Genomic DNA, 57671 nt, shown 5'->3' on the forward strand with positions numbered 1-57671 from the left:
GGGTCACGGTCACCCTGAGAGACGGTGACAACGACACCGTGCAGAGTACGACAGCAGATATTTCGGGTCAGGTACGTTTCAACGACGATGGTCCGATTGCATCGGTAGCAACTAACACGGGTCAGGCCACTCAGGTGCAAAATACCAACCTGATGTTGATCCTCGATATTTCCGGCAGTATGGGTGATCCATCGGGCTATCAAGGCATGACCCGGATGCAGGTGATGCAAAAATCTGCCTTGGAGTTGCTCGACAAGTACAGTGCCTATGGCACCGTTATGGTCAATATCATCACATTTGCATCCTCTGCTACTAACCCAACCAGTATCTGGGTCAATGTGGATGTGGCCAAGTCGACCATATTGGGGCTGCAACCATCAGGTGGTACTAACTATGACGATGCTCTAAATGAGGCGATCAAGGCCTTTGGCGATACAGGCAGGCAGATTAACGCACAAAATGTCTCCTATTTTATGTCAGATGGTCAGCCTACAGCGAACGCATTGAGTGGCTCAGCCGCTTCTGTCCTGGATGGAGATAACTCCCTTGGTGGTGGCAATGGCATTGATGGTGACGGCTCGACACTGAGTGGAGAAACCAAAGATTGGGCTGATTTCCTTAAAGCGAACAATATTAACTCCTTTGCGCTAGGGATGGGCTCGGGATCTACCCAGTCTGCACTTGATCCCATCGCTTACAATGGTGTCAGCGGCGCGAGCCCAGCGAATACAACCGCTGTGGTTGTGACTGATTTCAGTCAATTGGCCGCTACGCTTTTGAGTACCGTTGTGGCGCCACCGCTGGCGGGTCAAATAATCAATGGCATAGTGGCCAGTGCCGGGGCGGATGGTGGCTGGCTCAGCTCCATTACTGTTGGGGGGATAACGTATACCTACAACCAGAACACGGATACCCCATCTGGCGATACGTCGGTTGGGACCTTTAACCAATCAACAAACGAATGGATGATTGCGCTGGCTGGCGGCACCCTCAAGGTAGATATGGACAACGGGGCGTATACCTATACTCCGCCGTCTGCTATACCGGCAGGGGGCATAAACCAGGTCGTGGGCTATAGCGTTACCGATAAGGACGGGGACACAGCGTCCAGCACCCTGGCCATCGTTATCAGGCCAGCGGTTGGTCCCACTGCGGTGCGTGATGATTTCATCATCACCAACCAGGACCCTGTAACCGTTCCGGATTGGGCACTGCTTGTCAATGATACCGGGCCGCTGGCTGCGACCCAGATTATTACGGGTGTTTCTGGGGCCGTTGGCGGAACAGTGACAGATAACGCGGGTTCGGTGACGTTCGATGATACCTCTGGCAGCGCAACCCCCAGTAGCTACGAAGGGTCATTCAACTACACCAATAGCTCGACCACAGATACGGCCAAGGTCTTCGTGGATGTTCAAAGCGGGGCAACGCTCACAGGAGGATATCTGGACGAGATCCTCATCGGCGGGACGGGGGCGGATACGCTCAACGGCAATGCTGGAAATGATATTCTGCTGGGCGGTGCCGGTAACGACGCTTTGAATGGTGGCGAGGGCAACGACATTCTTGTTGGCGGTGCAGGCAACGATAACTTGAACGGTGGTGCTGGCAACGACACGGCCAGTTACATCGATAGTACGGCCGGTGTCACTGTTAAGGTCAATGGTAATAATCAGGCGACCGGTGGTGCGGGTACTGACAGTCTGAGCAATATGGAAAATCTGGTGGGTTCCATGTTCAACGACAGTCTGACGGGGGATGGCAATGCCAACGTACTGAGCGGTTTGGTTGGAAGCGACATCTTGAGCGGTGGTGGCGGCGATGACTTGCTCCTTGGTGGTGCTGATGGCGACACCCTGACAGGTGGAGGCGGTAAAGACACCTTTAAGTGGGGGGCGGGTGATATCGGTGGTGTGGATGTCATCAAAGACTTCACCACCGGCACTGGCGGAGATGTACTGGATATAAGCGAGCTGCTCACTGGCGAACATGCCAACTCTGGTTCGCTTGATGCGTACCTCAATTTCAGTAGTGATGGGCCAGGCACAAACAAATCAACATTGACTATTGATTTGGATGGTACGAATGGAGGAACCACCCACGTCATAAAGTTTGACAGTATTGACTTGACGACCCTGGGTAACAGTGACTTGCAGATTATTCAGAAGTTGCTGGATGACGGTAACTTGAAGGTTGATCCGTAACCTTGTCTTGGGGCCGGGCTTGCCTGGCCCCTGTTTTTTCCTCAAGGGGATGGATAAGATAGCGGCAGTAGAGGAGAGGGGTAATCATGCAGTCATTCAACTGGGTCGACATTGATGGCATCCGTTATAGCTGGGATGGGCAGGGGAACATTACCTGCGCAGGCCAGTTTGGCTATCAGGCCTCGATCTCGGGGGATCGACTGGATGGGATGGAGATTGAGAATGAGGCCGGTGATGTAGCGGGCTCGCTCTATGTTGACTTCGCTACGGCCTCTATCACTTATGTGCCGGTCATGGATACCGAGTCTGCCCATAACATGATTCTGGTTGGCCATCATCAGGGGCAGCAGGAGTATCCGCTGGCCAGTTTTCACTCTCCGTTGTTGCAAGATTTGCTAGGACCATCTGATACCATCCCTTGGTCTGCGATGGAGGAGGATAGTGGTGGCACCAATATCGGACAGGCGGTGCAAGGACACGTTCTGTCGTGGGACTCGTTCCATTTCGATGATGAGGTGTTGGTCTGTGGCGCGGCTCCTGCGCTGGATATGGCAAACCAGAGCCAGGATCCCGGCAGCATGGTCACCATTAGTCTCGATCTGACCAATCAGATACTGGATCAACTCCCCCCCTTGCACGATATATGAATCCCGTAGCTGCACGGGCATAATGGCCTCAATCTTTCCGATTGAGGTTTTTTTCTATGTGGCGTCCCCTTCTTACTCTTTCCGCTCTGGTTGTCAGTGCTCCGCTGCTGGCGATTGAAGTGCCGCAAGCGCCCCATCTGGTGGTGAGCGGTTATGCCGAGCAGAAGACCGAACCCGATATGCTCACCCTCAATGTGGCGGTGAGTGCACTGGATAAGCAGGGCCTCAAGGCCAAGCAGCAGGTCGATACCAAGGTCGCAGCCTTTTTCAGCCAACTGGAAGGGCTGGGGATCAAGCGCAGCGATGTTGAGGCTGGTAACCTGATGGTCTCTCCGGAATATCAGTATGGCGAGAACAAGAAACCGGTATTGCTGGGATACCGTGCCCAGCGGCAATTGGCGGTGAAGCTCTATCAGCTCGACAAGTTGAGCCCCCTGATGGATACCGCACTCAAAGCCGGGCTGGAGTCCGTATCCCAGATTGAGTACGGGTTGAAATCGCCGCAGGTCATCAAGGAGCAGGCCCGTCTGAATGCCGTTGAGGATGCCAAAACCAAGGCTGAATCTCTGGCCAAGGCGTTCGGGATGAAGCTTGGCAAGGTCTACAGTGTGGAGTACCGCAATGCTTCGCCCATTACCGCCTACAGCCGCAACCTGAAAGTGGTGCAGGCCATGGCGATGGCTGCACCTGCGGCGGATATGGCGGACAACAGCTATCAACAACAGCAGATCACGGTAAGTGATAATATCGAGGCTGTTTTCTTGCTGGAGTGATGCCCGTCGTTTAAGTCCAGTCATGAACAACCCCGCCATTTGCTGCGGGGTTTTTATTGCGCATCGATGCAGATATAAAAAAGCCGACGCTCGTGTTTACTTAATCGAGCGTCGGCTTTTTGTTGCGCTGGGTTTATCAGGCGGTCACAGCATCAGCCTGGGTCGCTTCAGGAGCCGGGTTGCGGATGAGGTAATCAAACGCACCCAGTGCGGCGGTGGCGCCAGCACCCATGGAGATGATGATCTGCTTGAACGGTACCGTGGTGGCATCCCCTGCGGCGTAGACGCCGGGCAGGGAGGTCGCCCCTTTGGTATCGATCTCGATCTCGCCAAAGCGGGTCAGGGCAATCTCGCTCCCTTTCAGGAACTCGGTGTTCGGTACCAGGCCGATCTGGACGAAGATCCCCGCCACCGCCAGGTGTTTAATCTCACCGGTGGTGCGATCTTCGTAGTCCATACCGACCACCTTGCTGCCATCACCGATCACTTCGGTGGTGCGAGCGCTCATGATGATGTCGATATTGCCCATAGAGCGAGCCTTCTTCTGCAGCACTTCATCGGCACGCAGGGTGTCGGCGAACTCCACCACAGTCACATGCTCGACGATGCCAGCCAAGTCGATCGCTGCCTCGATGCCGGAGTTACCGCCACCGATCACAGCTACTCGCTTGCCCTTGAAGAAGGGACCATCGCAGTGCGGGCAGTAGGCCACGCCCTTGGTGCGGTACTCAAGCTCGCCCGGTACGTTCAGATCACGCCAGCGGGCACCGGTCGCCAGGATCACGGCGCGGCTCTTCAAGGTGGCGCCAGAGGCGAGATCCACGTTCACATATCCATCTTTGCTGATGGCGGCGGCGCGCTGCTCGGTGATCACTTCAACGCCGTACTCTTTGACGTGCTGCTCCAGGCTGGCGGCCAGCTTGGGGCCTTCGGTGTAGGGCACGGAGATAAAGTTCTCGATGCCGACGGTGTCCATCACCTGACCACCGAAACGTTCGGCAACGATGGCGGTGCGAATGCCTTTACGAGCGGCATAGATGGCCGCTGCCGCGCCAGCCGGGCCACCGCCCACGACCAGCACATCGTAGGGATCTTTCTCATTCAGCTCGGCAGCCTTGCGCTCGGCGGCACCGGTGTCGAGTTTGGCGACGATCTCTTCCAGCGAGATACGGCCCTGGCTGAACGGTTGGCCGTTCAGGTAGACATTCGGTACCGCCATGATTTGACGCTCGGCAACCTCTTCCTGGAACAGGGCGCCGTCGATCATGGTGTGAGTGATGCCGGGGTTCAGGGTCGCCATCAGGTTGAGGGCCTGTACTACGTCCGGGCAGTTGTGGCAGGAGAGGGAGATATAGGTCTCGAAGTGGAACTCACCCTTGAGATTGCGGATCTGCTCCTGCACGGCTGCATCGGCCTTGGAGGGGTGGCCGCCGCTTTGCAGCAGGGCGAGCACCAGAGAGGTAAACTCATGACCCATGGGGATGCCGGCAAAGTGAACGCGCGGGGCTTGGCCCTGCGGCGCGACACTCATGGAAGGCTTGCGAGCGGCAGTGCCAGAGGTCTGGGTGATCTTGGGGGACATCTCGGCGATCTCGCTGGCCAGTGCCAGCAGCTCTGCAGATTTGTCGCTGTCGTTGCCGGACACGCTGATCTCGATGGGATTGACGATGTACTGCAGATAGGTGTTCAGCTGTTGTTTGAGGTTGGTATCCAACATCTTCGAATTCCTTCTTGTGATTGCGGGTCGGCGTGAGATGTAAGCCGGAAAGCAGACCGGTGCCTTTGCTTGGGGCCGGAAACAAAACCGGCCCTTATGCGGGCCGGTCTTGGAAGCGGGAGGCTTAGATCTTGCCTACCAGGTCCAGGGACGGGGCCAGAGTGGCTTCGCCTTCTTTCCATTTAGCCGGGCACACTTCACCCGGGTGGGAGGCAACGTACTGGGCTGCTTTGACTTTGCGCAGCAGTTCCAGTGCGTCACGGCCGATACCGCCAGCGTTGATCTCGACGATCTGGATGATGCCCTGCGGGTCAATCACGAAGGTACCGCGGTCAGCCAGACCAGCTTCTTCGATCATCACACCGAAGTTGCGGGTGATGGTGCCAGTCGGGTCACCAATCATCGGGTACTGGATCTTCTGAATGGTGTCAGAAGTGTCGTGCCATGCTTTGTGAGTGAAGTGGGTATCGGTAGAGACAGAGTAGATCTCGACGCCCAGCTTCTGGAATTCAGCGTAGTTGTCAGCAAGGTCGCCCAGCTCGGTCGGGCAAACGAAGGTGAAGTCAGCCGGGTAGAAGAAGACCACGGACCACTTGCCTTTCAGGTCAGCGTCAGACACCTGAACGAATTTGCCATTGTGGTAGGCGGTAGCATTGAACGGCTTGATTTCAGTGTTGATGTAGGTAGACATGTAATTGCTCCTTGGTGATGTACATATGCCGGTCTGGTGTTGAAGAGTCTTGCCAGACGAGGCGCTTAACTTTCGATGGATTCATCATAGGGGCTTCAGTTAATCGATAAAAGCCGCAATTTTGAATCGCTTAAATCTACTTATTAGATAGCTCACTATGGCTGTACCTAACATGAATATCTCTAGCCTACTGAGATAACTCCTTGTCATGGTTCAATATCTGTGCGCAACATCGCCTTTTCAAGACATGGGAAGATGTGTGCAGAGCCACGATGACACGATGAGATAAACGGTGGAGCAAACAGGTGGTGCAGGAGGTTGAGGCCGCTGCTCGCAGCGATGGAGATGTGCTGACAAGGGGGAGAGCAGAAAACGCGGATAAAAAAATCCCGGCGCTATCGCAACGACAGGGCCGGGTCATCAAACAAGGAATGGCTATATAAACAAATGCTTTACAGCAAAGACTAACTACGGGGTGTGCAAACTTGCAGACATATGAGAGGAAGATAATGGGTGCACAATCCCTCGTCTCCCCCTCGGCAACTATTGCATGAGAGGGATGATAGTGTGACGCAGATCACAAGGCAAGCATTTGGTGTAATTTTTCAATCAAAATGAAAGTGTTTCATCATTTTAGCTTATTCTGACGGCTGAAAACGCTTTTATTGTAATTTAATTACAGGTTGATCTGTCAAAAGTCGGTAGGTGGTTCCTGCTCTTCCATCAATTCCAGCAGGTTGATGGCCACGGCAATAAAGTCCGACTCGGTGACAATGCCGATCAGCTTGCGTCCTTTGAGTACCGGCAGGCAGCCATATCTGTGGCGCTGCAGGTAGAGTGCTGCCTCCTTGATGCCGGCGTGAGGATCTACGCTCGCCACTTGCCGTGTCATGATCTCGTCGAGTTGCACGCTGTCGGTAAATTCGGCTTCCCGCTCCGGGCTGATGAGCAGCAGCTTGGATTCCCGGGTGGCCAGGATATCGGTGAGGGTTACCAACCCCAGCAGGTGGTGCTGCTCGTCGACGATGGGAATGTGGCGGATCCGCTCCTGCTGCATCAGGTCCATCGCCTGTTTGACACTGTTTGACGGACCCAGAGTGAAGGGATGTTCGGTCATGATTTCGGATAGGGTCATCATGGTGGGCCTCCTTGTGTATCTGCTTTCACCCTAGCCCAGCCCCAACTGGCAAAACATGATCAGGGTCAATACAGAACATTAAAGAATCATTAACCGGAGGTGTGTCTCAATATTGCTCGCTACCCCTTGTCTCTCTTGGGTTTTTGGTCTTTTGGGTTGCCTTGGAAGATGGGGATAACTAGACTAGCCGCCGATTCCCCCCGAGGTGAAAGATGCAAGTATCCGATTTTCATTTTGATCTGCCAGACGAGCTGATTGCCCGCTATCCGATGGCAGAGCGTACCGCCAGCCGCCTGTTGCAGCTCGATGGTCAAACTGGCGCCCTGCGCCACGGTCAATTTGTGGATGTGCTGGATCAGCTCAATCCGGGTGACCTGCTGGTATTCAATAACACCCGTGTCATTCCGGCACGCATGTTTGGCCAGAAGGCCAGCGGCGGCAAGCTGGAGGTACTGGTCGAGCGCATTCTGGACGAGCACAGCGTGCTGGCCCATGTCCGGGCCTCCAAGGCGCCCAAGCCCGGCACCCGGATGATCATGGATGGTGGTGTGGAGGCAGAGATGCGTGCCCGTCACGACGCCCTGTTCGAGATCCACTTCCTCGACCCGCGTCCGGTGCTGGAGATTTTGGAGGCCATCGGCCACATGCCGCTGCCCCCCTATATCGACCGTCCCGACGAGGATGCCGACAAGGAGCGCTACCAGACCGTTTACAATCAAAAGCCGGGCGCCGTCGCGGCGCCGACCGCCGGTCTGCACTTTGATGAGCCGCTGCTTGAGAAAATTCGGGCCAAAGGGGTTGAAACGGCCTTCGTCACCCTGCATGTAGGGGCGGGGACCTTCCAGCCGGTGCGGGTGGAGAAGATTGAAGATCACCATATGCACTCCGAGTATGCGGAAGTGCCGCAAGAGGTGGTAGATGCCATCGCGGCCACCCGTGCCCGTGGTGGCCGGGTGATCGCGGTGGGGACCACGTCGGTCCGTTCGCTGGAGAGCGCGGCCAAGGTCACCCTGGCGCAGGGCAAACCGCTGGCGCCCTTCTTTAGTGACACCGATATCTTCATCTTCCCTGGTTACCAGTTCCAGATTGTCGATGCCATGGTCACCAACTTCCATCTGCCGGAGTCGACCCTGATCATGCTGGTCAGCGCCTTCGCCGGTTATGACAACGTGATGGCGGCCTATCAGGCAGCTGTGGCCGGGCAGTACCGTTTCTTCAGCTACGGGGACGCCATGTTCGTCACCCGTCGCCAGGTTGAAGCATAAGCTTCAGCTTATTTACCGGGCCGTGAGCGGCCCTCCTATTGTCAGACTGTTTATCTGACGCAGCCGAGGTAGCAATGAAATTTGAACTGAAAACCACCGACGGCCGTGCCCGTCGCGGTCAACTGGTCTTCGAACGTGGTGTGGTACAAACACCGGCCTTTATGCCGGTCGGGACTTACGGCACCGTCAAGGGGATGACCCCGGAAGAAGTGCGTGAAACCGGCGCCCAGATCCTGCTGGGTAACACCTTCCACCTCTGGCTACGTCCGGGTCAGGAAGTGATGCGTGCCCACGGCGATCTGCATGACTTCATGAACTGGCAGGGCCCGATCCTGACCGACTCCGGTGGTTTCCAGGTGTTCAGCCTAGGCCATATTCGCAAGATCACCGAAGCGGGCGTCCACTTCCGTCACCCCATCAATGGCGAGAAGATCTTCCTCGACCCCGAGAAGTCCATGGAGATCCAGTACGATCTGGGCTCCGACATCGTGATGATCTTCGACGAGTGCACTCCGTACCCGGCCACTTATGAAGAAGCGCGCAAGTCCATGGAGATGTCCCTGCGCTGGGGCAAGCGCTCCCGCGACAAGTTTGATGCGCTGGGCAACAAGAACGCCCTGTTCGGCATCATCCAGGGCTCGGTCTACGAAGATCTGCGTGATGTCTCCCTCAAGGGGCTGCTGGAGATCGGTTTCGACGGTTATGCGGTCGGTGGTCTGGCGGTGGGTGAACCCAAAGAGGACATGCACCGTATCCTCGAGCACGTCTGCCCGAAAATTCCGGCTGACAAGCCGCGCTACCTGATGGGTGTCGGCAAGCCGGAAGATCTGGTGGAAGGGGTGCGCCGCGGTATCGACATGTTCGACTGCGTCATGCCGACCCGCAACGCCCGCAACGGCCACCTGTTCACCACCGATGGTGTGGTGAAGATCCGCAACGCCCAACATCGCAACGACACCAGTACCCTGGATGCCGAGTGTGATTGCTACACCTGCAAGAACTACAGCCGAAGCTACCTGCACCATCTGGATAAGTGCAACGAGATCCTCGGTGCCCGTCTGAATACGATTCATAACCTGCGTTATTACCAGCGTGTGATGCAGGGTTTGCGGGACGCGATCGAGCAGGGTAAATTAGACGACTTTGTAACAGAGTTTTACCGTCGGCAAGGGAAGCCTGTGCCTCCGTTAGCTGAAAATGACGTTAAATAACAACAACATATAATTTTGTTTTTTTAAATCTACATCAATAAGAGGTTGTTAAATGAGCATTATCTCCAAGGCGTATGCAGAAGGCGCAGCACCGGGTGCACAGGGTGGTGGTATGGAAATGATCATCATGCTGGCCGTATTCGGCCTGATTTTCTACTTCATGATCTATCGTCCCCAGGCCAAGCGTGCCAAGGATCACCGCAATCTGATGAGCTCCTTGTCCAAGGGTGATGAAGTGCTCACTTCCGGTGGCCTGGTTGGCAAAATTGCCAAAGTGGCTGCAGACAGCGATTACCTGGTGATCGCCCTGAACGACCAGACTCAAGTCACCATCAAAAAGGACTTCGTCTCTGCCGTTCTGCCCAAGGGTTCTATCCAGTCCCTTTAATCTCCCAAGGAGCACAGCGTGTTGAATCGCTATCCGCTGTGGAAATACCTGATGGTGATCCTGGTGATCGCCATCGGTTTTCTATATGCAGCCCCCAATCTTTACGGCGAAGATCCGGCTTTGCAGGTTTCTGCCAGCCGTGGTGCCGAAGTCAAGCTAGATACTCTTGATCTGGTGAAAGAGACCCTTGAAGCGGCCAAGATCCCGGTCAAACATGCTGCATTCGAGCACGGTTTTATCCTGATCCGTTTCAAGAACACCGAAGACCAGCTGAAGGCGCGTGATATCGTTGCCAACAAGCTGGGCGACAACTTCATTACCGCACTCAACCTGGCACCTTCCACTCCCGCCTGGCTCGAAGCCATCGGTGCGGCGCCTCTGAAGCTGGGTCTTGATCTGCGCGGTGGTGTGCACTTCCTGATGGAAGTGGACATGGCCGAAGCACTGACCAAGCAGCAAGAGCAGATGGTGCAGGATTTCCGCTCCGAGCTGCGCACCCAGAAGATCCGTTACTCCGGCGTGCGCCGGGTCGGTGATCAGGTGCAGGTGATCTTCCGTGACGAAGCCGATCAGGAACGCGCCGTTTCTCATCTGCGTCGTCAGAACCCTGATTTGACTTTCACTACCGAGCAGAAAGGGGATGAGTTCATCCTGCTGGCTGGTCTGAGCGAAGCCAAGATCAAGGAAGTGAAGAAGTACGCCCTCGAGCAGAACATCACCATCATCCGTAACCGGGTCAACGAACTGGGCGTGGCCGAGCCGCTGGTACAACAGCAAGGCGCCGAGCGCATTGTCGTTGAACTGCCCGGTATTCAGGATACCGCCCGCGCCAAGGAGATCCTGGGTGCAACCGCGACCCTGGAATTCCACATGGTCGATGAGACAGCCGACATCCAGGCTGCGGCCGATGGCCGTGTCCCGCCCAGCTCCAAGGTCTACAACGATCGCAATGGTCGTCCCGTGGTGCTGCAAAAGCGGGTGATCCTGACCGGTGACCACATCGTGGGTGCCCAGTCTGGTTTCGACGAGTACAGCCGTCCCCAGGTCAACATCAAGCTGGATGGCCAGGGTGGCAACAAGATGGCCAACTTTACCAAGGATAACGTGGGTAAAGGGATGGCGACCGTCTTCATCGAGTACAAGCCGGTCGGTCAACCGGGTCCGGATGGCAAGCGCAAGTTCCGCAAGCAGGAAGAGGTGATCAACGTCGCCACCATCCAGTCGCGTCTTGGCAGCCAGTTCCGTATCACAGGTATCGACAACGCCAACGAAGCCCACAACCTGGCGCTGCTGCTGCGTGCCGGTGCCCTGATCGCCCCGATCCAGATCGTGGAAGAGCGCACCATTGGCCCGAGCCTGGGTCAACAGAACATCGATAGCGGTATGGAAGCCATCGGCTGGGCCATGCTGGTGATCGTGCTGTTCATGGGGATCTACTACCGTGCGTTCGGCTGGGTTGCCAACCTGGCGCTCTGTATGAACCTGGTGTTGATTGTCGGCATCATGTCGATGATCCCGGGGGCCACCATGACATTGCCGGGTATCGCCGGTATAGTCCTGACGCTGGGTATGGCGGTGGATGCCAACGTGCTGATCTACGAGCGTATTCGTGAAGAGATCCGCAACGGTCGTGGTGTTCAGCAAGCCATCCATCTGGGCTTTGATCGGGCATTCTCCACCATCGCCGACTCCAACGTGACCTCGCTGATCACCTGCGTGATCCTGTTCGGTATCGGTACTGGCGCCATCAAGGGCTTTGCCCTGACGCTGGGCATTGGTCTGACCGCCTCCATGTTTACTGCCATCACAGTTTCCCGTGCCATTATCAACCTGGCTTGGGGTGGACGGCGTATCGACAAGCTGCCCATCTGAGGATAGAGAGATGTTTCAGATTCTACATTTTGAAAAACCGATCCCGTTTATGCGCTATGCCAAGCCGGGTGTGGTTTTCTCTTCCGTGCTGATGGTGGTAGCCCTGTTCTTCCTGTTTGATCGGGGTCTGAACTGGGGTCTGGACTTTACCGGTGGTACCACCATCGAGGTGGGGTTCCAGCAATCGGTGAGCCTGGACAAGATCCACGACGCTCTGGAAGAGCAGAAGATTGAAGGGGCAACCCTGCAACACTTTGGCTCCAGCCGTGACGTGCTGTTCCGCCTGACCCCGAAAGAGGGGGTCAAGGTAGAACAACAGGGTAACGAAGTGCTGGCGGCGGCCAAGCAGCTCGACGAGGGCGCAGTGCTCAAACGCGTCGAGTTCGTCGGCCCTTCCGTGGGTGATGAACTGGCGACAGACGGTGCGCTGGCGATGCTGGCCTCTATCCTCTGTATCCTGGCCTACGTGGCAGTGCGTTTCGAATGGCGTCTGGCGCTGGGGGGCATTCTCTCCCTGGTGCACGACGTAGTGATCACGCTGGGTGTCTTTGCCTACTTCCAGTACGAGTTCGACCTGACCGTACTGGCGGCACTGATGACCCTGGTGGGTTACTCCCTGAACGATACTATCGTGGTGTTCGACCGCTTGCGGGAGAACTTCCGCAAGGTGCGTAAAGGGGATACCGAATACATTCTGGATCTCTCCATGACCGAGACCCTGAGTCGTACCATCATCACCTCCGGCCTTACCTTTATCGTGGTGCTGGCGTTGCTGCTCAAGGGCGGTGCGCTGATCCACGGTTTTGCCGTGGCCATGGTGATCGGTGTGGCGTTCGGTACCTACTCTTCCATCTATGTGGCGAGTGCGTTTGCCATGTTCCTCGGCGTCAAGCGCGAGCACATGCTGCCAACCCAGGTAGAAAAAGAGGGTGCGGACCAACAGGAAATCCTGCCGTAACAGTGAAGAGCGCCTCATGGCGCTCTTTTCTTATCTCTGCGTGTCGTTTGCTGACGCACATGATTTAAACAACAGGAGTTTGTCATGCATCACAATCCCCGTTTTTTGGCGCTGGTTGACGGGATCCGCTCCCGCATCACCGAAACCGATGTTCACCAGATCAAGCGCTGGCAGGATGAAGGGCGCACGTTTCACCTAATCGACGTGCGGGAAGAGAGCGAGTGGGCCAAAGGCCATCTGCCCGGTGCCCGATATCTGGGTCGTGGCGTGATTGAGCGGGATATCGAGACCCAGTTCCCGGATCTCGAGACCGAGCTCTACCTCTATTGTGGTGGTGGTTTTCGCTCAATTCTGGCGGCGGACAACCTGCAACAGATGGGTTATCGCAAGGTGATCAGCGTCGACGGCGGGTTTCGCGGTTGGTGCGATGCCGGATACCCTGTCGAATCCTGATTTATTTGAGGTAGAGGGGCACAGCTACATGACAAAGCGGCAGTTGACCTTTACCATATGCGGGGTCAAGCGTAAGCGTCGGAGTGTTCATTGAACGTCAGGAAAGGGATTGGATACCTCCTCGGTATCCTGTTGTTGCTTCCCATGTGGGGTTGCAGCAGTAGCAGTCAGGTTAACACCCCCAAGGTTCCCAAGCCGCAGCCTGCTTCACTGGTGTTGGCGACCCCCCTGCAGGTCTCCTACCAGAGTGAGCTGGCGCTCGCCCGACTCGGGCAGATGCTCAGTGAAATGGAACTGACCACCGAGCAACGGGCAGAGTTGTTCTATGAGCGTGCTGTGGTGTTTGATCGGGTTGGTCTGCGTTCCCTCGCGCGGCTCGATTTCAACCGTGCCCTGCGGGAGAAACCGGATTTCGCCGAAGCCTACAACTTCATCGGCGTCTATCTGGTACAGCAGCAGAATTACGACGAAGCCTATGATGCGTTCGATTCTGCCCTCGAACTGGCGCCGGACTATGACTATGCCTATCTCAACCGTGGCATCGCCCTCTATTACGGCAACCGTCCCGAACTGGCCGCGGCCGATATGAAGCGTTTCTACGAGGCGCAGCCGGAAGACCCCTATCGGGTGATCTGGCTCTATCTGGCCGAGCAGAAACTCGACCCGTCGGCCGCCATGAGCCGGATGCGCGAGCGTCTCAACAAATACGATGACGATGCCTGGAACTGGGATCTGGTACGCCTCTATACCGGCGAGATCAACGCTTCCCAGCTGATGGGCAACGTGGTGAAAGGGGTGAAGGATAACCGGGAGCTTGCCGAGCGCCTGTGTGAAACCTACTTCTATCTGGGCAAGTTCGAGCTGGGCAAAGGCAACCGCAAGGAGGCCATCAGCTACTTCAAGCTGGCCTTATCTAACAACGTCTATGACTTCATCGAGCACCGCTATGCGCTGCTGGAGCTGGAGTTGATGGCGCGCAAGCCCTTGCCGCCAGGTGCCCAGAGCGCTCGTAACAAGGGTGATCAACCCTCCTGATCTACTGTCAGATAGTGATAAAAAGGCCTCTGATGAGGCCTTTTTGTTGGGCGAATGGCGGGTTTACTCCACCAGGCTCATGCCGGGGATCTGGCGCCAGTAGCCGTTGCAATCGCTTCCTTGCTGCAAGGGGAGGGGAGCCTGGCCCTGACGGTTGGCTTTGAAGCGGGCCAGCATCTCCAGCGTCTCCATCCCTTGCGGCGAAAGCCTGACCACATCTACCAGACCTTCCATACCAGCCAGCTCGTTACCTAGGTTGTAGCAGTAGCCGGACTGGGTCTGGATCCCGTTGAGATTGAACACCCGTTGCCCCTCGCGGCTGTTGGCCAGTCGTCCGGTGGGATAGTTGATGCAGGCGAGCTCGCAGTTGTCTTTCGGTTTGTCGAGGGAGCGGGCGGTGAAGCAGCGCGCCGAGTAGGCGAGCGGCAGATGGCCGTAGGCAAACACCTCCACCTCAAATTGGTCGCGCAGGGAGCCCAGATCCTGATTGAGCTGGATCAGCCAGTCACGGGAGAGCTCCACCGGCATGACCCAGCGTTTCATCCCCTGTTTGAGCAACATGCGCAGCACATCGGCGTTATAGGCGTTGATGGCGGGGCCACAGACGAAGGGGATCCCTGCCTCCCAGGCGAGTTGCACCGTACCGAGATCGTTGGCTTCGACCATCAGGTCGCCATTGTCGACCAGCCGCTTCACCTCCTTGAGTTCGGAGGGGGCGGAGATAAGGGCGAGGGTCGAGAGCACCACCTGCTTGCCGGAGCAGGCCATCTGACGGGCCAGCGCAATCCAGTCATCGACTTTGAGTTCGCGCCGCTTGCTGCAGACGGTCTCCCCCAGATAGATGATGTCGGCCTGACTGTCGGCAGCGGCATGGTAAAAGGCTTCGGTATCGGCTTTGGGCCAGTAGAAGAGAAGAGGCCCGAGAGAAAATTGCATGGGTGGACTCCTTATTGCCACTGACGATGGTAGGCGCCGAGGGTAGTCTGGCTACCTTCGGAGACGCGGGCGAGCTGGGCATCCCACTCAGCTTTGACCTGATAGGCCTCGGGATTGGCCTGATAGGCATCGATGGCTGCACGCCACACCCGGGTCACTTGCTCCACATAGGCGGGGCTGCGCTGGCGCCCTTCAATCTTGACCGACTGGATCCCGGTCTTGAACAGCTCGGGCAGGAGACCCAGGGTATTGAGACTGGTGGGCTCTTCCAGCGCGTGGTAGGTCTGGCCATCCACGTCGAAACGCCCCTTGCACAGGGTCGGGTAACCGGCATTTTCGCCCGGGCCATAGCGGTCGATCAGTACCTCGTTGAGCCGCGACTCGAGGCCGTTCGCGGTCTCTTCCCAACGGACGAACTTGGCCGGTGAGCAGGCGCCGACGGTGTTGGGGCTCTCGCCAGTCATGTAGGAGGAGAGATAGCAGCGCCCCTCGGCCATAATGCAGAGGCTGCCAAAGGCGAATACCTCTAGGCCAACATCGGTCTCGCGGGCCAGCTGCTTGACCTGATGCATGGAGAGCACCCGGGGCAGCACCACCCGTGTGACATTGAATTGCTGCTGATAGAAGCGAATGGCGGCGGCATTGGTGGCGCTGGCCTGCACCGAGACATGGAGTTCCATCTCGGGGTAGTGGCGGCTGGCATATTCCAGCACGGCGAGATCGGCGATGATTAACGCATCGGCGCCGAGGGCCACCCCGCGATCAACCGCCTGTTTCCATCGAGTATCGGCCCCGGGATGGGCAAAGGTATTGATGGCAATATGCAGCTTGCGACCATGTTGATGCACATAATCCACCGCCTTCTCCAGTTTGCTGTCGGTAAAGTTGAGACCGGCAAAGTGGCGGGCATTGGTGTCATCCTTGAAACCGATATAAACGGCATCGGCCCCGTTATCCACGGCGGTTTTCAGTGCCGGCAAACTGCCTGCCGGACAGAGTAATTCCATTGGTACGCTCCGAGAGTGCATATGAAGGGCAAACGAGCCCTGATTGTATGCAGCCATGCACTCCCGCTTTTTGACCTGAGGCAGCTTTGTGTGGCTTTACCCTTCTTGAGGTAACCCTGCACAAGTTTGATTTCCAACAGGATCTTGCCACTCTCCCTGTGTTTGAATGCGCAAAAAAGGGAGTCTATCGTGTTTCAAAAACTGCAACGTCGCCTGGTCGAACAGGCTCCGCGCTTCTTGCGCCATCCCCTCAAGCTGGTTCCCTTCAATCTGCAAAAGCAGCTGATGGAGAGTTTACTGGCCCGGGTTTTCAAAGAGGCTATCGAAGATGGCGATTTCGAGTTTCTGGCAGACAAGTGGCTGAAAGTCGAAGTTTCTGATCTGGAGCTGTGCTGGTTTATCAGTGAGCAGAATGGCCAGCTGGTGGTAGCTCGCGAGTGTGACAAGGCCGATGTCTGCTTCAGCGGTACCGCCAACGACCTGATCCTCATCGCTGGTCGCAAAGAGGATCCGGATTCGCTCTTTTTTCAGCGCAAGCTGAAGATAGAAGGGGATACCGAACTGGGTCTTGAGGTGAAAAACTTGATGGACAGTCTGGATCTCGATGGCTTGCCGAGCCTGATGAAGTATCCCCTGATGGATCTGGCGACGTTTATCGAACGCGCCCGCACCGAGTCAGCGCAGGCTCCGGTGCAGACGGCGCCGGGCGGGATCCCGTCTTAAGTGGAAAATCACCCCATGGGCATGGCGACGATAATGGTGCCGTGCCCAGAGGCAACGACAGGCCCACAGACAGGGCAGCAAGGCGATGAGTGCTGCAGGGGCGGGCAGCTGTGACATGGCCAGCCCCGCAGCCAGCCAGATAAAGGGTTGCGCTTCATACAGCCACTCCGGCTGTAGCCAGCGTTTGCTCGGAAAGATAATCAGATCGGTACGTCGGTAGCTGGAGCGCATCATCCAGGTCACCGCTCCGGCGATAAACAGCAAGGCGCCAGCAAACCAGAGCAGTGGCTGTTCACTCAACGTAATAATGGCAATGGCTGCCAGCAGGTAGAGGCTGGGCAATCTCTCATAGATAAAGGGAGGAAGCATGGCGTGGTGTCTCCTGTGCCGTTTATCGGATATCCATCAAGTTTAGCCCCCCCCTCTCACTTCCCTCATGCTGGTTTGTTATACAAACGGGTAGTTTTGTTCTGAAATGGCTCGGCTTTTACGGTGCCAACATCGTGTTCTCTTATGTTACAATTGCGCGCCATTTTTGACTGAAGAATGACTGGGCATGTTGGATCAGATTCGTATCGTTTTGGTAAACACCTCTCATACCGGCAACATGGGGTCTGCGGCACGTGCCATGAAGACCATGGGTTTGACCCAGCTGGTATTGGTTGATCCGCAAGCCTTGCCGGATGACAATGCCTTCGCCTTGGCGGCTGGTGCCAGCGATGTGCTTGCCAATGCCCGTATCGTCCCGACTCTGGATGACGCGATCGCCGATTGTGGTTTGGTGATTGGCACCAGCGCCCGCTCTCGAACTCTGAGCTGGCCCATGCTCGATCCCCGTGAGGCCGGCGAAAAGTCGGTGGTTGAGGGGATGCAGCACCCGGTCGCGCTGGTGTTTGGCCGTGAACGCACCGGTCTCACCAATGACGAGTTGCAAAAGTGCCACTACCACGTGGCCATTCCGGCCAATCCTGATTACAGCTCCCTCAATCTGGCCATGGCGGTGCAGACCCTCTGTTACGAAGTGCGGATGCGCTGGCTGCAGGGGCAGGCCGCCGAGCCTGAAGATGAGATGGCCTATCCGAGTGCCGCCCAGCTGGAAGGGTTTTATCAGCACCTGGAACAAACCCTGATGAAGACCGGTTTTATTGCCGATGACCATCCGGGTCATGTGATGAGCAAGCTGCGTCGCCTGTTCAATCGGGCTCGGCCGGAAGCAGCTGAGCTCAACATTCTGCGCGGTATTCTGACCTCGGTGCAGAAAGCGCGCGTACCGGATTAATCCGACTGATTTGCTCAACCATATACTTGACTGATTTGGTCGGGTATGTGACCATGTGCCCCATTAAATTGCTTCGCAAGACGGTAAGGCACATGAGACTGACTTCAAAAGGACGTTACGCTGTAACCGCCATGCTCGACGTGGCGCTGCATGCAGAGCAGGGGCCCGTCCCCCTTGCCGATATTTCCGAGCGCCAGGGCATCTCGTTGTCCTATCTCGAGCAGCTCTTTGCCCGCCTGCGCAAACATGGTCTGGTGAGCAGCGTGCGTGGCCCGGGTGGTGGTTATCGCCTCGGGTTGGCCCCAGGCGAGATTTCGGTGGGTCAAGTGATCACCGCGGTCGATGAGTCGGTCGATGCCACCAAGTGCCTCGGCAAGGGCGGTTGCCACGGCGGTACCCAGTGCCTGACTCACTCCCTGTGGCGCGACCTGAGTGAGCGGATCTCCAGCTTCCTCGGGGATATCACGCTGGCCGAGCTGGTACGCCAGGCCGATGTGCGCCGGATTGCCGGTAAGCAAGATGAACAAATGAAGACCGTGTTGTCCCTGGTTGATCGGGCAGAACACGGCGATGTGAGCTTGAAAGTCCAACTATAAACGTGCTTTCCACAGCGGGACTCTGTATGACCCGGACTGTGACGGAGAAAAACATGAAACTGCCTATTTACCTTGATTATTCGGCAACCTGTCCGGTGGACCCGCGTGTCGCAGAAAAAATGATGCAGTGTCTCACCATGGATGGCCTGTTCGGCAATCCGGCTTCCCGTTCTCACCGCTTTGGCTGGCAAGCCGAAGAGGCGGTGGATCTGGCCCGTAATCAAGTGGCAGATCTGATCGGTGCCGATCCCCGCGAGATCGTCTTCACTTCCGGTGCGACCGAATCTAATAACCTGGCCATCAAGGGTGTTGCCCACTTCTATGCCAGCAAGGGCAAGCACATCATCACCTCCAAGACCGAACACAAGGCTGTGCTCGATACCTGTCGCCAGCTGGAGCGTGAAGGGTTCGAGGTGACCTATCTTGAGCCGATGCCCAACGGCCTGTTCACTATCGAGATGATCGAAAATGCCATGCGTGATGACACCATCCTGGTCAGCATCATGCATGTGAACAACGAAATCGGCGTGGTTCAGAACATTGCCGCCATCGGCGAGTTGTGCCGTTCCCGCAAGATCCTGCTGCACGTGGATGCCGTTCAGAGTGTGGGCAAGATCCCGGTAGATGTGGAAGCACTGAAAGTGGATCTGCTCTCCGTCTCTGCGCACAAGGTGTATGGTCCGAAAGGGATCGGTGCACTGTTTGTTCGCCGCAAACCCCGCGTTCGCCTGGAAGCCCAGATGCACGGTGGCGGCCACGAGCGCGGCATGCGTTCCGGTACTCTGCCGACCCACCAGATCGTCGGGATGGGCGAAGCTTTCCGCATCGCCAAAGAAGAGATGGTGAGTGAAGGCGAGCGCATCTTGGCTCTGCGCCAGCGTCTGTGGGATGGCATCAAGGATATTGAAGCCGTCTACATCAATGGCGATCTGGATCAGCGTGTTCCGGGCAACCTCAACGTCAGCTTTGCTTATGTGGAAGGGGAATCCCTCATCATGGCGCTGAAAGATTTGGCGGTCTCTTCCGGTTCGGCCTGTACCTCCGCCAGCCTGGAACCTTCCTATGTGCTGCGCGCACTGGGTCTGAACGACGAGCTGGCACACAGCTCCATCCGTTTCAGCATGGGTCGCTTCACCACCGAGGAAGAGATTGACTACGCGGTCAAGCTTATTCGTGACTCCATCGGTCGTCTGCGCGAGATGTCCCCCCTGTGGGAGATGTACAAAGACGGCGTCGATCTGAACACGGTCGAATGGGCTCATCACTGATCTATTTGGTCAGTGAGCAACAGAATTAGCAGGAGTGAGATATGGCTTACAGTGAAAAAGTAATCGACCACTACGAGAATCCTCGCAACGTCGGTGGTTTCGACAAGAATGATCCCAGCATCGCGACCGGCATGGTCGGTGCGCCTGCTTGTGGCGACGTGATGAAGCTGCAATTGAAGATCAGCGATGAAGGCATCATCGAAGATGCCAAGTTCAAGACCTACGGCTGCGGTTCTGCCATCGCCTCCAGCTCCTTGGTGACCGAATGGGTCAAGGGCAAGACCCTGGACGAAGCGGCTGGCATCAAGAACACCGATATCGCCGAAGAGCTGGCCCTGCCACCGGTGAAGATCCACTGCTCCATTCTGGCTGAGGACGCCATCAAGGCCGCCATCGCCGATTACAAGCAGAAGAAAGGTCTCTAAGCGCCGGAGAGCAGTATGGCTATTACCATGACAGATGCCGCCGCGGCACGGGTTTCCTCTTTTCTGGCTAACCGGGGCAAGGGCATTGGCCTGCGCCTCGGTGTCAAGACTACCGGCTGCTCCGGTCTGGCCTACGTGCTTGAGTTCGTTGATGAACTGACCGATGAAGATCAGGTGTTCGAGCAGCAGGGCGTCAAGATTATTGTCGATGCCAAGAGCCTGATCCATCTGGATGGCACCGAGCTGGATTTCGTCAAGGAGGGCCTCAACGAGGGCTTCCAGTTCAATAATCCCAACGCCAAAGGCGAGTGTGGTTGCGGCGAAAGCTTCAGTGTCTGAGCTGTTTGACGTCAATGATCCTTCGTCTGTGGTTGAACGGGTCGCTCATGACCCGTTCAACCACATCTCATTTGCCAAGGGCGAGTGAGGTTGTGGCGAACGTTTTCAAGAGGTTTGCATGAATCATTTCGAGCTGTTTGGGCTGGTTGAAGGCTTCGAGCTCGATACCCGTCAGTTGGCTGATACCTACCGCCAACTGCAAACCCAATTCCATCCTGATCGTTTTGCCACCGCCCCCGAACGGGAGCAGCTGGCTGCGGTGCAACGTGCCGCCCAGATCAACGAAGCATTCACTACCCTCAAGGCGCCGCTGCGCCGTGCCGAATATCTGCTCTCCCTGCGTGGCACCGATATCCGTGGTGAACAGCAGACCCTGCAAGATACCGCGTTTCTGATGCAGCAGCTGGAGTGGCGCGAGCGTCTGGCCGATCTGAAAGATGACGCTGACCCTGAGCGCGCCATCAAGGATTTTCGCAGCGAGATCAGGCATGATCACCAGATGTTGATGCAGCAGCTGACCGAGTCTCTTACCGCCGGTAAAGATCTTGTTGCCGCTGATTGCGTTCGCAAACTCAAGTTTGTCGACAAGCTCCTCGAAGAGCTGGAACGATTCGAAGACTCGCTTCTCGAGTCTTGATCCTTTAACGCTGGAAGTTTCATTACCCATGGCATTACTGCAAATCGCCGAACCCGGTCAGAGCGCTGTACCTCATCAGCACAAACGTGCCGTCGGCATCGATCTCGGCACTACCAACTCTCTCGTCGCTGCGGTTCGCAGCGGTCACGCCGATACCCTTTGCGATGAGCAAGGGCGCGACCTGCTCCCGTCAGTGGTGCATTATCAGAGCGACACCATTCGAGTCGGGATTGATGCCAAGCGCGAAGCGGCACTCGATCCTCACAACACCATCGTCTCGGTCAAACGGATGATGGGCAAGGCGCTGGCCGATATCGATACCCGCCAGCAGCCTTACCAGTTTGTTGCCGCCGACAATGGCATGCCGCAACTGCAAACCCGTCAGGGGCTGGTCAATCCGGTGCAGGTCTCGGCCGAAATTCTCAAAAAGCTGGCCGAGCGTGGCGCCGCCTCGCTGGGTGGCGATCTCGACGGCGTGGTCATTACCGTGCCTGCCTATTTCGATGATGCTCAGCGTCAGGGCACCAAAGATGCCGCCCGTCTGGCCGGTTTGCACGTGCTGCGCCTGCTCAACGAGCCGACTGCGGCCGCGATTGCCTATGGCCTCGACTCCGGTCAGGAAGGGGTCATTGCGGTTTACGATCTGGGGGGCGGTACCTTCGATATCTCCATCCTGCGTCTGCATCGCGGCGTCTTTGAAGTGATGGCGACCGGCGGTGATTCCGCCCTCGGCGGCGATGATTTCGATCACCTGCTGGCGGACTGGATCAAGGAACAGGCGGGTCTATCCGGCGATCTGGATGCCCATCTGCAGCGCGAGCTGCTGGATGTGGCCGCTGCCGTCAAACACGGGCTGACCGATACCGACAGCCTTCCCTGCACCTTTGCTGGCTGGCAGGGTTCAGTGAGCCGCAGCCAGTTTGATGAACTCATCACCCCGCTGGTGAAACGGACCTTGCTGGCTTGTCGCCGCGCCCTGCGCGATGCCGGTCTCGAGCAGGTGGAAGTGCTGGAAGTGGTGATGGTCGGTGGCTCCACCCGGGTGCCGCTGGTGCGTGAACTGGTGGGCGAGTTCTTCCAGCGTACGCCGCTGACCAGCATCGATCCGGACAAGGTTGTCGCCATCGGCGCCGCCATCCAGGCCGATATTCTGGTGGGCAACAAGCCCGATGCCGAGATGCTGCTGCTGGACGTTATCCCCTTGTCGCTGGGTCTGGAGACCATGGGTGGCCTCGCCGAGAAGGTGATCCCGCGCAACACCACCATCCCGGTTGCCCGCGCCCAGGAGTTCACCACCTTCAAGGATGGTCAGACCGCCATGGCCATTCACGTGGTACAGGGTGAACGCGAGTTGGTGGCCGATTGCCGCTCCCTGGCCCGCTTTACACTGACCGGCATTCCGCCGATGGCAGCTGGCGCCGCCCATATTCGCGTCACCTTCCAGGTGGATGCGGATGGTCTGCTCTCGGTCAGCGCCATGGAGAAATCCTCCGGCGTCCAGGCCGAGATCCAGGTCAAGCCCTCTTACGGGCTGGCGGAGCAGGATATCCTCAACATGCTGAGTGCCTCCATCGAGAACGCCCAGCAGGATATGGATGCCCGCATGCTGGCCGAGCAGCAGGTTGAAGCTGACCGGGTGGTCGAGAGCCTCAATGCGGCGCTGGCCGCCGATGGCGACGCGCTGCTGAACGCAGCCGAGCGTGCCGAGATTGATGCCGCCATCGCCCATCTGCTGACCATGCGCAACAGCGGCGCAACCCATCAAATCAAAGAAGCCATTGAAGCAGCCGATGCTGTCAGTGGCGAGTTTGCAGCCCGCCGGATGGACGCCTCCATCCGCAAGGTGCTGACCGGACAAAACGTCAACAAGGTGTAATATGCCAAAACTGATCATTCTTCCTCATCCCGTACTCTGTCCGGATGGCGCCGCCCTCGAGGGGCAAAGCGGCGAGACCATTCTGGATGTGGCGCTGCGCAACGGTATCGAAATCGAGCATGCCTGCGAGAAATCCTGTGCCTGCACTACCTGCCACTGCGTGGTGCGCGAGGGCTTTGACTCGCTCGAGCCAAGTGACGAGCTGGAAGACGACATGCTGGACAAGGCCTGGGGGCTGGAGCCGGAATCCCGTCTCAGCTGCCAGGCAAAATTGGCGGACGAGGATCTGGTGGTTGAACTGCCCAAGTACACCCTGAACCTTGCCTCTGAACGCCATTAATTACACATGAGTGAATTGCACGTGCAGCATCCTGTGGTGCTTCAGTGATATGGTGGAAGGCCGTGACCCTCGGGGGCACGGCCTTTTTTGTATTCGTTATTCTCTCTTTGCCAATAAGCTCTTTCCCATAAAGAGTGCTTATACATAGTGCCAGTAAAAAGGAAGCAAACACGATGGCTGACATGATGAAGGTAGCGTTATCCACCCAGGCTGCGGCCGCTTATTGGGGCGAGGGCGCCCAGCTCAGTTTCAATGGCGACGAGGCACTGATCCATCTTGGTGCCGCCGGTCAGGAGAAGGATGTTCTGCGTACCGTTCAGCGCGCCGCCCGTCGCCTCGAATCGAGCGGGATCAAGCGGGTGACGCTGGTCGGTGAAGGCTGGGATCTGGAGCGTCGCTACGCGTTCGCCCAGGGGTTCTACGCCGCCAAGGGAGCGCGTGAACTGGATTTTGGCCAGCAGAGCGACGCGGAAGCCCGTGAACTGGATGCGCTGCTCAAGGCGGCTCGCTGGGTACGTGACATCACCAATGGCTGTCCGGAAGAGATCTACCCCATGAGTCTGGCGGAATCGGCCCTGTTGCTCATTCGTGGTCTGGCCGGGGATCAGGTTACAGCTCGCATCACCGCCGGTGAAGCGCTGCGCGAGTCCGGCCATATCGGGATCTGGTCGGTTGGCCGTGGCAGCGAGCGCGAGCCTGTGCTGCTGGAGCTTGACTACAACCCGACCGGTGATCGCAATGCACCCGTGGTGGCGGCGCTGGTGGGCAAGGGGATCACTTTCGATTCCGGTGGCTACTCCATGAAGTCCTCTGACAACATGCTGCCGATGAAGTCCGATATGGGCGGTGCCGCCATGGTGACCGGCGCGTTGGCGCTGGCTATCAGCCGCGGTCTGAACCAGCGGGTGAAGCTCATTCTCTGCTGCGCCGAGAACCTGGTCTCCGGCCACGCCTTCAAGCTGGGCGACATCCTCACTTACAAGAATGGGGTTTCGGTCGAGATCCAGAACACCGATGCGGAAGGTCGTCTGGTACTGGCCGATGGCCTGATGGCGGCCTCCGACAGCGGTGCAGATTATATCCTTGACGCAGCCACCCTGACCGGCGCCGCCAAGATGGCGCTGGGCCGCGACTACAATGCGGTGTTTGCCCTCGATGAGACCGAACAGCTGCGTGCGCTGGCCGCCGCCAAGGTGGAAAACGAACAGGCGTGGGCGCTGCCGCTGGAACCCTGGCATGCCAGCCAGCTCACCTCGGCCTTTGCCGATCTGGGCAACGTCGCCTCAGCCGAAGGCACGGCCGGTGCCACCACGGCTGCAGCGTTCCTTTCCCGTTTCGTACGTGATGAGGGTAAGGGGTGGGTGCACCTGGATCTGGCGGCCTCTTATCAGAAATCGGGCAACGATCTCTGGGCGACCGGCGCCAAGGGTCACGGTCTGCGTACCATAGCCCGCTGGCTGCAGGAGGTGACCGCATGAATGTCTGGCTGAGTCGTGAATTTGCACCGGCCGAGTGGGGGGAGGGGGCGCTGCTCTCTCACCGTGCCGACGGCATGGTGATCCATCTGGTGACGGCCAATCCTCTGCTCGATATCCAGCAGGCGGCCCGTCGCCTCTGCCAGCAGGGGATCCAGAAAGTGACTTTGGCTGGTCACTGGGAGCGTGAACAGCAGTGGGCTTTTGCCCAAGGGCTGCAAACCCCCAAGGCGGAGGTGCAACTGCAGTGGGCCATGTCCTCGGAAGAGGACAGAGAGGAGCTGGAAGCGCGTTGGCTCTGCGGCCGCTGGGTGCGCGAGATGACCAATGCCACCCCGGAGCAGTTGGGCCCGCTGGAGCTGGCGGTGGAAGCGGCCTCTTTTATTACCGAGCTGGCGCCGGACAAGGTGAGTCATCGCATTTTGAAAGGCGAAGCGCTGCAACAGGCGGGCTGGGTCGGCCTCTATCAGGTGGGCCGCGGCAGTGCGCGCGAACCGGTATTGCTGGAGCTCGACTTCAACCCGGGGCGTGACCCCAAGGCGCCGGTGGCGGCAGCGCTGGTGGGCAAGGGGATCACCTTTGACTCCGGCGGCTACTCCATGAAGAGCTCCGAGGGGATGCTCACCATGAAGTGCGACATGGGGGGCGCGGCGATTGTCACCGGTGCGCTGGCGCTGGCTATGCTGCGCGGGCTCGACAAGCGGGTGAAGCTGATCCTCTGCTGCGCCGAGAACCTGGTCTCCGGCCACGCCTACAAGCTGGGCGACATCCTCACCTACAAGAACGGCACCACGGTCGAGATTGTGAATACCGATGCCGAGGGGCGGCTGGTACTGGCCGATGGCTTGCAACTGGCGAGCGAGTCCGGCGCACCGCTGATCATCGATGCCGCGACCCTGACCGGCGCAGCCGTGATGGCGCTGGGTGGGCGCTACAATGCTCTGTTCGGCCTCGACAAAGGGTTGGTAAGCCGCGCAATGACCTATGCCGATGCTGAGCATGAGCCTGCCTGGCCGCTGCCGCTGGAGCCCTGGCACCGCCAGCAGTGCCCTTCCCATTACGCCGACACGGCCAACAGCCGTCCGGTGAAGGGGGGTGGGCCGGGTGGCGCCTCCAACGCTGCGGGTTTCCTCTCCCGTTTCGTTGCCAACGAAGGGATGGGCTGGTTGCATATCGATCTGGCCGCCTGCTTCAGTGACAACGGCGATGCCCTCTGGGCGCCGGGAGCTAATACTCTGGGGATGCGCACCATAGCGCGGGCCTTGCTGGCGGAAGCCAAATAGGCGAGACAAGGCACCTTCGGGTGCCTTTTTCATGCTGTTCGAATTGTGAACAAAAGATGGGGTTTTGGCGGCTTAAGGTAACTATCGTGCGCAAGCGCACATATTTTCCGGCTCTGCTCGGTCAAGATGAGTGTGGATGTTGATTGCAAGGGAGTGATGTTTAATAAAAAGTTGCTTGTTTGTGTGTTTTTCCGGTTTTTGTTTACGTATAATCGCCAGCGAACATGGATTCTAACAATAAAACTCTGTAGTTAAGGAAAGATATCAATGGCCATCGAACGTACCTTCTCTATCGTCAAACCGGATGCTGTCAGCAAGAACCTGATCGGTGCCATCTATAGCCGTTTCGAAAGCGCAGGCTTGAAAGTGGTGGCATCCAAAATGCTGCACATGAGCAGTGAACAGGCTGCCGGTTTCTATGCCGAGCATCAGGGCAAGCCTTTTTATGACAATCTGGTCAGCTTCATGACCTCTGGCCCTGTCATGGTGCAGGTGCTGGAAGGGGAAGACGCCATCCGTCGCAATCGTGAGATCATGGGTGCTACCAACCCGAAAGAGGCGCTGGCTGGTACCTTGCGTGCCTGTTATGCCGAGAGCATCGATCGCAACGCAGTACATGGCTCCGATGCACCGGCATCCGCTGCCCGCGAAATTGCCTACTTCTTCTCTGACAACGAGATTTGCCCGCGCGGCTGATTTTTGTTGATGATGACCCAAGGGAGCCTCGGCTCCCTTTGTTGTTTTCGCCGTTTACGCAATATCCCTCTATTCTCCAGGTGGAAAGCCAGACCCATTATTTGTACAATGCCGCCCCCTGACGTCGTCAGCCAATAATTGATGAAGTGTTTGAACTGAGGCCATTGATGAGCGAAACAAAAATCAACCTGCTGGATCTTGATCGGGATGCCATGCGTGCCTTTTTCGTCGAACTGGGCGAGAAGCCATTCCGGGCAGATCAGGTCATGAAGTGGATCTATCACTTTGGGTGTGATGATTTCGATCAGATGACCAACGTCAACAAGGTGCTCAAAGAGCGCCTCAAGGCGATCGCCGAGATCAAGGCGCCCGAGATCAGCCGCGAGCAGCGCTCTGCCGATGGCACCATCAAGTGGGCTCTGCAGGTGGGCGATCAGGAGGTAGAGACCGTCTACATCCCGGAAGATGACCGCGCGACCCTCTGCGTCTCCTCTCAAGTTGGCTGTGCGCTGGAGTGCAAGTTCTGCTCCACGGCTCAACAAGGCTTCAACCGCAATCTGAAAGTCTCCGAGATCATCGGTCAGGTGTGGCGTGCGGCCCGCGTGGTCGGTGGCAAGCGTCCCATCACCAACGTGGTGATGATGGGGATGGGCGAGCCGCTGCTCAACCTCGCCAACGTGGTGCCTGCCATGCGTCTGATGATGGATGACTACGGCTTTGGCATCTCCAAGCGCCGGGTGACCATCTCCACCTCTGGCGTGGTACCTGCGCTGGACAAGCTGGGTGACCAGATCGACGTGGCGCTGGCTATCTCCCTGCACGCTCCGAACGACAAGTTGCGTTCAGAGATCATGCCGATCAACGACAAGTACAACATCGAGGAGTTCCTCGCCGGTGTCCGTCGTTACCTGGCCAAATCCAATGCCAACGGTGGTCGGGTGACCGTCGAGTATGTGCTGCTCGATCATATCAATGACGATATGCAGCATGCTCACGAGCTGGCCAAGGTGCTCAAGGACACTCCGAGCAAGATCAACCTGATCCCGTTCAACCCCTTCCCGGGCAACCCTTACGGCAAGCCGAGCAACAGCCGTATCGATCGCTTCTCCAAGGTGCTGATGGAGTACGGTTTCACCGTGATTGTCCGCAAGACCCGTGGTGATGACATCGATGCCGCCTGTGGTCAGCTGGTGGGTGACGTGATTGACCGTACCAAGCGAACTATCAAAAATCGGATGCAACAGGATGGGATTTCCGTCAAAATGGTTTAAATGCTAAGCCATTGTATAGACAGGGAATGGATACACGTACATTGATCGTAGTGGCAGCGCTCTGCGCGCTGCCAGGCTGTGTGACCGAGACCACTTACGCTGGCCAGAACTCGACCCAGCGTGAAGTGGGTCCTGACCTCAAGGCGGCTGCCCAAACCCGCCTCGACCTGGGTATACAGTACCTGCGTCAGGGCAATGCCGAGCAGGCCAAGTTCAATCTTGACCGCGCTCTCCAGTATGACCCCTCCAACCCCCAGATCCAGATCGGCTTTGCCTACTTTTATCAGAAGGTAGGAGATTTCAAGGCAGCCGAGACCCATTACAAGAACGCCCTTGCCATGGATCCGTCCAATGCTGACGCAATGAACAACTATGGTGCCTTCCTCTGTGATCGCGGCAGGTATGCCGAGGCAGATCAGGCGTTCAACCAGGCTGTTATTCAGCCAGGTTACGTAAAAATTGCCGATACCTATGAAAATGCGGCACTTTGTGCGCTGCAAAATCGCAGAAATGATAAAGCAGGCGAGTACTATCGCCTGGCCTTGGGGTATAATCCCCGCAATCCAGGGTTATTGCTGGACTTGGCCGAGCTTTCCATGAAAGATGGCAAGCTGCCTGATGTGCAGTCCTACCTCGCCCGTTTTGCCGATGTGTCAGACGAGAACGAGGAGAGTCTCTGGTTGAGACTTCGGCTGGCACAGGCGATGGACAAGCCGGCATTACTTCACCAATTCGGGACTGAGCTGGTAAGGCAATATCCCACTTCGCAACAAGCCAAGCGTTATTTAGCCAATGACTATTGAACAGCAACACGATTTCCAAGACGACTCCCAGGCAGTAGGCCCAGGCCAATTGCTGCGCAACGCCCGTGAACAGCTTGGCTGGACACGAGAACAGGTTGCGTCCCGCATTCACCTTCGTCTGACCCTGATCGCCGCTATCGAATCGGATACCTACGACAAGCACACCTCCCATACCTTTATTCGGGGCTATCTGCGTACCTATGCCAAGCTGGTCGGGATCCCCGACGAGACCATTCTGGCTGCTTACGACAAGCTGGGTCTGACTCCTCCCGACAATATCGACATGCAGAGCTTCTCCCGTCGCTCCCGCCAGCAAGCCAACGACAGTCGGCTCAAGGTGGTGACCTGGCTGGTGATCCTGGTGTTGATTGCGCTCTCGGTCGCCTGGTGGTGGCAGAGTACTTCCCGTCGCTCCGCCGGTGATGAAGCGCTAGCAGCCACCGAGATGAGTGCAACCGGTTCGACTCCGGCTGAACCTGCCATCACGCCGCCCGATGCGATCAACACCGCTCCGGTGGAAGGCGCTGCCATCGCACCGGCCGCCACGGACGTGGCTGCCCCTGCGGTGGTCTCCGATGCGACGGCTACCCTGGCGCCTGCTTCTGCGGCTGTTGCCCCGAGCGATGTCAGCGCGGCTGTCGGCACTGCGACCGATGCAGCGGTATCCGGCGCCAATGGTACCGAATCTGAAGAGGCTGTCGTTGATCCGGCGACTGCGCCGCAACTGAAGATGAGCTTCACCGCCGATTGCTGGCTGGATGTGAAGGATGCCAACGGCAAGACCCTGTTCAGTGGTCTGAAGAAGGCCAACGACGAGCTGGTGCTGGAAGGCGCCGAGCCCCTGAAGTTCATCATTGGCGCGCCCATGGCCGTCAAGCTTGACTACAAGGGTCAGTCGTTTGATATGAGCCGTTACAACAACGGTCGTACAGCCCGCTTCTCACTGCCGCAGGAGTAATCTGTTTCCCATGTCTTCTCACGAATCACCCATCATTCGTCGTAAATCCAGACAGATCATGGTTGGTAATGTACCGGTTGGGGGCGATGCCCCCATTACCGTGCAGACCATGACCAACACCAAGACCACAGATGTCGCCGCCACCATCGAGCAGATCCAGCGGATCGAGCGGGTCGGTGCCGATATCGTCCGTGTCTCCGTGCCCACCATGGAAGCGGCGGAAGCGTTCCGGCTGATCAAACAGCAGACCCGCATCCCCATCGTTGCCGATATCCACTTCGACTATCGCATCGCCCTGAAAGTGGCCGAGTACGGTGCCGATTGCCTGCGTATCAACCCGGGCAACATCGGCAATGAGCAGCGGGTGCGCTCGGTGGTCGATTGCGCGCGCGACCTCAATATCCCGATCCGTATCGGGGTCAATGGCGGGTCGCTGGAGAAAGATATCCAGGAGAAGTACGGCGAGCCGACCCCAGAGGCGCTGGTAGAGTCCGCCATGCGTCACGTGGACTATCTCGATCGTCTCGATTTCCAGGACTTCAAGGTGAGCGTCAAGGCTTCCGATGTGTTCCTGGCAGTCGGTGCCTATCGCCTGCTGGCCAAGCAGATTGAACAGCCGCTGCACCTTGGCATCACCGAAGCGGGCGGTTTCCGTGCCGGCGCGGTGAAGTCTGCCATCGGTCTGGGCATGCTGCTTACCGACGGCATCGGCGATACCCTGCGTATCTCGCTGGCGGCGGATCCGGTGGAGGAGGTGAAGGTCGGTTTCGATATCCTCAAATCCCTCCGTATTCGCTCCCGTGGCATCAACTTTATCGCTTGCCCATCCTGCTCACGGCAGGAGTTCGATGTGATCGCTACCGTCAATGCACTGGAAGAGCGGCTCGAAGACATCATCACCCCGATGGATGTTTCCATCATCGGCTGTGTGGTGAATGGCCCGGGCGAAGCGCTGGTCTCCGACCTTGGTCTGGCGGGTGCCGCCAACAAGAGTGCCTTCTATGAAGGGGGCCAGCGGGTCGATCGGCTCGACAACAAGGATCTCATTCCAACTCTGGAGCGCCGCATTCGCGCCCGCGCCGCCATGCTGGATCCCGCTAACCGGATCCCGATGGACAAGGAGTGAGCGAAACAGGGCCACATTGGGTGGCCCTTTTTCCAGGTGACTGATTTTAAATCCCGCATCCGGATTCCCTGATTTTACCTTGGGGGGGAAAATCCCTATAATGCGGCCAAATTTTACCTCTTTTTCTCGAGTATCAACGTGGCAAAACAGATCCAAGCTATTCGCGGTATGAATGATTGCCTGCCGGAGCAGAGCCCGGTATGGCAGAAGGTTGAACAGATCCTGCGCCAGGTCGTTGCCAGCTATGGCTACAGCGAAGTGCGCATGCCGATTGTCGAGCAGACTCATCTGTTCAAGCGCGCTATCGGTGAAGTGACCGACGTGGTCGAAAAAGAGATGTACACCTTTGAAGATCGCAACGGCGACAGCCTGAGCCTGCGTCCGGAAGGGACCGCCAGCTGCGTCCGTGCCGGTATCGAACACGGTCTGCTCTACAACCAGGAACGCCGGATGTGGTACATGGGCCCCATGTTCCGTCACGAGCGTCCCCAGAAGGGCCGTTACCGCCAGTTCCACCAGTTCGGTGTCGAACTGTTTGGCATCAACGGGCCGGACATTGACGCCGAGCTGATCATGCTGACCCACCGTCTGTGGCGTCTGTTTGGCATCAGCGAGCATGTCACCCTGCAGCTCAACACCTTGGGTCAGAGCGCCGAGCGTGCCGCTTACCGCGATGCGCTGGTGGCCTATCTGGAGCAGTACAAGGAGCAGCTCGACGAAGAGAGCCAGCGCCGCATGTACAGCAACCCGCTGCGGGTGCTCGACTCCAAGGATGAAAAGGTACAGGCCATTTTGGCGGGTGCCCCGCGTCTGTTCGACCATCTGGGCGAAGAGAGCCTGGCCCACTTCGAGGGGCTCAAGCGCCTGCTCGAGTCTGCCGGTATCAAATACGAAGTGAACGAGCGTCTGGTGCGTGGTCTTGACTACTACAACCTGACCGTGTTCGAGTGGGTCACCAGCAGTCTGGGTGCCCAGGGCACCGTCTGTGCCGGTGGCCGCTACGATGGTCTGGTAGAGCAGCTGGGCGGTCAACCGACCCCGGCCGTAGGCTTTGCCATGGGCATGGAGCGTCTGGTGCTGATGCTGGAGACCCTCGAGCTCAACGCCGATATCCGCCCGGCGGTGGATGTTTATCTGGCGATGGTGGGCGAGGGGACCGAACAGGCTGGCTTCCAGCTGGCCGAGCGTCTGCGCGATGCCCTGCCGGACCTGCGCCTGATGAGCCACTGCGGTGGTGGCAACTTCAAGAAACAACTCAAACGTGCCGACAAGAGCGGCGCGGCAATCGCCCTGATCCTTGGTGAGACCGAGGTGCAAAACGGGGAGATCACTATCAAATATCTGCGTGGTCAGGCCGAGCAACAGACCGTCAAGGTTGACGCCGCCATTGCCCTGCTGGCAGCCAAAGGAGAGTAAGCTGTGGAAGTCTATACCACCGAAGAACAACAGGTTGAGGTTATCAAGGAGTGGTGGAAAGAGAACGGAACCTCGGTGATTGCCGGGACCGTGATCGGTCTGGTCGGTCTGTTCGGCTGGCGCTATTACAACCAGCACCAGCAAGAGACCATGGAGGCATCCTCCCACTCTTACAACCAGGTGATTGAGCAGCTGGCCAAGGGCGATACCGCCGGTTTCGAGCAGGCACAGCAGTTTGTCACTGCCAACAAGGGTGACTCCTACGGTGAACTGGCCGCGTTGCAACTGGCTGCCGCTGCCGTCAAGGCGGGCAAGCTGGATCTGGCTGCCGAGCAGCTGGAGCTGGTGGCGACCACGGGTGACGAGAGCATTCGTCCCATCGCGGCGCTGCGTCTGGCCCGTGTGCTGAATGATCAGGGCAAGGCAGATGAAGCGCTGGCCAAGCTGGCGACCATCCAGAATGACGCCTTCAAGGCGCAGGTAGCCGAAGCCCGTGGCGATGTGCTGCAAAAGCAGGGCAAGACCGAAGAGGCTCGTGATGCCTATCAGGCGGCGGCGGATGCCGGCGGCCTGCAGGGTAGCGCCGAGCTCAAGCTGAAAATGGACGATCTGGCCCTGCCGGCCGTTGCGACTGGTGAGGCACCGGATGCGTAATCTATTCAAGATGGTGGCGCTGGGGGCTGCGGTCTCCTTCGCTCTGCAGGGTTGCTCCCTGTTCAGTTCCGAAGAGGATCTCAACCCGATGGCGCCGCTGCCCAAGGTTGAATCTGCCTTCACTGCCGACACCGCATGGTCATCTACTGTGGGTGATGGCATCGGTGACTTCTACTCCCAGCTCAAGCCGGTGGTGGAAGAGGATCGTATCTATGCGGCGGCCCGCGACGGCGATGTCAGCGCCTTTGACCGTGCCAGTGGCGATCGCCTCTGGACTGTCGATCTGGCCGACCTGCCGGTCAACGCCGACAAGCGCAGCGCACGCCTCTCCGGTGGTCTGGTCTCCCGTTACGGCAAGCTGTTCCTCGGCTCCGAGAACGGGGTGGTCTACGCCCTGAACGAAGAGAATGGTGAAGTGCTGTGGCAGACCAATGTGCCCGGCGAAGTGGTGGCAAGCCCCGCGGTGGAAGATGGCCGCGTGGTAGTGCTGACCACCTCCGGTCGCTTGATTGCGCTCGATACCGATGAAGGCAAGATGCAGTGGTCGCTCTCCGAAGAGCAGCCGCCACTGACCCTGCGCAGTGCCGGTGCACCGGTGATCACCAACGGCGCCGTGATTTACGGTCGTGCCGATGGCAAGGTGGGCATCGCCCTGCTGAGCAACGGCCAGCCGGTGCGCCAGTCCAAGGTGGCTGATCCGCGCGGTGCCACCGAGCTGGACCGTATGGTTGACGTCGATGCCAGCCCGCTGATTGCCGGTGATGAGCTCTACGCCATCGCCTACAACGGTCAGCTGATGGCGCGCAAGCTGATGACCGGCGATGAAGTGTGGAAGCGCAAGTATTCCGGCTATCGCGATCTGGCGATGACCGGCAATGCCATCGTGCTGACCGATAGTCGCAGCCACCTGTTTGCCATCGACCGTCGCAACGGTCTGGAGCTGTGGTCCAACACCCAGCTGGAAAATCGTACCGTCACTGCACCTGTCATCTTCGGTGACTATGTGGTGGTGGGTGATGTGGAAGGATACCTGTATTGGCTTGATCGTACCGACGGTACCATCAAGGCGATGCAGCAGCTCGATAGCAGTGGTCTCTATGCCGCCCCGCTGGTGGATGGCGAGACCCTGTATGTGCAGAGCCGTGACGGCAAGTTGTACGCCCTCAAGCGTCCTTGATCGTCCGATAATGTGAATATCCGGCTCCTGGTCTTCGGACCCGGAGCCTTTGTCGTCTTGAGAATGAGGCTTTTATGACTCCTGTAGTAGCCCTGGTGGGCCGCCCCAACGTGGGGAAATCCACCCTGTTTAACCGCTTGACCCGTACTCGGGATGCCCTGGTTGCCGATTTTCCCGGTCTGACCCGGGACCGTAAATACGGTCAGGCGAAGTTGGGCGAGCTGGAATTTATCGTGGTCGATACCGGTGGTATCGATGGCACCGAAGAGGGGATCGAGCTGAAGATGGCCGAGCAATCCCTGCTGGCCATCGAAGAAGCGGACGTCGTGCTGTTCATGGTGGATGCCCGTGCCGGTCTGACCGCGGCGGATCAAGCCATCGCCGAGCACTTGCGCAAGGCCCACAAAAAGGTATTTCTGGTGGCCAACAAGACCGATGGTATCGACGGTGATTCCGCGGTCTCCGAGTTCTACGGTCTGGCGCTGGGTGAGGTCTACCAGATCGCGGCCGCACACGGTCGTGGCGTGCTGAGCCTGCTGGAACTGGCCCTGGCTCCCCATCTGGAGACCCTGGTCGACTCCGCTACCGATGAAGATGCGCAGGATGAGGAAGAGGAGGACTTCGACGAAGAAGCCCTGCTGCGCATGGTGGCTGCCGGTGAACTCGATACCAAAGAGGACACCAAGGAGACCCCGTTCGCCGACCTGCCCATCAAGTTCGCCATCGTTGGCCGTCCCAACGTCGGTAAATCTACCCTGACCAACCGCATGCTGGGTGAAGATCGGGTCATCGTCTATGACATGCCCGGCACCACCCGTGACTCTGTTTACATTCCGATGGAGCGTGATGAGCAGAAGTATGTGGTTATCGACACAGCCGGTGTGCGTCGTCGTGGCAAGGTGCACGAGACGGTGGAGAAGTTCTCCGTTATCAAGACCCTGAAAGCTATCGAAGATGCCAACGTTTGCCTGCTGGTGATCGACGCCCAGGAGACCATCACCGATCAGGACTTGAGCATCCTTGGCTATGTGCTCCACGCCGGTCGCTCCGTGGTGCTGGTGGTGAACAAGTGGGATGGTCTGGATCAGAAGGTGAAAGAGGATGTGAAGAACGAGCTGGATCGTCGCTTGGGCTTCATCGACTTCGCCCGCGTTCACTTCATCTCCGCCCTGCACGGCAGCGGTGTCGGCCATCTCTTTGAATCCATTCAGGAGGCTTACCAGTCCGCCACCCGTCGTACCAGCACGGCCATGCTGACCCGCATCATGCAGATGGCGCAGGAAGATCACCAGCCGCCGATGGTCAATGGTCGCCGCGTCAAGCTCAAGTATGCCCACGCCGGTGGCTACAACCCGCCGCGTATCGTGATCCACGGCAACCAGCTGAACGACTTGCCGGACTCCTACAAGCGGTATCTGATCAACTACTTCCGCAAGTCCCTCAAGATTATGGGCTCGCCAATCCGGGTCGAGTTCCAGGAGTCGGTCAACCCGTTTGAAGGGAAGAAGAACACCATGACCCTGAGTCAGGAACGTCAGCGCAAACGCCTGCTGAAGATGAAGAAGAAATAAGTCCTTGCGGCTGCCCTCACCGGCAGCCGCTTTGTTATCCTCGCCATGTTAAGGTGAGGAATAAGGGGAGGGGGATCTGCCATGGAACAAGACCATGGCAGATCCACTTTTCGAGGAGTTGATTATGGAAGCCCTGCTTTGTCCATCATGCCAGGCTGAACTGGATACCCGCAGCAAGGAGCAAACCTGTGGTCAGTGTCAGGCCAATGTCCACGTCACGGCCATCTGCCCCACCTGCCAGCAGGAGCTGGAGCGTCTCAAGGCGTGCGGCGCAGTGGATTACTTCTGCAACCACTGCAACTCGCTGATCTCCAAGCGGTCGGTACAGTTCAAGGCGGCGCTGGTATAAGACGATATTCAGGTGAGAAAGAAGATAAAAAAACCCGGCTAATGCCGGGTTTATGCTGTGTGCTCTGCAATAAGCAGGGTATAGGATCGATTTCTGCGCCACAGGTTGCGCTTGATGTCATTAAGCTTGAGTTTGCGTCTGGGGCTCCAGCTGCACTTCGCTTTTCTGACCAGACTGATTTTTCTACGTTTTTGCATCTTGGTCTCCTCCCAACTCAGGTGGCCATCCAGGCCTTGGGTCATTGATGGAGCCCATCCGAAATTGCTGTTATTTAATCTCTCAACATAATGAAAACAATGCGATTTCGGATAGGCTCCGATGTGAATCGATGGTAACAGAGAAGTTTGCGTGAAAACAGCCGAATAATGGCTGGTTAGCGCATGGTGATCTGATTGACCACTTCGGCGATGGCAGTGGGGCGCTCGGCCAGCTCGGGCTCGCTGTCGTTGTCGAGACTCTCCCGCTGATGTGCCTTCTGCTGCTCGTTGTCGAGCCAGAGCAGACTCTGGTAATACTGGCGCACGTTGTTGACATAGTTACGCGCCTCGCTGCCACGGGCATAGCCGTAACGTACCTTGCGGTGCCAGCGCGCCTGTTGCAGCAGCGGCAGCACCTCTTTCACGTCGCTCCAGGCGTCGGGATTCTTGCCGAGCTCTTTGGTCAGGCGGCGGGCATCCATCATGTGGCCGTAACCGATATTGTAGGCGGTGAGGGCAAACCACACCTTCTCGTCATCGGGCACCGAATCCGGCACCTTCTCCATCATCTGTTGCAGATAGAGGGAGCCACCCTTGATGCTCTCTTCCGGATGAAGCCGGTCGTTGACTCCCATCGCCTTGGCGGTGGGCTCGGTCAGCATCATCATGCCGCGCACGCCGGTGTAGGAGCGGGCCTGCGGGTCCCAGTGAGACTCCTGATAGCTGATGGCGGCGAGCAGACGCCAGTCGATATTCTTGGCGTGAGTCTGGAACAGCGGCTGGTACTTGGGCAGCAGGCTCTTGGCGCGCTTGAGGAAGGTGCGGGTATCGACAAAGTCGAAGTTCTGCACGTGGCCGAAGTACTTCTCGTCCAGCTTGGCGATGGCACCATCCATAAAGCGCTGACCGAAGAAGTCGATCACGCTGGCATAGAGGCTGTCATCGGGCAGTTTGCTCATGGCCCAGGCAACGGTTTGCTTCTGGGCCAGGGTCAGCCCCTCGGTGAGCTCCGGGTAGTAGCGCTGGGTACGGGCCAGCACGGTATCCTGCACTACCGTGTAGTCAATCTTGCCATCCACCACCTGCTTGAGCAGCTCCTCCACATCGGCGTTGTCGCTGGTGCTCCAGGCTAGTTTCGGATTCTCTTTGCTCATCTCTTTGAGCAGATCTTCACCGGTGGAGCCGGCGGCCACCACCAGCTTGCCCTTGATATCGTTCAATGAGGCCGGCTTGGGTTTGCCGTTGCGGTAGACCAGTTTGGGGGAGACCTGGTAGAAGCCCGGGCCGAAGCGAAACAGCTCGCGCCGTTCGGGGGTGACCATGATGGCGGCAGCCGCCAGATCGAGTTTGCCCTTTTTCAGCAGGGTGACCAGTTGGTCAGTGGTGTCGACCGGGATGATGATGAGTTTCACCCCCAACCAGTCGGCATAATTTTGCGCCAGCTCGTAATCGAACCCCTGGGCGAGGTCGTCACGCTGGTAATAGGAGGTGGGACCATAGATGGTGCCAACCCGGATCTCGCCTCGCTGGCGGATCTGCTCCAGCTGGCTGGAGGGGCTATAGAAGTCGCAGCCAACCAGCGTCAGCGTCAACAACAGCCCGATAAACAGTCGAAAAATGCAGCGCAAGTAGGTGAGTACCTTTGTTGAAAAAATCGGCATTTGTCAAAAAAGAGGCACCTTTATACCAGAGAGTGTGCGCAGAGTCACACTGCACGAAGTGAGAAAAACGTTTGTCCGCTGTGAGCCAGATCCCTATAATACGCGCGTCTCAATTCCCCCCCACTTTAAAACTTGGTGAGAAAGGTCATATGGATATCTTGCGTGGTGCCCCAGCACTGTCTGATTTTCGTGTCCAAAAACTGCTGCAACGCTTCGCACAGATGAGAAACGAGAGTGGAGTAGAGAGCGGAGTAGAGATAGAGGATGTCTATGCCGAATACGTGCACTTTGCCGAGCTGACAAGCCCCCTCTCTCCCCCCGAGCGAGCGACCTTGGGCCAGCTCTTGCGCTACGGCCCGACCATCCCCGAACACACCCCCAGCGGTCAGCTGTTTCTTGTTACCCCCCGCCCCGGCACTATCTCCCCCTGGTCTTCCAAAGCAACCGACATCGCCCACAACTGCGGCCTGAAACAGGTCAAGCGGCTGGAGCGTGGTATTGCCTATTACCTGACCATCAAGGGGCAGGGTGAGTTGAGTGCCGCCCAGCGCAGCGCCATTGCTGCCGTGCTCCATGATCGGATGATGGAAGTGGTGTTTGCCGAGATGAGTGAAGCTGCTGCCCTGTTTGCTCACCACGAGCCGCGCCCCTTCACCCAGGTGGATGTGCTGGGCGGTGGTCGCGCAGCCCTGGCCGAAGCCAACGTAGCGCTCGGTCTGGCGCTGGCCGATGACGAAATCGACTATCTGGTAGAGAACTTCACCAAGCTGGGTCGCAACCCCAACGACATCGAGCTCTACATGTTCGCCCAGGCGAACTCCGAACACTGCCGTCACAAGATCTTCAATGCCGACTGGACCATCGATGGCGAACAGCAGCCCAAGTCGCTGTTCAAGATGATCAAGAACACCTTCGAGCAGACGCCGGATCATGTCCTCTCTGCCTATAAAGACAACGCCGCCGTGATGGAAGGGAGCCAGGGTGGCCGCTTCTTCCCGAGCCCGGCCAGCGGCGAGTACCAGTATCATCAGGAGCAGGTCGACATCCTGATGAAGGTGGAGACCCACAACCACCCGACCGCCATTTCCCCGTTCCCGGGGGCTGCTACCGGCTCAGGCGGCGAGATCCGCGACGAGGGTGCCACCGGTCGCGGTGCCAAGCCCAAGGCGGGTCTGGTCGGTTTCTCCGTCTCCAACCTGCGCATTCCCGGCTTCGAGCAGCCCTGGGAGCAGGATTTCGGCAAGCCGAGCCGCATTGTCAGCGCCTTTGACATCATGCAAGAGGGGCCGCTCGGCGGCGCCGCGTTTAACAACGAGTTCGGCCGTCCGGCCATTCTCGGCTACTTCCGTACCTTCGAAGAGGAGGTGCCGAGCCACAACGGCGTCGAGGTGCGTGGCTACCACAAGCCCATCATGCTGGCAGGCGGTATCGGCAACATCCGCACCGAACATGTCCAGAAAGGGGAGATCCCGGTCGGCGCGGCACTGATCGTGCTGGGTGGCCCGGCGATGAACATCGGTCTGGGCGGTGGTGCCGCATCCTCCATGGCCTCCGGCCAGTCGGCCGAAGATCTCGACTTTGCCTCGGTGCAGCGTGACAACCCCGAGATGGAGCGCCGTTGCCAGGAGGTGATCGATCGCTGCTGGCAGCTGGGTGACGACAACCCTATCGTCTTTATCCACGATGTGGGGGCGGGTGGTCTCTCCAACGCCATGCCGGAGCTGGTCAACGACGGTGAGCGTGGCGGTCGCTTCGATCTGCGCGCCATCCAGAGCGACGAGCCTGGCATGAGCCCGCTGGAGATCTGGTGTAACGAATCCCAGGAGCGTTACGTCCTGGCGGTAGCGCAGGACAAGCTGCCGCTGTTCAAGGCCCTGTGCGAGCGCGAGCGCGCACCCTATGCCGTGATCGGTACCGCGACCGAAGAGAAGCATCTGACCCTTTCTGACGACCACTTTGACAATCAGCCCATCGATCTGCCGCTGGACGTGCTGCTCGGCAAGGCGCCCAAGATGCACCGTGACGTGGTGACCCTCCCAGCACAGGGCAAAGCGCTCCAGCTCGATGGCATCACTTTGAGTGACGCGGCCGAGCGGGTACTGCGCCTGCCGACCGTGGCGGAGAAGTCCTTCCTTATCACCATCGGCGATCGCAGCGTGACCGGTCTGGTCAATCGCGACCAGATGGTTGGTCCCTGGCAGATCCCGGTGGCCGATTGCGCCGTCACCGCTGCCACCTACGACAGCTATCACGGCGAAGCCATGTCGATGGGCGAGCGCACCCCGGTCGCGCTGCTCTCCCACGCCGCCTCCGCTCGCATGGCGGTGGCGGAAGCGCTCACCAACCTGGCGCCGGCCCACATCGGGTCGCTGAAGCGGGTCAAGCTCTCCGCCAACTGGATGGCCGCTGCCGGTCACCCGGGGGAAGATGCCGGTCTCTATGAGGCGGTCAAAGCGGTGGGCGAGGAGCTCTGCCCAGCCCTTGGCATCACCATTCCTGTGGGCAAGGACTCCATGTCCATGAAGACCCGCTGGCAGCAGGATGGCAAGGAGCACAGCGTCACCTCGCCGCTCTCCCTGCTCATCTCCGCTTTTGCCCGGGTCGAGGATGTGCGCAACACGGTTACTCCGCAACTGCGTACCGATCTCGGTGAAACCGACCTTATCCTCGTCGACCTTGGCAATGGCAAGCAGCGCCTCGGCGCCTCGGCGTTGGCGCAGGTCTATCGCCAGCTGGGTGACAAGGCGCCGGATCTCGACAATCCGGTCCAGCTCAAGGGCTTCTTCAACGCCATTCAGGCGCTGGTGGCCGATCGCAAACTGATCGCCTACCACGACCGCTCCGACGGTGGCCTGTTCGTTACCCTGATCGAAATGGCGTTTGCCGGCCACTGCGGCCTCGACATCCAGCTCGATCGCATCGGCGGCGAGCTGCTGCCGGCGCTGTTCAATGAAGAGCTGGGCGCCGTCATTCAGGTACGCCGTGAAGACAAAGAGGCGGTGATGACCCTGCTGGCCGGTCACGGTCTGGCGGCCTGCTCCCATGTGCTCGGTACCGTGCGCGAAGGGGATCTCATTACCCTGCAGCGGGGCGGTCAGGAGGTCTATCGTGCCAGCCGTACCGCCCTTCGCACCATCTGGGGCGAGACCAGCTGGCAGATGCAGCGCCTGCGCGACAACCCCGAGTGCGCCGACAGTGAGCACGCGGCCCGTCAGGACGCCACCGATCCGGGTCTGCATGCCAAGCTGACTTACAACCCGTCCGAGGATGTGGCTGCACCTTACATTGCCCGCGGGGTCTCCCCCCGCCTGGCGGTGTTGCGCGAGCAGGGGGTCAACTCCCACGTGGAGATGGCGGCGGCGTTCGATCGTGCCGGTTTCGCGGCGGTCGATGTCCATATGAGCGACATTCTCTCCGGTCGCATCAAGCTGGAGGAGTTCCAGACCCTGGTGGCCTGCGGCGGTTTCTCCTACGGTGACGTGCTGGGGGCGGGGGAAGGCTGGGCCAAGTCCATCCTGTTCAACGACAACGCCCGCGAGCAGTTCCAGCGCTTCTTCGAGCGCGGCGATACCCTCTCTCTGGGTGTCTGCAACGGTTGCCAGATGATGTCCAACCTGCGGGATCTCATCCCGGGTGCCGATCTCTGGCCGCGCTTTGTGCGCAACCGCTCCGAGCGCTTCGAGGCCCGCTTCAGTCTGGTTGAGGTGCAGGAGTCCCCATCGGCCTTCTTCGCCGGCATGGCAGGCTCGGTGATGCCCATTGCCGTTTCCCACGGGGAAGGGCGTGTCGAGGTGCGCGATGCCGCTCACCTGAGCGCACTGCAGCAGAGCGGTCTGGTAGGGCTGCGCTTTGTCGACAACCGCGGCAGCGTGACCGAGCAGTACCCGGCCAACCCGAATGGCTCGCCGGATGGTATCACCGCCGTGACCACCACCGACGGCCGCGCCACCATCATGATGCCGCACCCGGAGCGGGTGTTCCGCACCGTGGCCAACTCCTGGCACCCCGACAACTGGGGCGAGGACGGCGCCTGGATGCGGATGTTCCGCAACGCCCGGGTTCGTCTGGGTTAATAGAGACAGCGCCAGCGCATAAAAACAGAAACCGGCCAATTGGCCGGTTTTTTTATCCGTGTCGTTACGGCTTGCCGAGCGGTTGGGGGATAAAGTCTCCCCGGTCGAGGATCCGCAGACAGGCATCCACCACATCCGCATCGAGCTGATGGCCGCGCATCTGGATGATCTGCTCACGGGCCTGGGGAATGCCGAGGGCGGCGCGATAGGGGCGATCCGAGGACATGGATTCGACGATATCGGCGACGGTGAGGATGCGGGCCTCCAGCAGGATCTCATCTCCCTTGAGCCCCTGCGGATAGCCGGAGCCATCGAGATACTCGTGGTGCTGGTGGATCATCCGGGCGATGGGCCAGGGGAAGTCGATATCCTTGAGCACCAGATAGCCGATGGCGGGGTGCTCCTTGACCAGCTCAAACTCCAGTGGCGTGAGGCGTTCCGGTTTGGTGAGAATTTCGGCCGGTACCTGGATCTTGCCGATATCGTGCACCATGGCGCCCAGATAGATCCCCCGCAGCCGCTTCTCTTCCAGCCTGAGCTCCCGGCCGATGGCTTGGGCCAGCTTGGCCACATGTTTCTGATGGCCAGCGGTATAGGGATCGCGCTGCTCCAGCACGGCGGCGATGGCACCCAGCGCATCTTCCAGTGCCAGCTCCAGCTGGCGGGCATGGAAGATCTTCTCCTGTTGCGAGCGCAGATAAGCCTGCTGGGTATGGCGTGCCTGCAGGCCATAGGTGAGGTAGTCGGTCAGCTGGATGAAGAGCTGCTCCTCCTCCTGGCTGAACAACCGTGGCTGGTCGCTGTGAATGATCAGCGTACCGGCCTGATCCTCCTGCAGTGGCAAGGGGATCAGTAGACGGGAGCGCAACGGGTGGCGGCCGGTATGGGGCCGCTCGTGGAAGATCACCTGATTGAGGCGCCGCTGGTGGAGGATGGCCTGGGTGAGGGCCTCATCGTTCAACCACAGCGTTTGTTCCGAGGCATCGGCACTGCCTGCCTGCGCCACGATCCTCGGCGGTTGGGCGAGTTCGGGCTGGCCTTGCAGCACTGCCACCAGCGGAAAACGGTCATCGACGGCGATGGCATCGCAGATATCCTGCAGCAGTTGCGGCTCATCGCCCGGTTTGAGCAGGGCGTGGTGGGCGCGGCTGATCGCCTGCTGGGTCCAGCTGTACTGTTGCAGTTTCTCCTGCTGCCACTTCTGCTCGGTAATGTCTTCGAAGAAGACGCCGACCCCCACGATACTCCCCGCCTCATCACGCAGGGGAAACTTGGTGGTGCTGAGCCAGCGGGCTTCTCCCCCCTTCAGATAGGGCTCTTCGATGTGCTGGTGTATTCCCTCGCGCATGACTCTGGCGTCATCCTCCCGATAGCGTTGTACCAGTTCGGGGGGAAAGAAGTCGCAGTCATTCTTGCCCACCAGTGCCTCTGGTGAGAGGGCGAGATCCGCCGCCAGCAGGCGGTTGCCCGCGATGTAGCTGAATCGGGTGTCTTTGAGCAGCACCCGATAGGGAAGCTGATCCATCACCTGGGTCAGCAACAGCGCCGAGGAGGGGAGTGCATCGGTCAGTGGGTGGGGGAGTGCACAGGAGGTGAGGAGTTCGGACATCTTATCCCGCCTTGTCTGCAAGTTGACTGATGGGAGGACCGAAGTGGTAGCCGGTCTGCCAGAGCACGATACAGCTGTTGACCACTTTTTCATCGTAATGGATCCCGGCATAGCGGGTCAGTTCGGCAAAGGCGTCACTCAGGGGCATGGCCCGGCGGAACGGGCGATGGGAGGTCATGGCGATCAGCGAGTCGGCCACCCGGATAATGCGCGCCTCCAGGGTAATGGCGTTGCCCGCCAGCCCCTGTGGATAGCCGCTGCCATCGAGGTTTTCGTGGTGCTGCAGCACTATGGTGGCGATGGGCCAGGGGAAGTCGATCTGTTTGAGAATATCGTGGCCGGCCTGGGGGTGCTGCTTGATCAGTTCGAACTCCACCGGGCGCAATTCACGTGGGCGGGTGATGATCTCGGTGGGGATCTGCAGCAGGCCGATATTGTGCACCATGGCCGCCAGTCCCAGCGCATCCAGCCGCTCTTGCCGCAGTTGCATGGCCTGCCCGATGGCCAGTGCCAAATCGCGCACCCTCAGCTCATGGCCCGCACTGTTGCGATCCTTGTGGCTGATGGCGCTGGCGAGGGCTCTGATGGTCTGGAACAGCAGGTCACGCTGGTGGCGCTCGCTCTCCTTGAGGCGGGTGATGTCGACCAGGGTGCCGATGATGCCGGCAACCATCCCCTGATGGTCATAGAAGAGATCCTTGAAACAGATGACCTGATAGCGCATGCCATTGCGGTCATGCAACTGCTGTTCGATGCACTGGGGCTGGCGACTTCGCAGCAACTCGGCTTCCCGCATGCTGTAGGCCTCGGCAAGCCCGACTGGCAGCAGCTCCTCGACCCGTCGACCCAGCAGCGCCTCCTTGCCGATGCCGATCACCTGATTGAAGGCCTGGTTGCAGCCCAGAAACCGCCCTTCGATATCTTTGTAGAACACCGGGATCGGGATAGCCTTGAGCAGGGATTCGTTGAAGTGTTTCAGATCCTTCAGTTCGGCCTGCTGACGCAGGGCGAGCAGCTCGCTGTCCTTGCAGAGGGAAATGGCGCGGGCCAGGTTGCCGAGCACCGGGCTGAACAGATGGCAGACCGGTACGATCTGCTGATGTGGCTGGGGGGTGAGCAGCAAGATGAGATAACCCCCTTCAACCTTGAGCCGATAGGCAAAGTGGTAGGGGCGGCTGCCCGGCAGGGGGAGCGTCTGTTGCAGCAGGCAGTGCTCCTCCTCGCTGACCCACCCAGGCAGTGGCAGGGTGGTGCCGGTGTGCTGGCGCAGCTGCTCGTCGCCGATCACCTTGAGCAGCTTGTATCCCTCCTGTTGCTGCTGCAATACCGCGCCAACCGGCGTGGCGCAGTGATGCATAAAACGTTGTAGTACCTTGGTGAGCAGCGCATCCAGCGTGACTTCACGCCCGATGCAGAGCGCCAGATCGCAGACGATGGCCATGGCGTGGTCGTTGTTCATATCAATGTCCCGTTACAGAGAATGGCGCCGTTATGAAATTGGGGGTAATCCCCGTGGCGCACGCTGCCAATTTCGCCAAGGGAGAGGGCTCCTGCCAGATCGCCGGCCCCCGAGTGGGTCAGCAGGGTGTGCAGTTCGGTCACCGTCTGCTGGTCGAAGTGCAGCTGGCGTCCTGCGCAGTAGTAGACCTCCAACAAGTGTGCCCGGGTGAGGGTTTGTTGCTGGTTGAGGCGCCTGGCCAGTGAGCAGGCATGTTCGGTGGCACTCTCTGGCGCCTTCAGCAGGGTGAGGATGCTGTGCTCTGCGACCTCGCCGGCGCAGAGCAGGGCGCCGTCATCGTTTGCCTCGACGGGGATCCTGACAATTACATCCCCGTTGGCCCGCAGCAGGCCCAGTGGCATGTGCACCACGAAACGGTAGAGCTCCTCGCGCACCATAGTGTGCTGGAATTGCTGGCTGATCAGCCCCTGATATTTTTGAAAGGCCGGTTGCCAGTCGATGTAGGCAATCTTGTTCGCTTCACTGCTGGTGGCCAGCATTGGTTGGGCCGAGAGTTGGTAACCATGTTCCAGAAAGGGAAAGCTGTTGCTGGGCAGCAGCGTGCAGGTGACCCCGTAGGCAAGTTGCCGTTGATTGTCGAACAGGCAGGCAAGGGGGGTGAAGCTGCCGCTGCCTGCGTTGGCGCCGGCATAGTTGACGCGATTGGCCAGTTGCAGATAAAGCGCATCCAGAATGGAGGCGATATTGGGAATGAGGTTGTCGAAGGTCAGAAACAGGGTTGGTGGCGGCGAAGGGGTTGGCCAGGTGGCCAGCATGTTCTCCACCTGTTCCGCAATCCGGTGGGCAAGGGATACTGCGCTGGCCTGCGGTGTCAGGGGCAGCAGTGTGGCGTGATAGGGGTTGGCTCTGGGCAGTAGCCAGGCACCCTGTGGCAACAATCCTTGCGCACCGATCAGCTGGGGGAAGATGGCGCCATTCAGGGTGATGTTGAAGTCGCGGCACAACTGCTGCAACAGGGGAACCTGCGCGCAATCCTGTTCGGCCAGCAGTATGGTCAGCTTGCCTCCTTGCAAGGGTGCCAGCGTGGCGGCCAGTTCTGTCGGGTTAAATTGGCAAACGTAGTGTTGCTTCATCAATCTGAACTCCATTCCAGAATGTAACCAATATATCAATAAGGAATTCAAGAGGGTATGAGGATCTCGCCCGGTTCTGGTTGTATGGCAAAAACCATGATGGGTATCACCCTCGATGACTGATCTGTCATTTGCTGGCTCGCGGAATGCGTGATGCTGTCGGGCCGGAAATAGAAAACCGGCAGCCAAGGCTGCCGGTTTTGCGGGTAATGAGGGGTAGTAACGGTAAAGGTTACTGCAATACCACGTGCTGGAACCCTTGTACCAGGCTGATGACCGGCTGGGGATAGAGCCCCAGCAACACCACCAGCGCTGCAGAGAGCAGCACTACCACACCACCGGAGGAGAGTGCCCAGTCGGCGCTGGCATCGCGCTGCTGCATACCCGGTTCGCGCAGATAGAGGGTCACCATCACCTTGAGGTAGTAGTAGAGACCCAGTGCGCTGCCGAGCACGATGGCACCGGAGAGCCACCAGAGCTGCGCCTCGACGGTGACGCCGATGAGGTAGAACTTGCCGATAAAGCCGAGGGTCATCGGGATGCCCGCGAGTGACAACATCATCACCGTCAGTACGGCAGTCAGATAGGGGCGCTTCCAGAACAGACCACGATAGCTGTGCAGGGAGTCGGCATCCTTGCCGCGATAGGGGCTCGACATCATGCTCACCACCCCAAAGGCACCCAGGCTGGTGAACAGATACATCAGCAGGTAGACCCCGGCTGCTTCCACCGGCATCTGGCCGAATCGGCTCGCCACGATCACCGCCAGCAGGTAACCGAAGTGGGAGATGGAGGAGTAACCCAGCATCCGTTTGACGTTGGTCTGCACCAGCGCCAGCAGGTTGCCGACCAGGATGGAGATGACCGCCATGGCGGCCAGCAGCCAGTGGATCATGGGATCGCTCGCCGCCGGTACCGCCAGATAGAAGCGCAGCAGCACGGCAAAGACCGCCACCTTGCTGACGGTGGCGAGGAAGGTGGCCACCGGTGCCGGGGCACCTTCGTAGACATCCGGGGTCCAGAGGTGGAAGGGGGCCAGCGACAATTTAAAGGCAAAGCCAACCAGCATTAACCCCAAACCGCCCATCAGCAGCGGGTGGTGAGCAGGGCTCTCGGCCAGGGTCTGCCCCAGGGCGGCAAAGCTCAGGCTGCCTGCCTGTGCATAGAGCAGCGCCATGCCAAACAGCAGGAAGGCGGTGGCGGCGGCAGAGAGCACCATGTATTTCACCGCGGCTTCTAGCGAGTGGCGCTCGCGGTAGGCGTAGCCCACCAGACCGAACATTGGCAGGGTCAGCATCTCGATCCCGATGAAGAGGGAGGCGAGGTGGCGGGAGCAAGCCAGCACCAGACCACCGGCCGTGGCGATCAGCAGCAGCAGGAAGAACTCTTCCCGGTTATCCGGGTAGGCTTTCAGCCACGACTGGCCGAAGGTACAGGTTGCCAGCGCACCAATCAGCACCAATCCCATGTAGAAGACGGCATAGCCATCGACTTGCAGCAGCGGGGTGACCCCCTGATCCCCTTGCGCCATCACGATGGGCAGCGAGAACAGAGCAAGGTTGAGGCCAACAATGGTCACGGTAAAGGCGGTGGTGACACAGCGGCGCCAGGCGATGGCCAGCATCAGGGCCGCCATGGCCCCGGTGGTCAACAGCAGGGGAAGCAGTGCCAGCAGTTGGGAAGCGGAGAAAGTCATTGCAGAGCTCCAGCAGTCGGCAGCAGATACCAGTGCAGCACGTTGATAAGGCTGCTGCTGGCGGTGTCAATCACGGGTTGGGGATAGAGGCCAAGCAGAACCAGCAGGCCCGCGATCACCATCATCATGGTCAGCTCGCGGCGATCCAGCCCCTTGAGCATGCTCTCATCCTTGGCGGGGCCAAAGCAGGCACGCTGCAACATGATGAGAGAGTAGACCGAGGCCAGCACCAGACCGAAGGTGGCGACCGCCGTGATGACAGGGGCAACCTGGAAGCTGCCGACCAGGATCAGGAACTCGCCGACAAAGTTGCCGGTGCCCGGCATGCCGAGCGACGCTACCGAGAAGAAGAGCATCACGCCGGGCAGATAGCGCAGGCGTCCCCACAGGCCGCCCATCTGGCGCAGATCCCGGGTGTGCAACCGCTCGTAGAGCTGACCGCAGAGGATAAAGAGGCCGGCAGCCGAGAGACCGTGGGCGATCATCTGCACCACGGCGCCCTGCAGGGCCAGCTCGCTACCCGAGTAGATGGCGATCATCACAAAACCCATGTGGGAGATGCTGGTGTAGGCTACCAGCCGTTTGATGTCGGTCTGGGCAAAGGCCACGATGGCACCGTAGACGATACCGATCAGGCCAAGCACCATGGCGTAGGGGGCAAACTCGGCGGACGCCTCGGGGAACAGCGGTAAGGCAAAGCGCAGCAGACCGTAGGCGGCGGTTTTGAGCAAAATACCGGCGAGATCCACCGAACCTGCGGTCGGCGCCTGACTGTGGGCATCCGGCAGCCAGCCGTGCAGCGGTACCAGCGGCATCTTGACCGCGAAGGCGATAAAGAAGCCCAGCATCAGCAGCCACTGAACGCCCTTGCTCATCGGGGTATTGAGCAGCTCCAGATAGTTGAAGGTGAAGACTCCGGTGGCATGCTGGTGGGTCAGCACCAGCCCGATGATGGCCACCAGCATGATAAGGCCGCTCACCTGGGTGTAGATGAAGAACTTGGTTGCGGCGTTGATCCGTGATTTGCCGTCAGTGACCGAGTGGCCCCAGAGCGCAATCAGGAAGTACATGGGAACCAGCATCATCTCCCAGAAAAAGAAGAAGAGGAACAGGTCCAGCGCCATAAAGACCCCGAGCACGCCGCCCAGGATCCAGAGCAGGTTGAGGTGGAAGAAGCCGATGCGCTGTACGATCTCTTTCCACGAACAGAGAATGGCCAGTACCCCGATAAAGCAGGTGAGGATCACCATCAAGAGCGACAGGCCATCCACCGCCAGATGCAAAGAGATGCCGAAGCGGGGGATCCACGGCAGGCGCCACTCGGCGGCCCAGGCGGAGGCAGCACCAGAGACGCCCGCGCTGTCGAGGCCGGTCGTGGCAAGGGAGAAATCACCACTTAGCCAGATGGCACAGGATAGCAACAAGCTGGCGCTCATGGAGAGCAGGGCAACCCAGCGGACAAACTGCCCGCCGAGACGCTCCATCTGCCAGCAGAGCAAGCCGCCGATAAAAGGAATTAGCAAGATCCAGAGTAAGGTCACGGTATCAGCTCTCGTTCAAGTTCATATGAGATTGCGCTCCCTGTTCCATCAGGGAGAGCAAACAGCCTGGCTGTATGATTGTCCGGTTGTTCATCGCGTTACCCCAGCAGCAACAGCGCCAGCACTAGCACGGCGCCGATCCCCATGGAGGCGGCATACCAGCGCAACTTGCCGGTCACGGTCCAGGCCAGCAGCTGGTTGCCACGCAGGGCAAGCCAGGCGGGCAGGCCCATCATCCAGTCCAGCGGATCCTGCCCGACCAGACGGGTCGCCAGCAGATAGGGTTTGACCCACAGCTGGTCATAGAGCCAGTCAAAGCCCCAAGCGTTGAACCAGAGGGTGCTGAGCAGGCGGCCCGGCGCGCTGTTGGCAATGGAGGTGGCCAGACGGCGCTCACCAAGGAACAGAAACGCGGCCAGCGCAATGCCGGCAATGGCGATGATGCCGGAGGCTACCTCCAGTGCATGGCGACCCTCTTCGATATGGTCCCCCGGGCCTGCGGGTAGTACACCTGCCAGTGGCGGGGTGATCAGCGCGCCGATGCCGGTGGAGAGCACCAGCAATACCAGCAGCGGCAGATGGTGAGCCAGACCGTGGCCCGCATGGGCTTTGGTCTGCTCTTTGCCATGGAAGGCGATGAAGATCAGCCGGAAGGTATAGAGCGAGGTGAGGAATGCCCCCGCCAGACCGGCCCACAGTAGCGCGCTTTGGCCAGAGGCCTCTACTTGCCACAGGATGGCGTCCTTACTGTAGAAACCGGAGGTGACCAGCGGCAGCGCGGCCAGCGCCGAGCCCCCCACCAGGAAGCAGGCATAGACCAGCGGCAGACTCTTGCGCAGCCCGCCCATCTTGAAGATGTTCTGCTCATGGTGGCAGGCAACGATAACGGCACCGGCGGAGAGGAACAGCAGCGCCTTGAAGAAGGCGTGGGTCATCAGGTGGAAGATGGCCCCTTCCCATGCGCCGACACCCAGTGCCAGAAACATGTAGCCAATCTGGCTCATGGTGGAGTAGGCGAGGATCCGCTTGATATCGGTCTGAACCAGCGCGGCAAAGCCTGCCAGCACCAGGGTGATGGCGCCAACCAGCCCGACCAGATGGAGGATCTCTGGCGCCAGCAGGAACAGGCCGTGGGTACGGGCAATCAGGTAGACACCGGCGGTCACCATGGTGGCGGCGTGGATCAGCGCGGAGACGGGCGTCGGGCCTGCCATCGCATCCGCTAGCCAGGTTTGCAGCGGCAGCTGTGCCGATTTGCCGACCGCGCCGCCCAAGAGCATCAGGCAGGCCAGCGACAGGGCAGGGGAGCCCTCGGCAAACAGGGTCGGGGCACGAACCAGCAGCTCGTGGATATTGAGGGTGCCCAGTTCCCGATAAAGGATAAACAGGCCGATGGCGAGGAAGACATCACCCACCCGGGTCACGACAAATGCCTTGAGGGCCGCCGCTCCGTTCTTGCGATCCTTGTAGTAGAAGCCGATCAGCAGATAGCTGCACAGCCCCACCCCTTCCCAGCCGAGGTAGACAAACAGCAGGTCATCGGCCAGCACCAGAAACAGCATGCTGGCGATAAAGAGGTTGGTGTAGGTGAAGAAGCGGGAGTAACCCTCTTCCCCTCGCATATACCAGGAGGCGAACAGGTGGATAAAGAAACCCACCCCGGTCACCACCCCCAGCATGGTCAGCGACAGGCCATCCAGTGCCAGCGAGAAGCTCGGTGTAAAGTTGCCCACCGCCATCCATTGCCACAGGCGCTGGACATAGACGCCCCCCTCGGGCGGGTTGCCCAGAAAGTCGATGCCCACCCACAGGGTAGTGAGGGCCGACAGGCCAATGGAGCCTACCCCGATCAGCGCCGAGGTACGCTCACCAAACCGGCCGAGGGAGAAGGCCAACACCAGCCATCCCAGCAGCGGAAATAGAAAAGTCAGATATAAGAGGCTCATCCGCGCATCTCGCTCACAGTGTCCACGTTCAGGGTGTGGTAACGACGATAGAGCAGCAGTAACAGGGCAAGGCCGATACTGGCCTCCGCTGCCGCCAGAGAAATCACCAGGATATACATGATCTGGCCATCGGCCTGGGCCCAGCGGCTACCCGCCACCACAAACGCCAGTGCCGAGGCATTCATCATGATCTCGATACTCATCAGGATGTAGAGCAGGTTGCGGCGGATCAGCAGACCGCACAAGCCGATGCAGAAGAGCACCGCGGCCAGCAGGAGGCCGTGCTCCATAGGGATTCCATTCATTGCTGACCTCCTTCTTGTGCAGAGCGGGAAGCAGAGCGCGGGACGGAGAGCACTTCACCGCTCTTCTCTTCCCGACCCAGGTGATAGGCGGTTACCAGACCCGCCAGCAGCAGGATGGAGGCAAGCTCCACCGCCAGCACATAGGGGCCAAAGAGCTCGACACCCACCTGCTTGGCGGTCACCTCGGTCACTCCGATCAGGCCCCCGCTCACCCCGAGAATGCCGTGGGCCAGAAAGCCCAACAGGATCAGCGAGAGCAGGGCTGGGCCCCCCCAGGTCATGGGGGTGAGCCACTTTTTCTCCTGTGCCTGGGCACTCCCCAGGTTCAGCATCATCACCACGAACACGAACAGCACCATGATGGCGCCGGCGTAGACGATCACCTGCAGGGCGCCCGCAAAGGCGGCACCCAGGCAGAAGAAGATCATGGCCACGGCGATGAGGGAGATGATGAGATTGAGCAGCGCATGCATGGGATTGCTGGTACTGATCACCCGCAGCGTGCTGTAAATGGCCACCAGGGCCGAGGCATAAAATGCCAGTTCCATGATTGACTCCTCAGGGCAGCAGGCTCTTGACATCGATGGGCTTGGCTTCGTTTTCGGCATCCCCTTTCGGCTTGCCGTCGATGGCCATCCCGCTCATGCGATAGAAGTTGTAGTCCGGGAATTTGCCGGGCCCGCTGATCAGCAGATCTTCCTTCTCGTACACCAGATCCTGGCGGCGATACTCACCCATCTCGAAATCCGGTGTCAGCTGGATGGCGGTGGTAGGGCAAGCCTCTTCACACAGGCCGCAGAAGATGCAGCGAGAGAAGTTGATGCGAAAGAACTCCGGATACCAGCGACCATCTTCCCGCTCGGATTTTTGCAGCGAGATGCAGCCGACCGGGCAGGCAACTGCGCAGAGGTTGCAGGCCACGCAGCGCTCGTCCCCGTCGGGGTCACGGGTCAGCACGATGCGACCGCGGTAGCGGGGGGCGGCATAGACTGCCTGCTCCGGATAGTTGAGGGTTTCACGGGGCCGCCAGGCATGGGAGAAGACCATGGCCAGACTGCGTAACTGGGTGCCGACACCCTGAATAATGCTAACAATTTTCATATTGAGTGCCTCACTGCGTACTTATCAGTACAACTGCCGCGGTGACCAGCATATTGATCAGGGTCAGCGGCAAGCAGACTTTCCAGCCAAACGACATCACCTGGTCAAAGCGCGGGCGAGGCAGGGAGGCCCGCAGCAGGATGAAGAACACCATGAAACAGGCGGTCTTCAGGGCAAACCAGATGAAGGGGGGCAGCCAGGGGCCGTGCCAGCCACCGAAGAAGAGGGTCACGATGAGCGAGGAGATCAGCACGATGCCGATATATTCGCCCACGAAGAAGAGACCCCACTTCATCCCCGCATACTCGATGTGATAGCCATCGGCGAGCTCCTGCTCGGCTTCCGGCTGATCGAACGGGTGACGGTGGGTGACGGCGACACCGGCAAACAGGAAGGTGACAAAGCCCAAAATCTGGGGCACCACGTTCCACAAGTCTGCCTGTGCCTCGACGATATCCCGCAGGTTGAAACTGCCGGTCTGGATCACAATCCCCATCAGGGATAGCCCGAGAAACACCTCGTAGGAGAGGGTCTGGGCCGAGGCGCGCAAGCTGCCGAGCAATGAGTATTTGTTGTTGCTCGACCAGCCGGCGAACAGCACCGCATAGACCGCCAGCCCCGCGATGGCCAGGATGTAGAGCAGCCCCACATTGAGATCCGCCACGCCCCAGGTGGGGGTGATGGGCACCACCGCAAACGCCAGAATAAAGGCAGTGAAGGCGATGATGGGGGCCAGGATAAAGATCCGCCGATCAGCGAACGGCGGGATCCAGTCCTCCTTGAAGAACATCTTGATCATGTCGGCGGCCAGCTGGAGCAGACCAAACGGCCCCACCCGGTTGGGGCCGTAGCGATCCTGCCACAGGGCCAGCAGACGGCGCTCGATGAAGCTCATGAAGGCGCCAGCCCCTACGATCCCCACCAGCACAATCAGTGCCTTGCCCACCTCCAGCAACAGATCGATCAGCGACTCGCTCATGCGATCACCTCCTGCAGGTTAGTGATTGAGGCTTGTTGCAGGGCCGTCGGCAGGCCGTTCACCCCAAGGGGAAGCCCCACCAGACCGGCGCTCAGCTGCTCGCTAAGCCGCAGACGCAGTTGCCAGTGGCTACCGCCCCAGGAGAAGGAGACCTGACTGCCCCCGTGGAGGGCCAGACGCTGCGCATCAAGGGCATTGAGTACCAGCTCGGGTTCGTTCATCCGGGCTTGAATGACCGGGCTGCGAGCGGAGAGCTCCTCGCCGCCAAACAGCTGGGCATAATTGACCACTTGCAGCGCCTCTGCGGCCTTGAAGGGGGCGGGGATGGTGGTGAACCAGCCGAGCAGCTCCTTGCCTTCTGCCTGCGGGTCTGTTGCTTCCAGCAGACGGCGACCCGGATCGCCAGCACGCAGTTTGCCACCCACTTCATCCTGGAACTTGTTCCAGGCGGAGGGAGAGTTCCAGCCCGGTGCCCAGGCGAACGGTACTTGCGGCAGCGGCTGACGGGCTCCGGCATACCCTTCCATGGAGAAGTTGAAGGGGGAGTCGGGATCTTGCGCTACCCGTGGCTCGCTGACGTTCTGATCCGCCAGCATGGAGGTGCGACCACTGTAGCGGTGTGGCTCACGGGCCAGCCGCATGCCACGGATCCGCAAGCCTGCGTTGGGCGCCGCTTCCAGCATGGTAGCGAGCAGCGGATTGCTGGTGGCGCAGTCATGATTGACCTGGTCGAAGTTCTGCCAGCGCAGCGGCTTGCGTTCTATCGCCCCTTGCAGCGCCGCCAGCCAGCGCCACCCTTCACGCACCTGAATATCGGCGTTGTAGAAGGCGGGCGCATAGACCTGGAAGAAGCGCTGGGCGCGTCCTTCCATATTGACCAAGGTGCCATCGGCTTCGGCAAAACTGGCCGCTGGCAGCACCAGATCAGCCTTGTTGGCGGTCGGGGTCGCCTGATGGTCGATGACCAGCAGGTGCTGCAGCCGTGCCAGCGCAGCATCCACCCGGTTGCGTGGCGCGCGGCGGTAGAGATCGTTCTCCAGAGTGACCAGCGCCAACCCCTCTTCTGACTCGATACGCGCAAGGGCGGCTTCGAGTGGCTTGTCTGACAAGGTTTGAGCGCCCAGCATGGCCAGACCCAGCGAGTTGGCCTCCTGGCTAACCAGCGCGATGCTGGCTTCCAGACCACGTCCTTTCAGGGCGCGGGCAATGTTGCTGGCCGCCTCAAGCAGCGCCACATCGCGGGCAGTGGAGCCTGCAATGATGAGCGGCTTCTTGGCGTTGCCGAGCAGCTCGGCCCAGCGAGTCGCTTGTGCCTGCTGCTCGGGGCCGAGATCGGTCACGGCCGGTGCTACTGGGTCGAGCAGGTTGGCGATGGCAAAGCCAAGGCGCGCCTGATCGGCATAGGGGGCGTGCAGCTTGTCGGCCGCCACATCATCAAGACGGGTGGTGTCGAGGCTGGTGATGAGCAGCGGGTAGCGCTCGTTCTGACCCAGGGTCTGAACGGCGGCGACTTGCCACAGATCGACCTTCATCTTGCGGGCCAGCTCGCGAGCCTTGCCCTTGACGGCTTGGCGCAGCGCCAACGCGATACGGGCGGCGCTCATGGTGACATCTTCGCCGAGCACCAGAATGGCGTCAGCCTCTTCCATGTCCCGCAGGCTCGGAGTCGGCACGCCGCCCTGTTGCAGGATCTGCAGCATCTTCAGCTGACAGGCCCATTCGGCCTGCTCGACGCCTGCGTAGAAGTTGTCTTCACCCACCAGCTCGCGCAGGGCAAAGTTGCTCTCGAGCGACGCGCGGGGCGATCCGATGCCGATGAGGTCGCTGGCACTACGCAGGGCATCGGCGGCGCGGTTGAGGGCGCCATCGACTGTGATGGTCAGCTGGTCGTTGCCATCTTTGAGCAGCGGTTGGCGCGGGCGATCCGCCCGATTGACGTAGCCATAGCCAAAGCGGCCACGGTCACAAAGGAAGTAGTGGTTGACGCTGCCGTGGAAGCGGTTTTCGATGCGGCGCAGCTCGCCATAACGCTCACCCGGGCTGATGTTGCAGCCCACGGAACATTGCTGGCAGATGCTGGGGGCAAACTGCATGTCCCACTTGCGGTTGTAACGCTCGGAGTGGGTCTTGTCAGTGAAGACGCCGGTGGGGCAGACCTCCACCAGGTTGCCGGAAAATTCGCTCTCCAGGGTGCCATCCTCGACCCGCCCGAAATAGACGTTGTCGTGGGCACCGTAGACCCCGAGATCCTCGCCACCGGCATAATCCTTGTAGTAACGGACGCAGCGGTAGCAGGCGATGCAGCGGTTCATCTCGTGACCGATGAAGGGGCCCAGCTCCTGATTCTGGTGGGTGCGCTTGGTAAAGCGGTAGCGACGGCTGTTGTGGCCGGTCATCACCGTCATGTCCTGCAGGTGGCAGGCGCCGCCCTCTTCACACACCGGACAGTCGTGGGGGTGGTTGGTCATCAGCCACTCCACCACGCTTTTGCGAAACTCTTTTGCCTCTTCATCCTCGATGGCGATATAGCTGCCATCGGTGGCCGGGGTCATGCAGGACATGACCAGACGACCGCGTTTGTCATCGGCATTCTGATACTGTTTGACCGCACACTGGCGGCAGGCGCCAACGCTACCCAGCGCCGGGTGCCAGCAGAAATAGGGGACGTCCAGACCCAGCGACAGACAGGCTTGCAGCAGGTTATCTGCTCCGTCTACCTCGTACTCTTTGCCGTCTACATAAATGGTTGCCATACAACTTCCCTGAAACCTGTTTTGTGAAATCTGTGGTGTCGTTACCAGCGCTCGCCCAGCAGATTGGGCTGGATCCCTTTGACCGGCTTGCGGTTGTCGCCGCTGCCTTTGATCCCGGCCTCGAATTCGGAGCGGAAATATTTGATGGCGCTGGCCAGCGGCTCGACGGCGCCCGGTGCGTGGGCGCAGAAGGTCTTGCCCGGGCCAAGGAAACCGCAGAGTTGCTCCAGGGTCGCCAGATCGCCGGATTGCCCTTCGCCACGTTCCAGTGCCCGCAGCAGCTTGACGCTCCAGGGCAGGCCGTCGCGGCAGGGCGTGCACCAGCCACACGACTCGCGGGCGAAGAACTCCTCCATGTTGCGCAGCAGGGAGACCATGCTGATGGAGTCATCCACCGCCATGGCGAGGCCAGTCCCCATCCGGGTACCTACCTTGCCGATACCGGCGGTATACATCTGGGCATCGAGGTGCTCTGGCAGCAGGAAGCCGGTGCCCGCGCCGCCCGGTTGCCAGGCTTTCAGGCGATAGCCGCTCTTCATCCCGCCGGCGTAATTTTCAAACAGCTCGCGGGCGGTGATGCCAAAGGGCAGCTCCCAGACCCCGGGGTTGTTCACCTTGCCGGAGAAGCCCATCAGCTTGGTGCCGTGATCTTCCGAGCCCG

51 protein-coding genes (1 of these 51 running past the window's edge) are annotated in these 57671 nt (G+C 59.1%); 32 read left to right on the plus strand and 19 right to left on the minus strand.

All coding sequences use genetic code 11. The annotated features are described in order from the left end of the window. The 3 genes from AB5Z05_RS11580 to AB5Z05_RS11590 all read left to right on the plus strand — a co-directional run. On the plus strand, positions 1 to 2204 hold a 2204-nt coding region (locus AB5Z05_RS11580; RefSeq protein ID WP_368151602.1), incomplete at its 5' end, for a type I secretion C-terminal target domain-containing protein. Between the two features lie 86 nt (positions 2205 to 2290). Continuing rightward, on the plus strand, positions 2291 to 2851 hold the full coding sequence (locus tag AB5Z05_RS11585) for a hypothetical protein (protein ID WP_047434337.1): 561 nt from the start codon (positions 2291 to 2293) through the stop codon (positions 2849 to 2851). A 56-nt stretch (positions 2852 to 2907) separates the two neighbouring features. Beyond that, positions 2908 to 3624, plus strand: coding sequence for an SIMPL domain-containing protein (locus tag AB5Z05_RS11590; RefSeq protein ID WP_005337338.1), 717 nt, complete (start codon positions 2908 to 2910; stop codon positions 3622 to 3624). A gap of 136 nt (positions 3625 to 3760) precedes the next feature. Here the strand turns inward: AB5Z05_RS11590 and ahpF are convergent, their stop codons facing one another. The 3 genes from ahpF to AB5Z05_RS11605 all read right to left on the minus strand — a co-directional run bounded on the left by ahpF (position 3761) and on the right by AB5Z05_RS11605 (position 7170). Further along, complete coding sequence (gene ahpF / locus AB5Z05_RS11595; RefSeq protein ID WP_064339974.1) at positions 3761 to 5341, minus strand: alkyl hydroperoxide reductase subunit F; 1581 nt, start codon at positions 5339 to 5341, stop codon at positions 3761 to 3763. Between the two features lie 124 nt (positions 5342 to 5465). Next, positions 5466 to 6032, minus strand: coding sequence for an alkyl hydroperoxide reductase subunit C (ahpC, locus tag AB5Z05_RS11600; RefSeq protein ID WP_005337335.1), 567 nt, complete (start codon positions 6030 to 6032; stop codon positions 5466 to 5468). A 691-nt stretch (positions 6033 to 6723) separates the two neighbouring features. Further along, the gene (locus AB5Z05_RS11605; RefSeq protein WP_013723842.1) at positions 6724 to 7170 is read right to left on the minus strand and encodes a CBS domain-containing protein; all 447 of its coding nucleotides are present in this window, start codon (positions 7168 to 7170) and stop codon (positions 6724 to 6726) included. Between the two features lie 212 nt (positions 7171 to 7382). Here AB5Z05_RS11605 and queA point away from each other — a divergent pair, with 212 nt between their 5' ends. From queA to nlpI, 7 genes are all read left to right on the plus strand, one after another. Further along, a complete protein-coding gene (gene queA, locus AB5Z05_RS11610) occupies positions 7383 to 8435 on the plus strand; it encodes a tRNA preQ1(34) S-adenosylmethionine ribosyltransferase-isomerase QueA (RefSeq protein ID WP_005344678.1) in 1053 nt (350 codons plus the stop codon). A gap of 74 nt (positions 8436 to 8509) precedes the next feature. Continuing rightward, positions 8510 to 9646 (plus strand): tRNA guanosine(34) transglycosylase Tgt, encoded by a 1137-nt coding sequence (tgt, locus tag AB5Z05_RS11615; RefSeq protein WP_005337329.1) that lies wholly within the window; start codon positions 8510 to 8512, stop codon positions 9644 to 9646. Between the two features lie 52 nt (positions 9647 to 9698). Next, the gene (yajC, locus tag AB5Z05_RS11620; RefSeq protein WP_005337327.1) at positions 9699 to 10034 is read left to right on the plus strand and encodes a preprotein translocase subunit YajC; all 336 of its coding nucleotides are present in this window, start codon (positions 9699 to 9701) and stop codon (positions 10032 to 10034) included. 18 nt (positions 10035 to 10052) lie between these two features. Next, on the plus strand, positions 10053 to 11906 hold the full coding sequence (gene secD, locus AB5Z05_RS11625; protein WP_005337324.1) for a protein translocase subunit SecD: 1854 nt from the start codon (positions 10053 to 10055) through the stop codon (positions 11904 to 11906). 10 nt (positions 11907 to 11916) lie between these two features. Beyond that, entirely contained in the window at positions 11917 to 12864 is a 948-nt protein-coding gene (gene secF / locus AB5Z05_RS11630; RefSeq protein WP_005337322.1) for a protein translocase subunit SecF, read from the plus strand. An 84-nt stretch (positions 12865 to 12948) separates the two neighbouring features. Continuing rightward, positions 12949 to 13317 carry a rhodanese-like domain-containing protein gene (locus tag AB5Z05_RS11635; protein ID WP_019446086.1) on the plus strand — a complete coding sequence of 123 codons (369 nt, stop codon included), beginning with the start codon at positions 12949 to 12951 and terminating at the stop codon, positions 13315 to 13317. Between the two features lie 90 nt (positions 13318 to 13407). Beyond that, positions 13408 to 14352: a lipoprotein NlpI gene (nlpI, locus tag AB5Z05_RS11640; RefSeq protein WP_005351017.1), complete on the plus strand. Its 945-nt coding sequence runs from the start codon at positions 13408 to 13410 to the stop codon at positions 14350 to 14352. Positions 14353 to 14415: 63 nt separating this feature from the next. Here nlpI and AB5Z05_RS11645 read toward each other — a convergent pair whose 3' ends face one another. Together AB5Z05_RS11645 and AB5Z05_RS11650 are read right to left on the minus strand one after the other, a co-directional pair. After that, complete coding sequence (locus AB5Z05_RS11645; protein ID WP_368151604.1) at positions 14416 to 15288, minus strand: U32 family peptidase; 873 nt, start codon at positions 15286 to 15288, stop codon at positions 14416 to 14418. 11 nt (positions 15289 to 15299) lie between these two features. Further along, a complete protein-coding gene (locus AB5Z05_RS11650) occupies positions 15300 to 16295 on the minus strand; it encodes a peptidase U32 family protein (RefSeq protein ID WP_042056156.1) in 996 nt (331 codons plus the stop codon). Positions 16296 to 16484: 189 nt separating this feature from the next. On the opposite strand from AB5Z05_RS11650, the gene AB5Z05_RS11655 reads away from it, so the two are divergent. Beyond that, positions 16485 to 17018, plus strand: a complete 534-nt coding sequence (locus AB5Z05_RS11655) for an SCP2 domain-containing protein (RefSeq protein WP_110303243.1) — start codon at positions 16485 to 16487, stop codon at positions 17016 to 17018. On the opposite strand, the gene AB5Z05_RS11660 is transcribed toward AB5Z05_RS11655, so the two are convergent. Then, complete coding sequence (locus AB5Z05_RS11660; protein ID WP_368151606.1) at positions 16971 to 17387, minus strand: hypothetical protein; 417 nt, start codon at positions 17385 to 17387, stop codon at positions 16971 to 16973. The genes AB5Z05_RS11655 and AB5Z05_RS11660 overlap by 48 nt on opposite strands. Before the next feature lie 187 nt (positions 17388 to 17574). Between AB5Z05_RS11660 and trmJ the strand changes: the two genes are divergently transcribed. From trmJ to AB5Z05_RS11760, 20 genes are all read left to right on the plus strand, one after another. Continuing rightward, a complete protein-coding gene (gene trmJ, locus AB5Z05_RS11665) occupies positions 17575 to 18297 on the plus strand; it encodes a tRNA (cytosine(32)/uridine(32)-2'-O)-methyltransferase TrmJ (protein WP_005359790.1) in 723 nt (240 codons plus the stop codon). Positions 18298 to 18389: 92 nt separating this feature from the next. Continuing rightward, entirely contained in the window at positions 18390 to 18893 is a 504-nt protein-coding gene (gene iscR / locus AB5Z05_RS11670) for a Fe-S cluster assembly transcriptional regulator IscR (protein ID WP_026035025.1), read from the plus strand. 53 nt (positions 18894 to 18946) lie between these two features. Then, positions 18947 to 20161 carry an IscS subfamily cysteine desulfurase gene (locus AB5Z05_RS11675; protein WP_064341954.1) on the plus strand — a complete coding sequence of 405 codons (1215 nt, stop codon included), beginning with the start codon at positions 18947 to 18949 and terminating at the stop codon, positions 20159 to 20161. 41 nt (positions 20162 to 20202) lie between these two features. Continuing rightward, positions 20203 to 20586: a Fe-S cluster assembly scaffold IscU gene (gene iscU / locus AB5Z05_RS11680; RefSeq protein WP_040094674.1), complete on the plus strand. Its 384-nt coding sequence runs from the start codon at positions 20203 to 20205 to the stop codon at positions 20584 to 20586. 15 nt (positions 20587 to 20601) lie between these two features. Then, positions 20602 to 20925: an iron-sulfur cluster assembly protein IscA gene (iscA, locus tag AB5Z05_RS11685; protein ID WP_005333812.1), complete on the plus strand. Its 324-nt coding sequence runs from the start codon at positions 20602 to 20604 to the stop codon at positions 20923 to 20925. A gap of 118 nt (positions 20926 to 21043) precedes the next feature. Continuing rightward, positions 21044 to 21562 carry a co-chaperone HscB gene (hscB, locus tag AB5Z05_RS11690; RefSeq protein WP_182937703.1) on the plus strand — a complete coding sequence of 173 codons (519 nt, stop codon included), beginning with the start codon at positions 21044 to 21046 and terminating at the stop codon, positions 21560 to 21562. 28 nt (positions 21563 to 21590) lie between these two features. After that, complete coding sequence (gene hscA / locus AB5Z05_RS11695) at positions 21591 to 23438, plus strand: Fe-S protein assembly chaperone HscA (RefSeq protein ID WP_368151609.1); 1848 nt, start codon at positions 21591 to 21593, stop codon at positions 23436 to 23438. 1 nt (position 23439) lies between these two features. Next, on the plus strand, positions 23440 to 23778 hold the full coding sequence (gene fdx, locus AB5Z05_RS11700) for an ISC system 2Fe-2S type ferredoxin (protein ID WP_005333808.1): 339 nt from the start codon (positions 23440 to 23442) through the stop codon (positions 23776 to 23778). A 173-nt stretch (positions 23779 to 23951) separates the two neighbouring features. Beyond that, positions 23952 to 25256 carry an aminopeptidase PepB gene (gene pepB, locus AB5Z05_RS11705; RefSeq protein ID WP_120414051.1) on the plus strand — a complete coding sequence of 435 codons (1305 nt, stop codon included), beginning with the start codon at positions 23952 to 23954 and terminating at the stop codon, positions 25254 to 25256. Continuing rightward, positions 25253 to 26536 carry an aminopeptidase PepB gene (gene pepB / locus AB5Z05_RS11710; protein WP_005359802.1) on the plus strand — a complete coding sequence of 428 codons (1284 nt, stop codon included), beginning with the start codon at positions 25253 to 25255 and terminating at the stop codon, positions 26534 to 26536. The genes pepB (AB5Z05_RS11705) and pepB (AB5Z05_RS11710) overlap by 4 nt, the downstream gene beginning before the upstream one ends. 267 nt (positions 26537 to 26803) lie before the next feature. Continuing rightward, on the plus strand, positions 26804 to 27232 hold the full coding sequence (gene ndk, locus AB5Z05_RS11715; protein WP_005333805.1) for a nucleoside-diphosphate kinase: 429 nt from the start codon (positions 26804 to 26806) through the stop codon (positions 27230 to 27232). A gap of 167 nt (positions 27233 to 27399) precedes the next feature. Continuing rightward, a complete protein-coding gene (locus AB5Z05_RS11720; RefSeq protein WP_005344856.1) occupies positions 27400 to 28503 on the plus strand; it encodes a bifunctional tRNA (adenosine(37)-C2)-methyltransferase TrmG/ribosomal RNA large subunit methyltransferase RlmN in 1104 nt (367 codons plus the stop codon). A gap of 11 nt (positions 28504 to 28514) precedes the next feature. Further along, the gene (gene tapF, locus AB5Z05_RS11725) at positions 28515 to 29306 is read left to right on the plus strand and encodes a PilW family type IVa pilus biogenesis/stability lipoprotein TapF (RefSeq protein WP_085943024.1); all 792 of its coding nucleotides are present in this window, start codon (positions 28515 to 28517) and stop codon (positions 29304 to 29306) included. Then, positions 29296 to 30264 carry a cytoskeleton protein RodZ gene (gene rodZ / locus AB5Z05_RS11730; RefSeq protein WP_120414052.1) on the plus strand — a complete coding sequence of 323 codons (969 nt, stop codon included), beginning with the start codon at positions 29296 to 29298 and terminating at the stop codon, positions 30262 to 30264. The genes tapF and rodZ overlap by 11 nt, the downstream gene beginning before the upstream one ends. A gap of 10 nt (positions 30265 to 30274) precedes the next feature. Further along, a complete protein-coding gene (ispG, locus tag AB5Z05_RS11735) occupies positions 30275 to 31390 on the plus strand; it encodes a flavodoxin-dependent (E)-4-hydroxy-3-methylbut-2-enyl-diphosphate synthase (RefSeq protein ID WP_005333801.1) in 1116 nt (371 codons plus the stop codon). 138 nt (positions 31391 to 31528) lie between these two features. Continuing rightward, positions 31529 to 32806: a histidine--tRNA ligase gene (gene hisS / locus AB5Z05_RS11740; protein ID WP_005351051.1), complete on the plus strand. Its 1278-nt coding sequence runs from the start codon at positions 31529 to 31531 to the stop codon at positions 32804 to 32806. Between the two features lie 3 nt (positions 32807 to 32809). Next, the gene (locus AB5Z05_RS11745) at positions 32810 to 33460 is read left to right on the plus strand and encodes a tetratricopeptide repeat protein (RefSeq protein WP_100645612.1); all 651 of its coding nucleotides are present in this window, start codon (positions 32810 to 32812) and stop codon (positions 33458 to 33460) included. Next, positions 33453 to 34637, plus strand: a complete 1185-nt coding sequence (gene bamB, locus AB5Z05_RS11750; RefSeq protein WP_005333796.1) for an outer membrane protein assembly factor BamB — start codon at positions 33453 to 33455, stop codon at positions 34635 to 34637. Before AB5Z05_RS11745 ends, bamB begins: the two co-directional genes overlap by 8 nt. A gap of 74 nt (positions 34638 to 34711) precedes the next feature. Further along, positions 34712 to 36208 carry a ribosome biogenesis GTPase Der gene (gene der / locus AB5Z05_RS11755; RefSeq protein WP_005333794.1) on the plus strand — a complete coding sequence of 499 codons (1497 nt, stop codon included), beginning with the start codon at positions 34712 to 34714 and terminating at the stop codon, positions 36206 to 36208. Between the two features lie 124 nt (positions 36209 to 36332). After that, complete coding sequence (locus AB5Z05_RS11760; RefSeq protein WP_042056368.1) at positions 36333 to 36557, plus strand: zinc ribbon domain-containing protein; 225 nt, start codon at positions 36333 to 36335, stop codon at positions 36555 to 36557. Positions 36558 to 36930: 373 nt separating this feature from the next. Here the strand turns inward: AB5Z05_RS11760 and mltF are convergent, their stop codons facing one another. Next, entirely contained in the window at positions 36931 to 38415 is a 1485-nt protein-coding gene (mltF, locus tag AB5Z05_RS11765; RefSeq protein WP_320545983.1) for a membrane-bound lytic murein transglycosylase MltF, read from the minus strand. A gap of 149 nt (positions 38416 to 38564) precedes the next feature. On the opposite strand from mltF, the gene purL reads away from it, so the two are divergent. Beyond that, positions 38565 to 42488, plus strand: a complete 3924-nt coding sequence (gene purL, locus AB5Z05_RS11770; RefSeq protein ID WP_201941780.1) for a phosphoribosylformylglycinamidine synthase — start codon at positions 38565 to 38567, stop codon at positions 42486 to 42488. Positions 42489 to 42552: 64 nt separating this feature from the next. Here purL and AB5Z05_RS11775 read toward each other — a convergent pair whose 3' ends face one another. The 12 genes from AB5Z05_RS11775 to nuoF all read right to left on the minus strand — a co-directional run. After that, entirely contained in the window at positions 42553 to 44097 is a 1545-nt protein-coding gene (locus AB5Z05_RS11775) for an HD domain-containing phosphohydrolase (protein ID WP_320545984.1), read from the minus strand. A 1-nt stretch (position 44098) separates the two neighbouring features. Further along, positions 44099 to 45556 carry an HD-GYP domain-containing protein gene (locus AB5Z05_RS11780; protein ID WP_111899609.1) on the minus strand — a complete coding sequence of 486 codons (1458 nt, stop codon included), beginning with the start codon at positions 45554 to 45556 and terminating at the stop codon, positions 44099 to 44101. Then, the gene (locus AB5Z05_RS11785) at positions 45553 to 46689 is read right to left on the minus strand and encodes an FIST signal transduction protein (protein ID WP_236380545.1); all 1137 of its coding nucleotides are present in this window, start codon (positions 46687 to 46689) and stop codon (positions 45553 to 45555) included. Before AB5Z05_RS11785 ends, AB5Z05_RS11780 begins: the two co-directional genes overlap by 4 nt. A gap of 232 nt (positions 46690 to 46921) precedes the next feature. Next, positions 46922 to 48385, minus strand: a complete 1464-nt coding sequence (nuoN, locus tag AB5Z05_RS11790; RefSeq protein WP_368151615.1) for an NADH-quinone oxidoreductase subunit NuoN — start codon at positions 48383 to 48385, stop codon at positions 46922 to 46924. Further along, positions 48382 to 49926, minus strand: coding sequence for an NADH-quinone oxidoreductase subunit M (gene nuoM / locus AB5Z05_RS11795; RefSeq protein WP_005337249.1), 1545 nt, complete (start codon positions 49924 to 49926; stop codon positions 48382 to 48384). Before nuoM ends, nuoN begins: the two co-directional genes overlap by 4 nt. A gap of 98 nt (positions 49927 to 50024) precedes the next feature. Further along, positions 50025 to 51872, minus strand: a complete 1848-nt coding sequence (gene nuoL / locus AB5Z05_RS11800; RefSeq protein WP_201986163.1) for an NADH-quinone oxidoreductase subunit L — start codon at positions 51870 to 51872, stop codon at positions 50025 to 50027. After that, positions 51869 to 52177, minus strand: a complete 309-nt coding sequence (gene nuoK / locus AB5Z05_RS11805; RefSeq protein ID WP_005337247.1) for an NADH-quinone oxidoreductase subunit NuoK — start codon at positions 52175 to 52177, stop codon at positions 51869 to 51871. Before nuoK ends, nuoL begins: the two co-directional genes overlap by 4 nt. Further along, positions 52174 to 52725, minus strand: a complete 552-nt coding sequence (gene nuoJ, locus AB5Z05_RS11810; protein WP_219264682.1) for an NADH-quinone oxidoreductase subunit J — start codon at positions 52723 to 52725, stop codon at positions 52174 to 52176. The genes nuoK and nuoJ overlap by 4 nt, the downstream gene beginning before the upstream one ends. 10 nt (positions 52726 to 52735) lie before the next feature. Next, positions 52736 to 53278, minus strand: a complete 543-nt coding sequence (gene nuoI / locus AB5Z05_RS11815) for an NADH-quinone oxidoreductase subunit NuoI (protein WP_368151618.1) — start codon at positions 53276 to 53278, stop codon at positions 52736 to 52738. A gap of 10 nt (positions 53279 to 53288) precedes the next feature. Further along, the gene (gene nuoH, locus AB5Z05_RS11820; protein ID WP_005337244.1) at positions 53289 to 54257 is read right to left on the minus strand and encodes an NADH-quinone oxidoreductase subunit NuoH; all 969 of its coding nucleotides are present in this window, start codon (positions 54255 to 54257) and stop codon (positions 53289 to 53291) included. Beyond that, positions 54254 to 57010, minus strand: a complete 2757-nt coding sequence (gene nuoG / locus AB5Z05_RS11825; RefSeq protein ID WP_368151621.1) for an NADH-quinone oxidoreductase subunit NuoG — start codon at positions 57008 to 57010, stop codon at positions 54254 to 54256. The genes nuoH and nuoG overlap by 4 nt, the downstream gene beginning before the upstream one ends. Positions 57011 to 57051: 41 nt before the next feature. Then, on the minus strand, positions 57052 to 57671 hold the 3' portion of the coding sequence (gene nuoF, locus AB5Z05_RS11830; RefSeq protein ID WP_201986166.1) for an NADH-quinone oxidoreductase subunit NuoF. Its footprint extends 766 nt past the window's final position; 620 of the gene's 1386 nt are visible here — the last part of the coding sequence; its start codon lies beyond the right edge, outside the window; the stop codon is at positions 57052 to 57054.

It is taken from the genome of Aeromonas sp. R2-4 (genome assembly GCF_040908365.1).
Lineage (GTDB): Bacteria > Pseudomonadota > Gammaproteobacteria > Enterobacterales > Aeromonadaceae > Aeromonas > Aeromonas veronii.

Bases quoted from the DNA above. Each gene is read 5' to 3' on its own strand.
- AB5Z05_RS11585 (WP_047434337.1), top strand. From the start codon at position 2,291: ATGCAGTCATTCAACTGGGTCGACATTGATGGCATCCGTTATAGCTGG.
- AB5Z05_RS11590 (WP_005337338.1), top strand. From the start codon at position 2,908: ATGTGGCGTCCCCTTCTTACTCTTTCCGCTCTGGTTGTCAGTGCTCCG.
- ahpF (WP_064339974.1), bottom strand. From the start codon at position 5,341: ATGTTGGATACCAACCTCAAACAACAGCTGAACACCTATCTGCAGTAC.
- ahpC (WP_005337335.1), bottom strand. From the start codon at position 6,032: ATGTCTACCTACATCAACACTGAAATCAAGCCGTTCAATGCTACCGCC.
- AB5Z05_RS11605 (WP_013723842.1), bottom strand. From the start codon at position 7,170: ATGATGACCCTATCCGAAATCATGACCGAACATCCCTTCACTCTGGGT.
- queA (WP_005344678.1), top strand. From the start codon at position 7,383: ATGCAAGTATCCGATTTTCATTTTGATCTGCCAGACGAGCTGATTGCC.
- tgt (WP_005337329.1), top strand. From the start codon at position 8,510: ATGAAATTTGAACTGAAAACCACCGACGGCCGTGCCCGTCGCGGTCAA.
- yajC (WP_005337327.1), top strand. From the start codon at position 9,699: ATGAGCATTATCTCCAAGGCGTATGCAGAAGGCGCAGCACCGGGTGCA.
- secF (WP_005337322.1), top strand. From the start codon at position 11,917: ATGTTTCAGATTCTACATTTTGAAAAACCGATCCCGTTTATGCGCTAT.
- AB5Z05_RS11635 (WP_019446086.1), top strand. From the start codon at position 12,949: ATGCATCACAATCCCCGTTTTTTGGCGCTGGTTGACGGGATCCGCTCC.
- AB5Z05_RS11645 (WP_368151604.1), bottom strand. From the start codon at position 15,288: ATGCAATTTTCTCTCGGGCCTCTTCTCTTCTACTGGCCCAAAGCCGAT.
- AB5Z05_RS11650 (WP_042056156.1), bottom strand. From the start codon at position 16,295: ATGGAATTACTCTGTCCGGCAGGCAGTTTGCCGGCACTGAAAACCGCC.
- AB5Z05_RS11660 (WP_368151606.1), bottom strand. From the start codon at position 17,387: ATGCTTCCTCCCTTTATCTATGAGAGATTGCCCAGCCTCTACCTGCTG.
- trmJ (WP_005359790.1), top strand. From the start codon at position 17,575: ATGTTGGATCAGATTCGTATCGTTTTGGTAAACACCTCTCATACCGGC.
- iscR (WP_026035025.1), top strand. From the start codon at position 18,390: ATGAGACTGACTTCAAAAGGACGTTACGCTGTAACCGCCATGCTCGAC.
- AB5Z05_RS11675 (WP_064341954.1), top strand. From the start codon at position 18,947: ATGAAACTGCCTATTTACCTTGATTATTCGGCAACCTGTCCGGTGGAC.
- iscU (WP_040094674.1), top strand. From the start codon at position 20,203: ATGGCTTACAGTGAAAAAGTAATCGACCACTACGAGAATCCTCGCAAC.
- iscA (WP_005333812.1), top strand. From the start codon at position 20,602: ATGGCTATTACCATGACAGATGCCGCCGCGGCACGGGTTTCCTCTTTT.
- hscB (WP_182937703.1), top strand. From the start codon at position 21,044: ATGAATCATTTCGAGCTGTTTGGGCTGGTTGAAGGCTTCGAGCTCGAT.
- hscA (WP_368151609.1), top strand. From the start codon at position 21,591: ATGGCATTACTGCAAATCGCCGAACCCGGTCAGAGCGCTGTACCTCAT.
- fdx (WP_005333808.1), top strand. From the start codon at position 23,440: ATGCCAAAACTGATCATTCTTCCTCATCCCGTACTCTGTCCGGATGGC.
- pepB (WP_120414051.1), top strand. From the start codon at position 23,952: ATGGCTGACATGATGAAGGTAGCGTTATCCACCCAGGCTGCGGCCGCT.
- pepB (WP_005359802.1), top strand. From the start codon at position 25,253: ATGAATGTCTGGCTGAGTCGTGAATTTGCACCGGCCGAGTGGGGGGAG.
- ndk (WP_005333805.1), top strand. From the start codon at position 26,804: ATGGCCATCGAACGTACCTTCTCTATCGTCAAACCGGATGCTGTCAGC.
- AB5Z05_RS11720 (WP_005344856.1), top strand. From the start codon at position 27,400: ATGAGCGAAACAAAAATCAACCTGCTGGATCTTGATCGGGATGCCATG.
- rodZ (WP_120414052.1), top strand. From the start codon at position 29,296: ATGACTATTGAACAGCAACACGATTTCCAAGACGACTCCCAGGCAGTA.
- ispG (WP_005333801.1), top strand. From the start codon at position 30,275: ATGTCTTCTCACGAATCACCCATCATTCGTCGTAAATCCAGACAGATC.
- bamB (WP_005333796.1), top strand. From the start codon at position 33,453: ATGCGTAATCTATTCAAGATGGTGGCGCTGGGGGCTGCGGTCTCCTTC.
- der (WP_005333794.1), top strand. From the start codon at position 34,712: ATGACTCCTGTAGTAGCCCTGGTGGGCCGCCCCAACGTGGGGAAATCC.
- AB5Z05_RS11760 (WP_042056368.1), top strand. From the start codon at position 36,333: ATGGAAGCCCTGCTTTGTCCATCATGCCAGGCTGAACTGGATACCCGC.
- mltF (WP_320545983.1), bottom strand. From the start codon at position 38,415: ATGCCGATTTTTTCAACAAAGGTACTCACCTACTTGCGCTGCATTTTT.
- purL (WP_201941780.1), top strand. From the start codon at position 38,565: ATGGATATCTTGCGTGGTGCCCCAGCACTGTCTGATTTTCGTGTCCAA.
- AB5Z05_RS11775 (WP_320545984.1), bottom strand. From the start codon at position 44,097: ATGTCCGAACTCCTCACCTCCTGTGCACTCCCCCACCCACTGACCGAT.
- AB5Z05_RS11780 (WP_111899609.1), bottom strand. From the start codon at position 45,556: ATGAACAACGACCACGCCATGGCCATCGTCTGCGATCTGGCGCTCTGC.
- AB5Z05_RS11785 (WP_236380545.1), bottom strand. From the start codon at position 46,689: ATGAAGCAACACTACGTTTGCCAATTTAACCCGACAGAACTGGCCGCC.
- nuoN (WP_368151615.1), bottom strand. From the start codon at position 48,385: ATGACTTTCTCCGCTTCCCAACTGCTGGCACTGCTTCCCCTGCTGTTG.
- nuoL (WP_201986163.1), bottom strand. From the start codon at position 51,872: ATGAGCCTCTTATATCTGACTTTTCTATTTCCGCTGCTGGGATGGCTG.
- nuoK (WP_005337247.1), bottom strand. From the start codon at position 52,177: ATGAATGGAATCCCTATGGAGCACGGCCTCCTGCTGGCCGCGGTGCTC.
- nuoJ (WP_219264682.1), bottom strand. From the start codon at position 52,725: ATGGAACTGGCATTTTATGCCTCGGCCCTGGTGGCCATTTACAGCACG.
- nuoI (WP_368151618.1), bottom strand. From the start codon at position 53,278: ATGAAAATTGTTAGCATTATTCAGGGTGTCGGCACCCAGTTACGCAGT.
- nuoH (WP_005337244.1), bottom strand. From the start codon at position 54,257: ATGAGCGAGTCGCTGATCGATCTGTTGCTGGAGGTGGGCAAGGCACTG.
- nuoG (WP_368151621.1), bottom strand. From the start codon at position 57,010: ATGGCAACCATTTATGTAGACGGCAAAGAGTACGAGGTAGACGGAGCA.